Raw genomic sequence first — 45,757 nt, forward strand, 5'->3', positions numbered from 1 at the left:
GTGGCTCGCGGCGACGCCGGTCAGCTCGGCGTGGTCGTAGGCCGGGGCCACCTCGACCACGTCCGCGCCGACGAGGTTGAGCCCGCGCAGGCCGCGGATGATCTCGAGGAGCTCGCGGCTCGTGATCCCGCCGGCCTCGGGGGTCCCGGTGCCGGGCGCGTGGGCCGGGTCGAGGACGTCGATGTCCACGGAGACGTACAGCGGGCGGCTGCCGATCCGGTCCCGCAGCTTCGCGACGATCTCACGCACGCCCTGATGGTAGACGTCCGAGGACGTGACGATGCCGAAGCCGAAGCGGCGGTCGTCCTCGAGGTCCTTCTTGCCGTAGAGCGGGCCGCGGGTGCCTACGTGGGAGATCGCCTCGGTGTCGAGGATGCCCTCCTCGACCGCGCGGCGGAACGGCGTGCCGTGGGTGTACTCGGCGCCGAAGTAGGTGTCCCACGTGTCCAGGTGTGCATCGAAGTGCAGGAGCGCCACCGGCTCGCCGGCGCGCTCGGACGCGGCCCGCAGGAGCGGGAGGGCGATCGTGTGGTCGCCGCCGAGCGTGAGCAGGCGCGCACCGCCGGCCGTGAGGTCGAGCGCGTTCTGCTGGACGGCCTCGATGGCCTCGTGGATGTTGAACGGGTTCACGGCCATGTCCCCGGCATCCGCGACCTGCGCCTCCGCGAACGGCGAGACGTCCACGGCGGGGTTGTAGGGCCGCAGGAGGCGGCTCGCCTCGCGCACGTGGTTGGCGCCGAAGCGCGCGCCCGGGCGGTAGGAGACGCCCGAGTCGAACGGTACGCCGACCACCGCGACATCCGCCTTCTCCAGCTGGTCGAGGCGGGGAAGGCGGGCGAACGTCGCGGCGCCCGCGTACCGCGGGATGCGGGACGAATCGATGGGACCGAGGTTGCCGTTCTCCTCGATGCGCAGCTCGTGCAAAGGGCCCTCCAGGTTGTGGGGTTGACTGTGAGCCACACTACACCAAAAGTTGTCTGCTATGCACCTGTTGTTTACACGGCTCCGCGAGCGCAAACCGTGACCCTCCCGCCCGGGCCAGCCGGCCGGCGTCGTGCGCAAGGACACCGCAAAGACCGCGCTAAGGATCTGTAAAACTCCCTGCCCCGGCCCCTTCCCCAGGCCTACGCTCCAGCTGTCACCTCCCACCGACAGCAGGAACCATGAGCACTCTGATGCGGCCACCGGCCGAACCGCACCCCCGCCGCCGCCACGAACTCACCTCCACCGCCCTGCGCGCGTGGCTGCTCGAGGGAATGCCCGGCGCGCCGAGGAAGCGCCTCCCGCCCATCGAGGCGGAGAAGGCACACGCCCCCGCCGCCTGGTGGCGCGTCATGTGCCTCACGGGCGTGGACTACTTCTCCACCCTCGGCTACCAGCCCGCCATCGCGGCGCTCGCCGCCGGCGTCCTCTCCCCGCTCGCCACCCTCGTTCTCATCGCCGTGACCCTGTGCGGCGCGCTCCCCGTGTACCGCCGCGTGGCCCGGGAGAGCCCCCGCGGCGAGGGGTCCATCGCGATGCTCGAGAAGCTCATGGGGCGCTGGACGGGCAAGCTCGCCGTGCTCGCCCTGCTCGGGTTCGCCGCGACGGACTTCATGATCACCATGACCCTCTCCGCCGCGGACGCGAGCGCGCACGTGGTCGAGAACCCCTTCGCGCCCCCCGCGCTCCACGGCCAGGAGGTCGCGATCACGCTCGGGTTCCTCGGCGCGCTCGCCGTGGTGTTCCTGCGCGGGTTCCGGGAGGCGATCAGCGTGGCCGTGGTGCTCGTCGTCGTCTTCCTGGGGCTCAACGCAGTAGTGATCGTGGCCGGTCTCGCGCGGATCGCCGCGCACGGCGCGCTCGTCGCCGACTGGTGGACCGCCCTGACCACGCAGCACGGGAACCCGTGGCTCATGCTCGCCGTGGCGCTCATCGTCTTCCCGAAGCTCGCGCTCGGGCTCTCCGGGTTCGAGACCGGCGTGGCCGTCATGCCGCAGGTCAAGGGCGGCCCCGAGGACACCGAGGAGAACCCCGCCGGCCGGATCCGCGGCGCCCGGCGCATGCTCACCACGGCGGCCCTCATCATGTCCGGGTTCCTCATCTCCTCGAGCTTCGTCACCACCCTGCTCATCCCCGCCGCGGAGTTCGCCCCCGGCGGCGCCGCGAACGGGCGTGCGCTCGCGTACCTCGCGCACGGCTTCTTCGGCGACGGGTTCGGCACGCTCTACGACCTCTCCACGATCGCGATCCTCTGGTTCGCCGGCGCCTCCGCGATGGCCGGGCTCATCAACCTCGTGCCGCGCTACCTGCCGCGCTATGGGATGGCGCCGGCCTGGACGCGGGCCGTGCGCCCGCTCGTGCTCGTCTTCGCGGCGATCGCGTTCGCCGTCACGGTGGTCTTCGACGCCGACGTCGACGCCCAGGGCGGCGCCTACGCCACCGGCGTCCTCGTGCTCATGACCTCGGCGGCGCTCGCCGTGACGCTCTCGGCCCGGGCCGCCGGCGAGCGGATGCGCACCGTCGCGTTCGGGGCCATCACGGCGGTGTTCGTGTACACGACCGTGGCCAATGTGGTGGAGCGCCCGGACGGCATCCGGATCGCGGCGCTGTTCATCCTCGGGGTCCTCGTGGTGTCCTTCGCCTCGCGCGTGCGGCGTTCGTTCGAGCTGCGGGCCACGCACGTGCGCCTCGACGCCCGCGCGCTCGAGTTCATCGCCGGGATCGAGGAGGGGCCGCTGCGGCTCATCGCCCACGAGCCGAAGCGGCTCGACGCCGAGCGGTACCGGACCAAGCTCGAGCACGCGCGCGCGGCGAGCCACCTCCCAGCGGACGCGGAGGTCCTCTTCGTGGAGGTCGTGGTGGACGACTCCTCCGAGTTCGAGCAGGAACTCGAGGTGCACGGCGTGCGCCGGCACGGGTACCGGGTGCTCGAGGTCCACTCGAGCAACGTGCCCAACACGCTCGCGGCCGTGCTCCTGCACCTGCGCAACGTCACGGGCCTCATGCCCCACATCTACTTCCGGTGGACCGAGGGCAACCCCGTGACCAACCTGACCCGGTTCCTCGTCTTCGGCGAGGGCGAGATCGCCCCCGTGACCCGCGAGGTGCTGCGGGAGGCCGAGCCGGACGTCACCCAGCGCCCCTGGGTCCATGTCGGCTGACGTCTCGGGTACACCTCAGACGTCGCCGCTTCGAAGCACGACGGCGAGAGGCGGCCTGCGCGGGCGAGGCGGGGCGCGCCGTCGTCCGCACCGGGGCGACGAACAGCGGAGGCACCGTACCCGAAACGCCCCAGGGCCCGATCACCTGTACCCGAAACGCCCCAGCGCCCGATCACGTGTACCCGAAACGCCCCAGGGCGGCTTTATGTGTACCCGGAACGGTCAACGGGAGGCCGCGGGCACGAGGATCCAGAGCACGGTGGCGGGCTCGTCGGAGGGGTTGGCCCACGAGTGCGGCTCGCGGCCGGGGAACGTGATGGTGTCCCCCGCGTGGAGGGTGTAGCGCTCGTTGGTCATGATGAGCGTGAGCTGCCCGCGCACCACGTGCAGGACGTCGACGTCGCAGTCCACGGCGTAGAGCTCGGACTCGCCCGTGCCGCGCGGCTCGATGTCCGCGCGGAGCACCTGGACGCGCCGCTCCGAGCGGGCCGTGAGGAGCCGCTCCACGATCCCCTCGCCGCCGAGCGAGATCCGCGGCGCCTCCGCGGCCCGCGTGAGGTGGGTCTCGGGGACGGCGAACAGGTCCCCGATCGAGACGGAGAGGACCTGGCACAGGGTCACGAGCGAGGCCACGGACGGCGATGTCAGGTCCCGCTCCACCCGCGAGAGGAAGCCCTTTGTGAGACCCGTCGCATCCGCGACCTGCTCGATCGTCATGCGCTGCGCCTGGCGTGCTGCGCGGATGCGCGAGCCGATCGCCACCGGGGCGTTGCTCGGCTCGACGGGCAGGGCTTTCATGGGCTCACTCTCTGCGCGGCGCGCGGGCTCGGTCCGCTCCGGGTCCGCTCCGCTGTAAGTCGGGTCACACCAGTGTAGGGCAACGGCTGTTTTCCCCGACGCACCCCACACGCCTGCGACGCCGAAACGGCAGCGCCGGGCGAGGCTCGCCGTCGTGCGCGGCGCAGCAGGCAGTTCCGGCCCGCCTAACTCTCGGACGCCGGTTCCCCGGCCGAAATCGCGGCGCGAAAAGGTCTACAGTGGCGCCAGGCAATGGGCCCGCAGACCAGCCGATCGCCCAGGAGCAGCAGTGCAGAACCCCACGTCCCCGCCGCCCGGACGCCCCTCCGAACCCGCGCCCGCGCACGGTGCGGCGGCCAGCCGCCCGGAGCCCACCCCTGCGGACATCCGCCGCTGGCGCCAGTACCTCGCCGACGAGCGGGCCGAGGCCGCGATCTACCGGGCACTCGCGGCACGCCGCGAGGGCGAGGAACGCGAGATCCTCCTCGGCCTCGCGGACGCCGAGCTCCGCCATCAGGCGCACTGGACCGCGCTCCTCGGCGATGCGGCGGCGAAGAAGGTCCCGGCCTCGCTGCGCAGCCAGTTCCTCGGCTTCCTCGCCCGCCACTTCGGGAGCGTGTTCGTGCTCGCGATGGCGCAGCGCGCGGAGAGCCGCTCCCCCTACGCGACAGACCCGTCCGCGACCCCTGCCATGGCCGCCGACGAGCGCATCCACGAGGAAGTGGTCCGCGGCCTCGCGGTCCGGGGGCGCCTGCGCCTCTCCGGGTCCTTCCGCGCGGCCGTGTTCGGGGCCAACGACGGCCTCGTGAGCAACCTGTCCCTCGTGGCGGGCATGGCCGCCTCCGGCGTGTCGAGCCAGATCGTGCTCCTGTCCGGGATCGCGGGCCTGCTCGCCGGCGCCCTCTCGATGGCGGCCGGCGAGTTCATCTCGGTGCGCTCCCAGCGCGAGCTGCTCTCGGCGTCGAGGCCCACGCAGGTCACGCTGTCCGCGGCACCGGACCTGGACCTCACGCAGAACGAGCTCGTCCTCGTGTACAAGGCGCGCGGCATGAGCCAGGAGGCCGCCGCGCACCGCGCCGCCGAGCGCCTCGGCCACTTCGCGTGCGACTGCGACCCGAGCCTGTCCCTCCACCCCGAGAAGGAGGACGACGGCGACGAGCACGAGGCGGTCGGCTCCGCCTGGGGTGCCGCTCTCGCGAGCTTCGGCTTCTTCGCCTCTGGCGCGATCGTGCCCGTGATCCCGTTCCTCTTCGGCATGGTGGGCGTGGGCGCGCTCGTGCTCGCGGCCGGCCTGGTGGGCCTCGCGCTCCTCGCGACGGGCGCCGTCGTGGGCCTGCTCGCGGGGGCTTCGCCGCTCTCCCGGGCGGTGCGGCAGCTGGCGATCGGCTTCGGCGCGGCCGCGGTCACGTACGGGCTCGGGTGGGTGTTCGGCGTCTCGGTCGCCTGATCCGGCGCGGTGCCCGCGCCGTGGCACCGCACTGGCTTGCGGGGTCACTTCCCTGCGACCCGGGGTCACCTCCCTGCGACCCGGGGTCACCTCCCCTAACCTCGTTGCGGGGTCCCGTCCCTCCGGTTGAGAGGTCATCTCCCTGCACCTGGATCAGCGAAGGACCGAGAGGCTCCGTCGCTGTGAGGCTGGGTGGGGCGACCGGCACCGTCGCGCTGTGTCATCGTGACGGCGACGGCGGTACCCGATAGCCCGTCCTTATCCTCCTGGACGAACGAACGGTCTCGCGAACCCTTGAATTCCCGAGCACGGAGCGCCACCCTCCCTACATCCAGCACGGTGGCACGTTCCGTGCGCAATCAGGAGGTCGTGATAGAGATGACTGGTGCCATGCGATGGGCCGCAGCAGCGCTGGCCGTTGCTGCGGCGTCGGCAGTAGGCGTCGCGCCCGCGAACGCGGAAACTCCAGCGGAATTCACCATCACGGAAGAAATCGATTTTGAGAGTGGAGGGCCGCAGTCGTTCACGGCGACGGGACCGCTATGCGCATCCGGCACCTTCGTGGACGAGCCTCAGACGTTCGCGGCATACAAGGGTCGCTCCGGTCATCTCGTCATCCTGATCGACACGGTCTACACGTGCGACGACGGAAGCGGGTCCTTCAACGCGCTCAAGCAGATCCTGATTACCTTCACAGGCGAGGACTCCTCCACGAACTCCGGCCCGATCATCCTCAGGGGCGGAACGGGCGACTACGTCGGTCTGGTCGGCCACGGTCGGGATCTCGGCGAGGCCTCGGGGACGCACGGGACCGGCACCATCACTGGCTACGTGGTCCGGTAGCCTCCCAGCACGACTGAGCCGAGCCGCACCGAAGGACATGACCCCGCTTCAGTGGGGACATAACTCCGCAAATAGAGGGTGGTTGCGGGGTCACCTCCCCGCGACCCGGGGTCACCTCCCTGCGACCCGGGGTCAGCCGAGGACCTCCACGGCCTCCTCGACCGTGTCCACGAGGTGCACCCAGCCCTCCATCCCGCGCCCCGAGGCCAGGCGCGAGAGCAGCGGCCACGCCGGCAGCTCCTCGGTCCAGTGCCCCACGCCCACGAGCACCATGGGCGTGACCGCCTCGGGCGCCGCGTAGTAGTTCTCGCACGCGTCCTGGAAGACCTCCTGCACGGTTCCCGCCGCTCCCGGCAGGAACACGACGCCCCCCGTGCACTTCTCGAGCAGCACCGCCTCCCGGACGGAGTTGGCGAAGTACTTGGCGATATGGCTCGCGAAGAGGTTCGGCGGCTCGTGCCCATAGAACCACGTGGGGATCCCCAGGCTGGGCGTCGCCTCCGGGTGCTCGGCGAGCACGGTGAGCGCCGCCCGCGCCCACGCGCTCACGGACGGGCGGTAGGAGGGCACGACGGCGAGCCTCGCCAGTGCCTCATCGAGCGCCTCGATCGGGGCTGCTGAGAGGCAGGCCCCCAGGTTCGCGGCCTCCATCGCGCCCGGCCCGCCGCCCGTGGCGACCACGTGCCCGGCCGCAGCGAGATCGCGGCCGAGGCGCGCGGCGTCGTCGTACGTGCTGCTCCCGCGCGCCGCGGCGTGCCCGCCCATGACGCCGACCACGCGCCGGCCCGCGGCAAGGGTCGCGAGGGCGTCGTGGAGGGCGTCGCCGATGTGGTGGTCGTGGAGGGCGGCCGCGATGGCGGACTCGACGCCGCGCCGGCCCTGGCGCTGGGTCCACGCGTAGATGCGGGCATCCGGGGTGTCCTCGTAGGGGGTCGTCTCGACGCCCGCGTAGAGCTCGGGACCGGTGTAGAGCGTGGGCTGGTAGGCGTTGAACGGCACGTCCGGGAGCACCGGGAAGACGAGCGCCCCGCGCGCCCGCAGGGACTGCTCCATCCCGGGCTGGAGCTGGCAGCCGAGGAACATGGAGCCGGACGGGTCCAGAGCCTTGAGCTCGGCGGAGCGCTCGGTGAAGTCCACGGACTGCAGGTGCCAGCCGCTCATCGAGGACGCCCCGCCGGCCACGAGCTCATCGAAGCGTTCGAGCGAGTCGACCTCGAGGATGCGCGGCGTGGGGTTCAGGGCGGCGTCCATGCGCCCAGACTAGCCGCCGGCCGGCGGGCCGGTCAGCCGCTGCGCTGCACGCTCTGGGAGCTCCACTGCCGGCCGCAGCCGGCCAGGCACTGGAAGTCGGCGGTCATGCCGTACTCGTCGGCCATCATGACGCAGCCCCCGATCACCCAGCCCTCTGCCCTCAGCGTCTCGGCGTCCTCCGACGACGCGGGCATCCCGTAGGCGATCGGCCTGGATTCCGCACCGCAGTACGGGCACGGTCTCGGTGCTGGAGCCTTCTTCATGGTCTGTCCCCCTTCTCACGGCGCGTCCGTGCCGCACCACCTTTGTACCCGAGGGGTCAGACAGTCTTGGCGCCCGGGGGTGACGACGCCGACGTCGTACCCGGAACGGCCCAGGGCGCCCGTGACGTGTACCCGAAAGAGCCCCGAGCGGTCGGGATCTGTACCCGAAACAAAGGGGCGCCGCCCGTCAGGAGACGAACGCGGACGTCCGGGAGACGCCGTCGTACCCCCCTGCCGGCGCGCGGAGGCCGTAGAGCGCGCCGACCGTGGGCGCCACGTCCAGCGTGCGCGCCGGCTCCGAGGAGACCGTCCCCCGGGCCACGCGGGGGCTGCCGCCGGCCACGAAGAACGGGATGGGCTCCGTGGCCGGGTGCCCGTGGTTGCCCGGGATCGGGTTGGAGGCGACGTACGGGTCAGCGAAGCGCCAGCCCGCGCGGCAGAACGCCACGAGGTCGCCGGCCTCCGCGCCGAGGCGCAGCTCGCCCGGCGACCGCACCGAGAGGACGCCGGGGTGGGCCTCGACGAGCGCACGCACCGCGGCCAGCCCCTCAGCCCGCTGCGCCTCCGGCCCGGTCCAGTAGAGCAGGTCCGCACCGCCGTTCTGCGCGATCGTCACCGACTGCTGGAGGTCCGGCCGGGCAGAGAGCGCGAGGGAGACCGAGACCACGTTGGTGGGGACGGACCAGTCCATCGAGTGGTCCGCGAGCACCACGATCACGCTCGTCTCCCACTTGCCCGTCTCCCGGAGCCGGTCCACGAGCCGGCCCATCTGGAGGTCCGTGTCCGCGAGCGCGGTCTCGCGGGCCGCGCGCAGCGTGGTGCCCGTGAGGTCCGTGTGGCCCACGCGGTCCACGTCGCCCAGGTTGGTGAACACGAGGTCCGGGTCGGGACCGTCCACCATGGCCAGGAGCGCGTCCATCGTCGCGGCGTCCGGCGCGTGGTTCGTGCCGGGGATGAGCGGGTACGGCTCCCAGCGGTACGTGGCGCGCTCGCCGAAGACCCCGAACAGGTACTCCTTGCTCAGGACCGAGCCCGTGGTCAGGCCGCGCTCGCGCAGGCGCTCGAGGAGCGTGGGGAACCGCAGGTCTGCCGGGCGGTCGAGGTCCCGGACGACGCCTTCGGCGCGGTCGAACACGGAGTTCGCCGGCACCCCGGAGCGGTCCGGGCGAACGCCGGTCATCATCATGACGTGGTTGGGGATGGTCTCCATGACCGGCAGCGAGCGGGCCGCGGGGAAGTGCGCCCCGTCGGCGCGGAGCGCTGCGAGGCGCGGCGTGAGCCCGGCGGTGATCTCGTCCGGGCGGCAGCCGTCGACGACGACCACATAGGTCCGCGTCCGGCTCCCCACTGCGGGGGCAGCCCACGCCGTTCCCGCCGAGGCGGAGAGCACGATCCCTGCGCCTCCCGCGGCGGCGAGCCTCAGGAAGTCCCGGCGGCCGGTCGTCCAGGCCGCGCTGCCCGCCGGGCTCAAAGGACGCCCCCGTCCGCCCGCTGCACACGGTTCGTCCCGGCGGCGACCTTCCACGACGTCGAGAGCCCAGCACCCGAGCCAGCGTCGGTGCGCTCGGCGAGGACGTACCAGTCCATCCGCACCCCGGCCGGGGTCACGTCCAGGACCGAGAACCCGTGCGAGTCGAAGTCGAGGTACTTCACGTGGGGGTTGTTCGCGCGCATGGCCGCCTCGACCGAGAGGGAGCCGGTGCGCGGCGGGACGCCGAGGATGTCATCGAGGTTGTCGCTAGTGACCGACGTGCACACGAGCTCCGCCGCTACCGAGTCGCCGGTCGTGGGGTACGTGAGCGGGTCCGCGGGAAGGTCGCAGGCCCAGCCGGAGTGGATGTCGCCGGTGAGGAACACGGTGTCCTTGACCCCGTTGTCCCGCAGGTGGCGGATGATCCGGTGCTGGTCCGCCTGGTACCCGTCCCACTGGTCCACGTTGTAGGGCACGCCGTCGATCGTCGTGCCGCCCATGAGCGTCTGGACGGCGCCGAGCTCGGCCGTGCTCAGGGTCGAGGGGACGCGGATCGGGGTGATCATGACGGGGTTGCCCACGAGCTTCCACTGCGGGCCCGAGGCCGTGAGCGAGCCGAGGAGCCAGTCCATCTGCGCGGTCCCGGTGATGGTGCGCTGCGGGCTGTCCACCGCCGGGTCGACGAGGGACGAGGCCTGCTGGCTGCGGTAGGAGCGCAGGTCCAGCATGGACAGGCTCGCGAGGGACCCGAAGTCGAAGCGGCGGTACAGCGCGCCGCCGGGCTCGTAGCGCACCGGCATCCACTCGGCGTAGGCCTGGTTGGCGGCGGCACGGCGCTCGGCCCAGATGCCTTCGGCTCCTTCGGTGTGGTTCTCGGCCCCGCCGCTCCAGGCATCGTTGGCCGCCTCGTGGTCGTCCCACGTGACGATGAAGGGGACGGAGGCGTGCAGCGCCTGCAGGTCGGCGTCGCGCTTGTACTGCGCGTGGCGAAGGCGGTAGTGGGCCAGCGTGGTCATCTCCACCGCGGGCTCGTGCGGGCGCACGACGACGTCGCGCGCCTGGTACTCGCCCGGCGCGTACTCGTAGAGGTAGTCGCCCAGGTGCAGGACGGCGTCGAGGTCGCCCCGCTGCACGAGGTGGCGGTAGGCGGAGAAGTGGCCGGCCTGGTAGTTCGCGCAGGAGACCACGCCGAAGCGGAGGCGGTCGACGGCGGCTCCCGCCGCGGGTGCCGTGCGCGTGCGGCCTGCGGGCGAGACGCTGCGGCCGTAGGTGAACCGGTACCAGTACCAGGTGCCCGGGGCGAGGCCGGTGGCGACCGCCTTGACCGTGTGGTCGCGCGAGGCCCCGGTCACGAACGAGCCCTTGGCGGCGATCCGTCGGAAGTCGGGGTCCGGCGAGACCTCCCAGCGGACCGTGGCCTCGGGGCCGAGCCCGGAGGCGGGAAGCGCCTCGGGGGTGGGCGTGAGGCGCGTCCAGAGCAGGACGCTCTCGGGCAGCGGGTCACCGGACGCGACCCCGTGGGCGAACACGGGGCTTGAGGCGTGGGCTGCGGCGGCGCCGAGCGCCGGGAGGCCCGCGGCAGCTGCGGCGGCGCCGGCGGTCAGGAGGATCTGGCGGCGGGTCAGGGAGGTCACGGACATCGAGTATCCCGGCCGGATCCGGGCCGACCGCCCGGTTTTGCCGATCGTTCATCTACCCGTCGGTAACAATTCGACTGGACAAACCCCTGCCCCGTATCGGGTACAGATCAACGGGCCATCCACCCGTTTCGGGTACAGATCCTCGGGCCATCCACCCGTTTCGGGTACAGATCCTCGGGCCATCCACCCGTTTCGGGTACAGATAGGTCCCCACCAGAGCGTTCCGGGTACGGCCGGCCCGCGGGCCGGCCGTACGGACACTTCTTGGGGCTAGAGTCCGGTCCATGATCGTTTGGCTCAACGGCACCCATGGAGCGGGGAAGACGACGACGAGCGCGCTCGTGGCGGAATTGCTGCCCGACGCGCGCGTCCTCGACGCGGAGAAGGTCGGTGAGGTCCTCATGGACATCAAGCCCGGGCTTCCTGCAACGGACAACTTCCAGCACTGGGAGCCGTGGCGACCGCTCGTTGTCGAAACCGCTCGCCGAGTGCTCGAGTACACGGGAGGCGCACTCGTGATGCCGATGACTGTCTTGGTCGAGAGCTACTGGCGGGAGATCAGCGATGGCCTGGCCGGGCACGGCATACCGATCCAGCATTTCGTGCTCCACGCCGACCAGGCCACACTCCGCGACCGCATACAGAACGACAGAGTCCTGGGCCCCTCATCCTTCCGCTTCGCGCACCTGGAGCCGTACGCCGAGGCGGCTCGGACCTGGCTGCACGAAGAAGCACAGGTCATCGACACCACACACATCACAGCGGACCAAGCCGCGCAGCAGATTGCGGCTTCAGTGCTCGGGAGCTGAGGATCCGTCGCCGGGCCCGGGTTCTCCCATGGCGATGACACGGGGCTCCCGCCGGCGGCCGGACCGCCACTCAGAGATCACGGAACCCCGCCATTCAGCACTGCGATCCACACGCACGACATTGGCATCGCCCTGCCCGCTCCAAGCACGACGACGAATGGCGCCGTCCGCGGGAAAGGCCCGGCTCGCCGTCGTGCGCCCCGGAGACGGAGGCCAGCCGACGGGCGCCAGAGCCCTCCCCACGGGCGCGTACCCGAAACACCCCTGAGGCGCGACGATGTGTACCCGAAACGCAGCTGGTGGCGATGATGTGTACCCGAAACGGTCAGGCGCGGGCCGGGACCTCGACGCGCACCGGGGCGCCGGCCTCGAGGGACTCCTGGGCGGCGTCGGCAACGCGGGAGGCGGCCACGGCGTCCTCCGGGGTGCACGGGTTCTCCCGCTCCCCGAGCACGAGCTCGACGAACGCCGCGAGCTCTGCCCGGTAGGCGGCGTCGAACCGCTCGGCGAAGGTCTTGTGCGTCTCGCCCGCGGGGAAGGCCACCCCGGCCTCGGCCGAGCGCAGCGCCGTCCTGTCGTCCAGCCCCACCATGACGGAGGACTTCGAGCCCTGGACCTCGAGGCGCACATCATGCCCGGCCCCGTTGTACCGGGTCGCGGAGACGGTGCCGACCGTGCCGTCGTCGAAGGTCACGACGGCGAGCGCCGTGTCCACGTCGCCGGCCTCGCCGATGGCCGGGTCGCCGTTGTTGGAGCCGCGCGCGTAGACCTCCACGATCTCGCGGCCCGTGAGCCAGCGCAGGATGTCGAAGTCGTGCACGGAGCAGTCGCGGAAGAGCCCCCCGGAGGTCGCGATGAACTCGACCGACGGCGGGAACATGTCCCCGGTCATGGCGCGCAGCGAGTGGATCCAGCCGATCTCCCCGGCGTCGAAGCGGCGCTTGGCCTCGAGGTACCCGGCGTCGAAGCGGCGCTGGTGGCCGATCTGCACGGTCCCGCCCTGCGCGGCGATGTACTCGAGGACCGGCAGCGAGTCCGCCACGGATCCGGCCACGGGCTTCTCGCAGAACACCGGCACCCCTGCGTCGACCCCCGCGCGGATGAGATCGGGGTGCGTCTGCGTCCCGGTCGCGATCACGAGGGCGTCCACGCCGGAGCCCAGCAGCGCCTCGACCCCGCCGGGGACGAACTCGGCCCCCACCTCGGCCGCTACGGCGCGCGCGTGCTCCTCGGCGACGTCGGTGAGACGGAGCTCCAACGCGATCCCCCTCCCGGCGAACTGCGGCGCGATCGCCGCGATGTTCCGGGCGTGCATGACGCCGATGCGGCCGACGCCGACGAGCCCCAGGGTGACAGTCTTCATGCGGCACTCCTTCGTGTATGGGAACGTTCCAATATGTCCCTTAGAGTATCCGTGAGGCCGCGAACGCGGTCAAGCTTCGTCCTGACAAGAAAGGCGCCGATGCCCAAGGACCCCGCCAAGCCCGCGACGATCCTCGACGTCGCGGCCCGCGCCGGCGTCTCCAAGTCCGCCGCCTCCCTTGCCCTCCGCGGCACCGGCTACGTGAGCGCGGCCAAGCGGGAGGCGGTGCTCGCCGCGGCGGCGGAGCTCGGCTACCGGCCCAACGCCGCCGCGCGCGCGATGGGATCGGCGCGCTCGGGCACGGTCGGGGTCATCCTCGACGACCTGCGCAACCCCTGGTTCGTCCCCGCGGTCGAGGGCCTCTCCGAGGGACTCCACGAGGCCGGCCTCCGCCCGCTCCTCGGGGACTGGCGCCTCGAGGGCGCGGCCCTCGCCGAGCGCTTCCTCGAGCTGCGCGTGGAGGCGCTCGTGCTCGTCGGGACGCTCGACGGCGCCGAGTCGGCCCTGCCTGCCCTCCCGCCGGTGCCGGTGGTCCAGGTGGGCGCGGCGCAGGCCCAGGTCCCCGGCGCGGCGGCGGTGACGAATGACGACGGCGAGGGCGCCCGGCGCGTGGTCCGTCACCTCGCGGCGCTGGGGCACCGCCGGATCGCCCACCTCGCGGCGCGGGGCACCGCCGTGGGCGAGGCGCGCCTGGCGGGGTTCGCCGACGAGTGCGCGCGCCTCGGCGTCGCCTCCGTGACGGTCGAGGCGGGGCTGACCGAGGAGGCCGGGCGCCGGGCAGCGCTCGCGCTCCTGGGGTCCGGCGCTCGGGAGGACACCCCCCGAGGGGACGCTGACCGGCCCACCGCCGTGTTCGCGGTCAACGACATGGCCGCACTCGGTGCCCTCTCAGCTGCCGAGGAGCTGGGACTGCGCATCCCCGCAGACCTCTCGCTCGCCGGCTACGACGACACGCCCGCCGCACGCCTGCGCGCGGTGGGCCTCACGAGCGTGGACAACGCGAGCCGCGAGGCCGGCCGCGTGGCGGCCCGGATGCTCGCGGACCGGATCGCGCGCCCCGGGCTGGCCCCGGAGACGGTGCTCCTCGAGCCCGAGCTCAAGGCCCGCTCGAGCACGGCCGCGCCTGGCACCCCCTGACGGAGCGGCCCGGTCAGTTCGCTGCGCCCTCGGCCGCCTCCGGGCCGGAGCCGAGCAGGTAGATCTGGCACTCGGCGAACTCGAGGATCCGCCGCTCACCCGCGGGCGAGACCGCCCAGAACAGCTCCATCCCGGGCATCGTCTCGGCGACCGTGCCCGAGAAGTGCACCGCCCTGCCGGCCCGCGCCTCCACCGTGGCCCCCACCTCGAGCTCGCGGCACGAGTGCACCCTTGTTCCTGTCATGCCCACGCCGTCTTCCCTTCGTCCGGTGGTCGTGAGCAAGACCTACCCGGGCCCTGCCGGGTTCTACCGGGGAGCCGGGTGAACATGCGGCGAACTGAGGAGGCCTCACCGGTATTCGGGGTTGGGATGGTCCGGGTTGGACAGGTCCCAGTTGGCCACCACGTTCCCGTGGGCGGGGAGGCCTCCGGCGTCCTTGATGCGCCGCGCGGTGTGCAGCATGTTCCATGCCGCGAAGACCGTGTTCCGGGTGGTCCAGTGGTTCTGGGCGCCGCGGTTGTCGTCCAGATAGGACGGTCCCGGCCCGGCCTCGCCGTTCCAGTAGGAGTCCGCCTGGGGCGGGACCGTGAAGCCGATGTGGGAGAGCGCGTAGAGGAGCTGGGCGGCGCAGTGCTTGCCGCCGTCCTCGTTGCCGGTGACGATCACGCCTCCGACCTTGCCGTAGTACGCCCACTGGCCCTTGCGGTTCACCTCTCCCGACCAGCCGTAGAGCCGCTCGACCATCTTGCGGGTCATGGAGGACTGGTCGCCGAGCCAGACCGGGGTGGCAAGGACCACGATGTCCGCCGGCTCCACGAGCGAGTGGTAGAGGTCCGGGAAGGCGTCCGCCTCCCAGCCGTGCTCGCGCATGTCCGGGTACACGCCGGGCGGGATGTCGTGGTCCACCGTGCGGATCTCATCCACGCGGGCGCCCACCCCCTCGAGCACGAGACGGCTCACGGCGATCAGCCCGTCGGTGTGGCTCTGCTCCGGGCTCGGCTTGAGCGTGCCGTTGATGTAGAGGGCGCGCAGGTCCGTGAAGTCCGTTGCGCTCGCCTGGATCTCCGCATCGATGAAGGCCTGGACCGATTCCGGCAGCATGCCGGCTCCTTCCGCTGGGGGCTCTCTGCCGAGGATCGTAGGCACGCCCGGTGCCCACGCGGGAGGGGCGGAGCAGGATCCCGCCCCTCCCGGCCGTGAAGACCGATACAGCTCGCCGGTCCAACCTGGGCACTGTCCCGCCCGCGGGCCGCCGGGTTGTGTCGGCCTCGACGCTCTACCCCCCGAACGCGGCGCCGAAGGCCTCGAGCGCGTCATCGGGATCAGCGGCGGCGTAGGCCTCCATCCCGACCGTCCCCGTGTAGCCGGCCTCGGCGAGCGCTCGGTGCACGGCCGGGTAGCTGATCTCCCCCGTGCCCGGCTCGCACCGCCCTGGGACGTCCGCGACCTGCACCTCGCCGGTCCACGGCAGCGCCTCCCGCACGAGCTCGACGAGGTTCCCCTCCCCGATCTGCGCGTGGTAGAGGTCCAGCATGAGCCGCACGTTGGGGTGGTCCACCGCGCGCACGAGCGCGAGCGTGTCCTTGGCCCGCGCGAGCGGGATGCCCGGGTGGTCCACGATCGTGTTGAGGTTCTCGAGGCAGAACGTGAGCCCGTGCCGGGCACCGAGCGCGCCGAGCCGCTCGAGCGTGCGCGCGGCCGTGAGCCACATGGTGCCGTCCGCACGCCAGTGCGGGCGCGCGGCCTGTCCGTCCACGAGCTCGGCCGGGTGCACCACCAGGCGCTCGACGCCGAGCTCGAGGGCCGTCGGGATGAGGGCTTCCGCGGTGCTCACCACGAGGTCCGCCGTGTCAGGCTCGACGAGCGAGCCCGCCGAGTAGCCGGTCATCGACGAGAAGCGGGCGCCGGTCGCGACGAGCTCGGCGATGTCCTTGGGACGCGAGTCCCAGACCTCCACGTCGAACCCGGCCTCGTGGATGCGGCGCACCCGCTCGGAGAACGGCAGGCCCGTGAAGACCATCTCCGCGCAGACGGCGAGCCTCATCGCGCGACCGCCGCGGCGCCGTCGTGCGCCTCCCCAGCACCGGACACAACCGAGCCGGCCACGGAAGCAGGGAGCCCGGTCTGCACAGACTCGATGCAGGCCCGCGCCATCGCGAGGGCGCGGCGCGCGTCGGCGAGGCCCGGAGTGAGCGGGACCCCGTGGTCCGGAGCGGGGGCGCCGTCGCGGCGGGCGGCGGCGTGCGCGGCGAAGTCGGCGAGCTCGTCGCGGTACGCGTCGGCGAAGAGCTCGATGTTCAGCCGCGGCGTCCGCGCCGAGAGCCCCTCGGGGCCGTAGGTGCGGGCGGCTGTCTCCGTGGGGCGGCCGGCCTGGACCATGCCGCGCGAGCCGAAGGTCTCCCCGCGCACGTCGTAGCCGTAGAGGGCGGAGAAGCTGGCCTCGGCGACGGCCATGGCGCCGTTGCTGTACCGGATGGTGGCGACGGCCGTGTCGATGAAGCCCGCGTCCCTGAGGTCTGGCTCGACGAGCGCGTCCGCGAGGACGTGCACGCTCACCGGCTCGGCGCCGGGGTTCATCCAGTTCAGCGCGTCGAAGTCGTGGATGAGGGTCTCGAGGAACATGGTCCACTGCGGCACGCGGGCGGCGTGCGGGATGGACCCCGTGCCGGGATCGCGCGTGAGGGACCGCAGGAGCTGCGGGGTCCCGACGGCGCCCGCGGCGAGGTCGCGCCGGGCGGCGAGGAAGTCCGCGGCGTAGCGGCGGTTGAAGCCGATCTGCCAGTGGACGCCCGCCTCGGCGACGGCGGCCTCGACCTCGGAGAGCTCCTCGAGGGTCGTGGCGCCCGGCTTCTCGCAGAAGACGTGCTTGCCGGCCCGCGCGGCGGCGGCGGAGAGCGCGGCGTGGAAGCGGATCGGCCCGGCGATGACGACGGCGTCGATCGCCGGGTCCGCGAAGAGGTCGGCGGGGTCTGCGGTCACCTGCGGGACGCCGAGCTCCGCGGCGAGTGAGACGGCCGGCTCGAGGGCGGGGTCCGCGATGGCCGCGAGGACCGCGCCGGGGATGGTCGAGGCGAGGCTCCTGGCGTGGAAGGCGCCCATCCAGCCGGCGCCGATGAGGCCGACGCGGACGGGCTCGGGACGGGCCGGGTCGACGGGGAGGTAGCTCATGGTGGTCTCTTTCGGGAGGGTCCCCGAGGGGGACTAGATCGATCCAGAAGGCTGGTCCCGCCAGTGTGGCACGGGCTGCGCGCGCTGTCTAGATCGTTCTAGTAGAGTGGCCGTGAACGTATCCCCGGACAAGGAGGACCCGTGGCCAAGCGCCCCACGATGGCGGATGTCGCCGCAGAGGCGGGCGTGTCACGGGCCCTCGTCTCGATCGTGTTCCGCAATGCCGCGGGAGCGAGCGAGGCCACCCGGGAGCGCGTCTTCGCAGCTGCCGGCCGCCTCGGCTACCGGCCGGACGCCCGGGCGCGGCTCCTGCGCAGCTCCCGCAGCGGCCTGCTCGGGGTGGTCTTCGCCCTCGACGGCGCGTTCCACGCCGAGCTCGTCGAGGCGGTCTACCCGGCGGCGGCTGCCGCGGGCTTCGACCTCGCCCTCTCGGCGCGCGGGCCCCGCCGGACCGAGGCGGAGGCCCTCGGATCGCTCCTGGACCTGGGCGCCGAGGCGCTGCTCGTGCTCGCCCCGGACACCGCCGCGGAGGAGCTCGCGGCCCTTCCCGTCCCGGTGGTCTCGGTGCTCGAGAGCCAGGAGCACGACGCCGTCGCAAGCGTCGCGACCGACGAGGCGGCGGGCATCGGGCTCGCCGTCGCGCACCTCCGGGGCCTCGGCCACGCGCGCCTCGTGCACCTCGACGGCGGGGCGGCCGTGGGCTCGGCGGCGCGGCGGGCGGCGTTCCGGGCGCTCGAAGGCGGAGGTGCCGTGGTCGTGCCCGCGGGCCCCACCGACAGCGCGGGCATGGCCGCCGCCGCCATTCTGCTGCGCGAGCGGGAGGGCAGCCCTGACGGGGCGCCCACCGCGGCGGTGGTGTTCAACGACGAGGCCGCGCTCGGCGTCGTGCACGTCCTGCGCAGCGCCGGCGTGCGGGTGCCGGAGGACCTCTCGGTGGTGGGCTACGACGACTCGCGCCTCGCAGCCCTCGCCCACATCCAGCTCACGAGCGTGCGGCAGGACCCCGACGCGCTCGCCGCGGCCACCGTGCACGCCGCCGCCGAGGCACTCGCGGGACGGCACGAGCACGTGCTCGTGCCTCCCTCGCTCACGGTGCGGGCAAGCACGGCGCCTCCCGCGGGCAGCCCCTCCACCACCGTGCGGTGACCGCCAGCCGCCTGGACCAAGGACTCTGGCCCGACCCAGCCGCGCGGCGTGGACTGGACGCGTGACTGGACACGCAGGGCGGATCCCCGCGGCCGCCGGCGGGAGCCGGAAGGCCGAGCACCACCGGGGCGACTACACGGGCTCGATCCTCGTCACAACCCTCCTGCTCCTGGCAGCGAACGTCTGGCCCGGATGGCAGGTCCTGCCGTTCCTGACCCCGGCCACGCCCGAGGTCCTGGCCCTCGTGAACGCGGCGTGGATCGCCGGGATCGTCGTCAATCTGGTCTACCTCGCGGCGGACCGGCTGGCGGTCCGTGCGCTCGGCGAGCTCGTGACGCTGGGGATCGGGGTGGCCGCCGCGTTCCGGATGTGGGAGGTGTTCCCCTTCGACTTCGGCGGCAGCTGGTTCAACTGGGACCTGCTCGTGCGGGTGCTGATCGTCGTGGCGATCGTGGGCTCGTTCATCGCCATGGCGGTCGCAGCCGTGCGGCTCGCACGCGCGGGCCCGGGCCCCGACCGGCGGACCCGCTGACTGGACCTCCCGCGAATTGTCGAGTTGAGCAGGGTGCGAGGGCTCGAGACCCTGCTCAACCCAACAATTGCGGGGAATGGGAAGGAAGCGCGGGGTGGGAAGCGAGCGGGCGTCAGGCCTGGGCGGCCGCCGGCGCGTCCTCGCCGATCATGCGCGCCGCCTTGAGCAGGACGCCCGCGGCGACCTCGAGGCCCTCGATCCGGCCGAGGGAGACGTCCTCGTGCTCGATGTTGACCATCATGTCCGGGTCCACATCGCGCAGGGCGCGCAGGAAATCGGCCCAGTAGGCGGCGTCGTGCCCGCGGCCCAGCGCCACGAAGTCCCACGCGGAGTCCTTGGGCCACTCGTTGGCCCACTCGTCCCCGCCCAGGTTGGTGCGGTTCTCGTCGGGCGAGAGCCGGCGGAACCGGTTGTCCAGGACGCCATAGAGCTTCGCGTTCTCCGGGTTGACGCGGACGTCCTTCGCGGCGGCGTGGAAGACAAGCGGCCCGAGCTCGCGGACCACGGCGACGGGGTCCATCTGCTGCCAGAACAGGTGCGAGGCGTCGAGCTCGACACCGACATGCGTCGCCCCCGTGAGCTCGACGAGCCTGTACACGTCCGCCGTGTTGAACACGACGTTCTGCGGGTGCAGCTCGAGGGCGACCTTGACGCCGTGGTCCGCAGCGAGGCGGTCGGTCTCGCGCCAGAACTCGGCGGCGATGCCCCACTGGTAATCGAGGACGTCCAGCGCCGCGGAGTTCCACGCGTTGACGACCCAGTTCGTGACCGTCGCACCCGGCTCGCCACCGGGGAGGCCGGACATCGTCACTACCCGGTCCTGCCCGAGCCGCTCGGCGAGGCGGATGGAGCGGCGGATGTCCTCCGCGTGCCTCTGCCCGATCTCGGCCTTGGGGTGCAGCGGGTTGCCGTTGCAGTTCAGGCCCGCAATCCCGACGCCGGTGCCCTCGAAGATCCCGAGGTAGTCGTCGCGCGCGGCGTCGCTGACGAGGATCTCGTCGAAGGTGGGGACATGGACGGCGGGCAGGAAGCCGCCGGTGTTGATCTCGATGCCGGTCAGGCCGAGGTCGGCGATGACCTTGAGGGCCTCGGGCAGGGAGCGGTCGTGGAGGATCGCGTTGTAGACGCCGAGCTTCATGGTGGTTCTCCTGGATTCGGTGTGGGCGGGCGTCAGCGGACGACGGCGTGGGCGGGGTTCTGGGCAGACGGCGCCTCTGCGGGCGTCACCTCGACGCGGCGGCCGGCATCGGCGGCCGAGGCGGCGACGGCGTCGAGGATCTCCATGTTCCGCACGCCCTCGTCGAAGGTCGCACAGCGCGGGAGCGACTCGGACTCGGACAGGCCGGCGACCTCCTCGAGGAACGCGCGGGCCTGGTACCCGAACGCGTCGTTCTGGCCGAAGCCGACGCTCGGGGCGTCCATCGCGAGCCCGCCCGCGATGTACGGGTGGTCGGGGCCGAGGATGACCTGGCGGTAGCCGTTCTGGGCGTACGGGCCCTCGTTGAGGAACAGCCCGATCTCCGCGGGGCGGCGCTGGTCGAAGGCGGCGGCGCCGTTCTCGCAGAACACCTCGAACATGAGCGAGTTGGCGTGCCCGGCCGCGACGCGGGAGACGGAGAGCGAGCCGATGCACGAGGCGAACTCGGCCGAGAAGGAGGCGACGTCGTCGTTCTCCACCGGTTCGAAGGTGTCCGAGACGGCTGCGTGGTCGTGGCCCATGACGGCGCCGAGCGGGAGCGGGCGCTGCGCGATCGCGGTGGAGAGCTGGCCGCCGGAGACGGCCTGGATGTCGCCGCACAGGAACTCGCCCACGTACGCGAGGTGGCTGCCGACGTCGGCGAGCGCGCCCGAGCCGGGGCCGCCCTTGTAGCGCCAGCTCATGGGCGCCTGGGGGCTGCAGCCGTAGTCGGTCCAGTAGCGGCCCGAGAAGTGGAGCGGGCGGCCGAGCGTGCCGTCCTGGATGAGCTGGCGGATCGCGGCGATGCCGGGCGTGCGGCGGTAGGTGAAGCCGATGCGGCCCAGCACTCCGCGCTCCTCGGCGGCGCGCGCGGCGTCGGCCATGGCGCGGGCGTCGGCGAGCGAGTCGGAGAGCGGCTTCTCGCACAGGACGTGCTTGCCGGCGGCGAGGAGGCCCTCGACCACCTCGCGGTGGAGCGAGTTGGCGATGACGACCGAGACGACGTCGATGTCGTCGGCCTCGGCGATGGCCTGCCAGGAGGAGTCGTGGCGCGCGTAGCCGAAGCGGGTCGCGGCGGCCTGGCCGAACTCGGCGTTGACGTCCCCGATCGCGACGAGGCTGATCTCCGGGAGCGTGGGGCGGTACAGCGTCGAGGCCGTGCGGTAGGCGGCGGCGTGGGCCTTGCCGGCCATGCCGGCACCGATGACGGCAACGCCGAGGGGCTTGCTCATGTCTCTCTCCTTCGAGGGGGCCGGGCGGGGATCCCGCTGGCCGAAGCATGTGATGTGGAGCGCTCCAAACGAGCGTAAGGCCGCGAACTTTGTCCTGTCAATACACCGGCCAGTAGCCGCCCACTGCGGCGGCAGATGCCATCATGGACACGTGCCAGCCGAACCCGCAGCCCGCCCCACGATCTACGACGTGGCCCAGCGCGCGGGCGTGTCGAAGTCCCTCGTCTCCCTCGTCCTGAGGGACGCCCCGCACGTGAGCGAGGCGCGCCGCCGCGCAGTGCACGAGGCGATCGAGGAGCTCGGGTACCGGCCCAGCCGCGCGGCGAGCGCACTCGCGAGCCAGCGCACGAGATCGGTCGGGGTCCTCATCGACGACTTCCGCAACCCCTGGTTCGTCGAACTCCTCGCGGGCCTCCGCTCCGTGCTCGACCCCGCCGGCTACACCTCCTCGGTCGCGGACCTCACGCTCGAGGCCGTCTCCGGCCGCAACCCCGTGGACGGCTTCCTGGCGATGCACGTTGACGGCCTGGTCGTGGCCGGCGAGCCCCAGCCGGGGCTGCTCCGCGGGCTCGCCGTGCCGACCGTCGTCGCGGGCGTCCGCGACGTGGGCCCGGGGCTGGCTGCGGACGTCGTGGCGGGCGACGACGAGCGCGGCGGCGAGCTCGCGACGCGCCATCTGCTGGATCTGGGCCACGCGAGGATCGCCCACCTGACGGGGTCGGGCGGCCCGGCCGCGCGCAGGCGCCGCGGATACGAGAGGACCATGCGGGCTGCGGGCCTCGAGCCCCTCGTCACCGGCGCCGGCGGCACCGCCGAGGACGACGGCTACGCGGCAGCCCTCGCCGCCCTCGACGCTGCGCCGGGCCTCACGGCCTTCGTGGCGGGCAACGATGTCATGGCCGTGGGCGCTCTTGCGGCCCTGCGCGAGCACGGCCTGTCGGTGCCCCACGACGTGTCTGTGGTCGGCTACGACGACTCACCGCTCGCGGCCTACCGGTACCTCGCCCTCACGAGCGTGGCCGGCCACTCCCACGAGGTCGGCGCCGAGTCCGCCACGACGCTGCTGGCCCGGCTCGGCGACCCGGAGGCGCCGCGCCGACGCCAGCTCCTCGAGCCCTCCCTCGTGGTGAGGGGCTCCACCGCGCCTCCCTGACCCGCGGACGCGTGCAACAGCGTCCCCAAGTGCACAACTCAGAGCAGGAACCGCCCCCCATATGGCGTTCCCGGCTCTGGGTTGTGCACTTCGGCACGGTGTCGGCGCACGGCGGGGCCGCTACTCCCCCGGGAAGACGATCCCGGCCTGGCGCCGCAGCTCGTCGGCGACCCGCAGGGCCCGGATGCTCGCCTCGAGCGGCCGCTCGGCCACCTCGGTCCGCCCGGCCTCCAGGGCCCGGGCCACCGCGGCAGCCTGGAAGTGGAGCCCTGCCACGTGGTCACCGGGCATCCCATCCCACCGGTGCACCTCGCCATCGGAGGTCCGGACGGTGAGGCCGCCGGGGCTGTTGAACGGACCGTCGAACGTCAGCGACGCCTCAGTGCCGACAGCCGTCAGCTGGGCGGGCGTGAAGCCCTGCATCGTCGTCGTGAGCGTGGCCTGCGCACCGCCCGGGAAGCCGAGCAGGGCCGAGAGCTGCCCGTTGACGCCGTTCGCGAGCGCCGTCCCGAGCCCGAGGATCCGGTCCGGCTCGCCGAGGATGTCGGTGGCGAGAGCGAGCAGGTAGATGCCGAGGTCCAGGAGCGGCCCCCCTGCGAGCTCGGGGTCGTGGGCGCGGTGGGACGGCGGCAGGTACTCGCCGTAGTCGCCGACGACGGCGGTCAGGCCGCCCAGATGCCCGCCGCGGATGAGCTGCCGCGCGATGTCGTACGAGGGCAGGAACGCCGTCCACAGCGCCTCTGCCGCCAAGACGCCGGCGGACCGCGCGGCCTCGGCGATCTTCCCGGCCTCGGCCGCGCTGATGCCGATCGGCTTCTCGACGAGCACGTGCTTTCCCGCCGCGATCGCGGCGAGGGCCACCTCGAGGTGGGCCGTGTGCGGCGTGGCGACGTAGACGACGTCGACCTCGGGGTCAGCGGCGAGCGCCTCATAGGAGCCGTGCGCGCGCAGCCCGCGCGGCGCGGCGAACGCGGCGGCCCGGTCGGCGGCCCGCGAGCCGACCGCGGTCACGCGCTGGGACCCGTGCCGGGCGAGGGACTCGACGAAGCGCTCGGCGATCCATCCCGGCCCGGCGATGCCCCAGCGCAGGCTTGGCGCCTCGGCGGGGTCCGGGACGCGGGAGGCGGGGAACGCGAACGCGCTCATGCCTGCGCCACCGCGGAGACGGCGTTGGCAGCAGCAGGGAAGGCAGCGCCGGACGCTGTGCGCGGAGCACTGTGCACGACCGGTACGAACGCGCCGCCGGCCTCGATCGACGCGACTAGCGCGGCGGCGGTCTCGGAGGCGCGCAGCCCGTCCCGGGCGGTCGCGAGGGGCGACGGCGTGCCGGTCCGCAGGGAGTCGATCCACGCCTGCAGCTCGATCCGATAGGCGTCGGCGAAGCGGGGCCGCCAGTCCGCGGGGTAGTCCGTGGCGCGCACCCGGTCCACGCTGAGCTCGAGCAGCGGGGACTCGGTGAAGCTCGCCGTGCCCCGCTCCCCCACGAGCTCGAGCCTGGTCGAGTACCCGTACTCGGCGTTGAGGAACAGCTCGAGGGTCACGAGCGTGCCGTCGGCCATGCGCAGGAGCATGAAGGCCGGGTCCTGGAGCCCGGCGGGTGCGAGCGAAGACGCCTTGCGCCCGGGCAGCCACGCCGCCTCGGCGACCTCGGTCCCGAGGAGCCACGGCATCGAGTCGAGCTCGTGGATCGCGGAGTTGGTGATTGCCGAGGCGTTGGTCGCGTCCGGGGCGGAGCGGACGTTGCGGCTCACGCAGTGGGCCACGAGCGGCTCGCCGAGCTCGCCCGCACCGAGCCGGCGCCTGAGCTCGGTGTGGGCGGGGTCGAAGCGGCGCATGAAGCCGAGGGAGACGAGACTGCGGCCCAGCTCCGCGGCGAGGGCCTCCTCGGCCTCAACCACGGAGCGGCCCTCCTCGACAGTCGGGGCGAGCGGCTTCTCGCACAGCACGGGCCTGCGCGCCTCGAGGCACGCTAGCAGGAGCTCGGCGTGGGTCGAGTCGTGCGAGGCGATGACGACGGCGTCGACGTCCGGGTCCTTGATGAGCGCCATGGGATCTGTAGTGCTGCGCGCGCCGGCGGTCCGGGCGGCCTGGGCGGCGCGCTCGGCGTCGAGGTCCGCGACGAGCTCCACGGCGGCGCCGCTAACCGCGCCCGCAAGGTTGCGCACGTGGTCCGCGCCCATGATCCCGGCGCCGATGACGCCCACTCTGATGGTCATGCTGGTGGTTCCTTCCGTCGAGGTGGAGTGCAGGGGGCTCGCCTCCGGGGCGCGCACGACGACGGCGCGGCGGGCTGGGTGCCGCACCGCGCCGTCGTGCGCGTCCCCGGCCAGCAGGGCGGAGGCGAGGGGGGATCAGGCCCGGGGCGCCTCGGCATCGGCCGGGGACGACTCGGCCCTGGGCGCCTCGGCCGCGACCGCGGCGGCCTCCGCCTTGGCCTCCTTGAGGGCCTGGGTGTGGCCGCCGAGCTGCTCGAGCTCGTGGGCGAGCTCAGCGAGCTCAGCGCCGCCGGCCATCTGGGCGGTGAGCTCCTCGAGGGTGATGTCCTTCTTGTCGTAGTAGCCGATGGACTTGCCGCGCTTGAGCAGCAGGAACCGGTCGCCCACGGGGAAGGCGTGGTGGGGGTTGTGGGTGATGAAGATGACCCCGAGGCCGCGGTCGCGGGCCTGGAGGATGTAGCGCAGGACCACGCCGGACTGCTTCACGCCCAGGGCCGCGGTGGGCTCGTCGAGGATGAGGACCTTCGCGCCGAAGTACACGGCGCGGGCGATCGCCACACACTGGCGCTCTCCGCCGGAGAGCTGGCCGATGGGCTGCTCGACATCGCGCAGGTCGATGCCCATGTCAGCGAGCTCCTTCTTGGTGATCTCCTTCATCCGCGCGACGTCCATGCGCTTGAAGGGGCCGAACCCGGTGGTGAGCTCGGAGCCGAGGAAGAAGTTGCGCCAGATCGGCATGAGCGAGACGACCGCGAGGTCCTGGTAGACCGTCGCGATGCCGGAGTCGAGGGCTTCGCGCGGGCTCGAGAGCTTCCGCTCCTCGCCCAGGATGGTCAGGCTGCCCTCGTCGTGCTGGTGCAGGCCGGCGATGATCTTGATGAGGGTGGACTTGCCGGCGCCGTTGTCGCCGAGCACGCACGTCACGCGGCCGTTGTCCACGGCCATCGTGATGTCCCGCAGGGCGATGATGTTGCCGTAGTGCTTGCCCACGCCGTCCAGGCGGAGCAGGTGCACGGGCCGGTCGGTGAGCGGGTCGGTCTCCCCCGCGGCCTCGAGGATCTCGCGGTTGGTGATGTGCTGTGCCATGGTGGTCACGTCCTTGTCCCTACTTCAGCTCTGCGCGCTTCTTGACGATGAGGTTCACGATCGTGGCCAGCAGGAGCATGAGGCCGAGGAAGAACTTGAACCAGTCCGGGTTCCACTGCGCGTACACGATGCCCTTGTTCGCCATGCCGAAGATGAACGCGCCGATCGCGCCGCCGATCGCCGAGCCGTAGCCGCCCGTGAGGAGGCAGCCGCCGATCACCGCGGCGATGATGTAGAGGAACTCGTTGCCCACGCCCTCGCCGGACTGGACCGCGTCGAAGGCGAAGAGGTTGTGCATGCCCAGGACCCAGCCGCACAGGCCCACACCCATGAAGAGCCCGATCTTGGTCCTGGTCACCGGCACGCCCACGGCGCGGGCGGCGTTCGCGTCGCCGCCGGAGGCGAAGATCCAGTTGCCCACGCGGGTGCGAAGCAGGATCCACGAGGCGATCGCGACCATGATGATCCAGTAGAAGACCGTGATCTTCACGTCGACCCCGGCGATGGTCACGGAGGAGGCGAAGACGGCCTTGGCCTCGGCGAACCCATCCATCCGGGCGATCGAGGGCGAGGAGACCGCGCCGCCGATGAGGCGGGTCAGGGCCAGGTTCAGGCCCGTGAGCATGAGGAACGTCGCGAGGGTGACGATGAAGCTCGGAAGCTTGGTCTTGACCAGGATCCACCCGTTGACGAACCCGATGCCGAGGGAGACCACGAGGGCGAGCAGGACCCCGACCCAGATGTTCACCGAGAAGTACCAGGAGAACAGGGATGCGGTCAGCGCCGAGGAGATCACCGCGACGCCGGCGGAGAGGTCGAACTCGCCGCCGATCATCAGCAGCGCCACCCCCACGGCCATGATCCCGATCGTGGAGGACCCGTAGAGGACCGTCGCGAACGCGTTCGGCTGCAGGAACGTGCTCGAGACGACGGAGAAGAAGACGAACAGGACGATTGCCGCCGCGAGCGCGCCGACCTCGGGCCTGCCGAGGAGCTTCTGGAACGGGCTCCGCCGGGCCACCCTCTCGTCACGGGACGGCGCCGGGGCCGCCGGGAGTGTTGCTGTGCTTGCCATGGGGGTCTCCTTGGTGGTGGGCCCGCGCGGCGCACGCCGCGCGGGCCCGCTGCGGTGCTAGCGGACGCCCTGCTGGGCGAACTCGAGGACTTCGGCGGCGTTGTCCTTGTCCACGATGGTCGGGCCGGTCAGGACGGGCAGGCCGCCGCCGACCTTGAATCCGCCGCGCTTGTTCTGCCAGAGCGACTCGACGGACATGTAGCCCTGGAGCCACGGCTGCTGGTCCACCGTGAAGATGACCTTGCCGTCCACGATCTGCTGGGCGAGCTCGGCGTTCAGGTCGAAGCTCGCGACCTTCGCCGAGGAGCCGGCGTCGGAGACGGACTTCATGAGCGTGAGGGTGATCGGGGCGCCGAGGCCGATGATCACGTCAGCGCTCTTCGTGGCCTGGAGCTTTGCGGTGGCCGTGGACTGCACCCCGGTCATGTCCTTGCCGTCCACATAGAGGATCTCCGTGGCCGGGACCTTGGCCTTGACGCCCGCGCACCGGGCCTCGAGGCCCACGTGGCCCTGCTGCTGGATGACGCAGACGGGGTGCTTGTAGCCCTCCTCCGCGAGGCGCGTGCCGACGGCCTCGCCGGCGAGCTTCTCGTTGGAGCCGAAGTGCGTGAATGCGCCGAGCTTGGCGAACTCGCCCTCACCGGCGTTGAGGCTCACCACGGGGATCCCGGCGTCGGTGGCCTTCTTGAGGACGTCCTTGAGGGCCTCCGGCGTCGCGAGGGTCACCGCGATGCCATCGACCTTCTGGTCGATGGCCTGCTGGACGAGCTGCGCCTGGCGGCCGGCCTCGGGATCGCTCAGGTACTGGAGCTGGACGTTGTCCTTGGCGGCGGCCTCTTCTGCGCCCTTCCGGACGATGTCCCAGAAGGTGTCGCCAGCTGCGGCGTGCGTGATGAGGGCAATGTTCATAGTCGGGGTCGAAACGGCCTGTCCGCCGCCCTGGGCACCGCCCGCAGCCGGCTCCTTGCCGCCGCTCGAGCACGCGGCGAGGGCGAGGGTCGGGACGGCGAGGGCGACGACGGCCGCGCGGCGCCACGAGAACTTGGTCACGTGATTCTCCTTTGGTCCTGGCCCGCCGGGCGCCTTCGCCCGGCCCCGGGCCTTGCCATGATCTTGGGTGACGCGCGTCACCATGTCAATACTTTGTCCACACATAAGCACTAATCGATGCCGCACCGAGATGTGGCCCGCGCGGTTTGTCCGCTCCGCAGGACATGCGGCGAGCGCGCTGCGCCGCAAAAGATCCCTGACATTCCGGGGCTTCGGGTGCTACGATCGGTTCAGGCGATTTGTCCTATCAAATAAACATGCTTCTCGGGCGCCTCAGGACCCGGCAGCCCGGCCCAAGGAGGGGTCATGGCAGCAAGCCTCAACATAGCGATCGATCGCTCGTCCCCCGTGCCGCTGTACCACCAGGTGGTACAGGGCATCGAGGCGATGATCCGCAGCGGGGCCCTCGAGCCAGGATCGAAGCTCGAGAACGAGATCGAGCTCGCCGCCCAGCTCAACCTCTCACGCCCCACCATGCGCAAGGCCATGGACGAGCTCGTCCGCGCCGGCCTCCTCGTGCGCAAGCGTGGGGTGGGCACGCAGGTCGTGGCCAGCCAGGTGCGCCGCCACCTCGAGCTGTCGAGCCTCTTCGATGACCTCTCCCGCAGCGGCAAGACCCCATCCACGAAGGTCCTCGCGTTCCGCCACGGGCCCGCCGAGGACGAGGTGGCGGAGACGCTCCAGCTGCCGGCCGGCGTCGGCGTCTACCACTTCACCCGGCTGCGCTCGGTGGGCGAGAAGCCGCTGGCGATCATGGAGAACTGGGTGCGGGACGACGTCGCGGAGCTCACCGAGGAGGGCCTGCGCCAGAGCGGCATGTACCAGATCCTGCGCGAGGCCGGCGTGAACTTCCGCCTCGCCAACCAGCGCATCGGCGCGACCGTCGCGGACGAGTACCAGGCCGGCCTCCTCGAGGTCGCGCCAGGCTCGGCGCTCGTGACCATGGAGCGGACGGCGGTGGACGACACAGGCCGCAACGTCGAGACAGGCCGGCACGTCTACCGCGCGGACTCCTACAGCTTCGAGATGACCCTGGTCCAGCGCTGACCAGAACCTGACGAAAGGAACCCCATGGCAGAGTGGGTCTACCCCCTCGGAACGGCGAAGGAGGGCGACTGGCAGGTCTCCCTCGGCGCCCACGACTCCTCCACTGCAGTGGAGGGATGGGCGCACACGGGAATCAAGGTCGCCGAGCTCGCGCCCGGCGCCTCGGTCTCGCTCGCGGCCGCCGGCGAGGAGCGGATCGTGGTCCCCCTCGCGGGCGCGTTCACGGTGACGGTCGACGGCGTCGAGCACTCCCTGCGCGGCCGCGCGTCGGTCTTCGCGGGCCCGAGCGACGTCCTGTACACGGGGATCGGGAAGGCGGCGGTGGTCTCGAGCGCCGAGGGCGGGCGGGTCGCCGTCGCCCTCGCCCCGGCCAAGGCCGAGTACCCGACCCGGATCATCAGCGCCGAGGAGACCCCGGTGGAGCTGCGCGGGGCGGGCAACTGCTCGCGGCAGGTGCACAACTTCGGCACCCCGGCGGCCCTCGAGGCGGACCGGTTCATCGTGTGCGAGGTCATCACGCCCGCCGGCAACTGGTCCTCGTACCCGCCGCACAAGCACGATACGGAGAAGGATGGTGAGACCTTCCTCGAGGAGGTCTACTACTTCGAGACGCGACTCGCCCCGGGCTCCCCGGCGGGCGGCTCCCCGCAGGCAGGCGCCGACCCGGTCGGGTATGCGCGGGTCTACGCCTCGGACGAGCGGCCGATCGACGTGCAGGCCGAGGTGCGCACGGGCGACGTCGTCCTCGTCCCCTACGGCTGGCACGGCCCCGCGATGGCCGCACCTGGCTACGACCTGTACTACCTCAACGTCATGGCCGGGCCGGGCCGGGTGCGCGAGTGGCTCATCAGCGACGACCCGCACCACGGCTGGGTCCGCCAGACCTGGGACGCCCAGGCCATCGACCCCCGCCTCCCCTTCACCGCCTGACCCTTCCGGCTACACATAAATCGCGCGTGGAGCGTTTCGGGTACGCATAAATCGCGCGTGGAGCGTTTCGGGTACGAGTGGCCCGCCGTCTCCTTCCAACCGATGAGCCCGCGCAAACGCACCATCCCCTTTCGGGTACAGATCGTCCCTCTCCGCGGGGGTTTCGGGTACGAGCGTGCCGTCCTCCATTCGAGGTCTCCCTCCACTCGCTTCGCCCCACGGAGACGCACGACGGCGGGGTCCCCCTCCCCCCGGGACCCCGCCGTCGGCCTCGTCGCGCCAGGAGCAGGCGACCGCCGCGGACGAGGAGGCCGCGGCGTCGTGCCCCTGTCCACGAACGACGACCGGCGAGCAGCCCGTAGACGCAGCAGACCGCCGGACCGAAGGGGTCCGGCGGTCTGCCGCGGAGCGTACCCGAAACGCTCCTGAGCGAGATTATGTGTACCCGAAACGGTCAGTGGGCGGCGGCGTCCCCCGCCTTGTCCGCCCTCGCCTTGTCCGCCCTCACCTTGTCCGCCCGCGCGGCCATCTCGCGCAACTGGTATCGCGAGACCTCGGGGGCGTTCTCGTTCTCGGCGAAGACCGAGGAGACCATGACGGTGTCGTCCCGGTCCAGGAAGCCGATCTCCCCCAGCCCGCCGAAGAACTCGTCCCAGTTGACGTCGCCGTCACCGATCTTCAGGTGCTGGTGCACGCGCACATCGTTCCCGGGCGGGTTGGTGATGTACCGCAGCCCGTGCGAGGCATGGTGGTCCATCGTGTCCGAGACATGGACGACCCGGATCCGCTCCCCCGCGGCGCGCATGATCTCCAGCGGGGAGTCCTTCATGTGGAAGGTGTGGGAGGCGACGTAGACCATGCCGACGTTCGGCGAGTTGAGCCCGCGGATCACGCGCAGCGCAGCGAGCCCCTCCTCGACGAAGTCGTCCGGGTGCGGGTCGATCGCGACGTGGACGCCCTCGCGCTCGAACACCGGCAGGAGCTCCTCCATGGACTTGTAGAAGCAGGCCTCGGACTCCTCGGGCTTCTCCGGCCGGCCCGAGAACTCGGTGTTCATCTGGGTGCAGCCCAGGTCCACCGTGATCTGGACGGCGCGCTTCCAGTACCGCACGGCGGCCTCGCGCATCGCCTCGTCCGGCCCGGACCAGCGCAGCACGGGCAGCACCGAGGCCACCTCCACCCCGGCGTCGGCGCACGCCTTGCGGAACTGGCGCACGAGCTCGTCGTCCGCCTTGGGGTGCGTGAAGAACGGGATCATGTCCCGGTGCGGGGTCATCTGGAGGTACTCGTACCCGAGCTCCGCGGCGAGGGCCGGGAACTCGAGCAGCGAGTGCGTCGAGTGGAACGGGGTGGGGTCGAGCGCGAGCTTCATCGCGCGGCCCCCGCTGCCCCGACCCCCGCAGCGTCGGAACCCGAAGCCTCGGCACCCACAGCGTACAGCGCAGGCTTTGGCTTGAGCACGACGGCGACCTTGCCGCCTGTGCGCTGCGCCTCGACTCCCGCTTCGCAGCAGGCGGCGGTCGCGTACCCGTCCCAGGCGCTCGGACCGCCGATCCCACCGCGCAGGGCCGCGTCGGCCCAGGCCTGGACCTCGACGTCGTAGGCGGCACCGAAGCGCTCGATGAAGCTCGGCGTGACCTCGCCGCCCCAGCGGCCCGCGCGGCGGACGTAGGGCCCGCCGTCGCCACCGATGTCCACGATCCCGCCCTCGAACGCCGCCTGCGTGGCGACCTCGTAGCCAAACTGGGCGTTGACGAAGATCTCGACGTCCGCGAGCACGCCGGACTCGGTCTCGATGAGAACGTGCTGCGGGTCGTGCTGGCCCTCGGGCGCCTTCGAGGAGGCCTTGCCGAGGCGCACCTGGACCGAGGTGATCTCCTCGCCCGTGAGGTAGCGGATCACGTCGAACTCGTGCACCACCGAGTCGTTGATGAGCATCTCGTTGGTGAAGCCGGGCGGGGTGTCCGGGTTGCGGTGGCGGCAGTGCAGCATGAGCAGCTCGCCGAGGTCGCGCGAGCGCACGAGCCCGCCGAGGGCCGCGTACTCGGCGTCGAAGCGGCGCATGAAGCCGACCTGGATGCGCTGGCGGCCCAGCTTCTGCTCGGCCTCGACGATCTTCCACGCGGACTCGGCGTCCGGGGTGAGCGGCTTCTCGCACAGGATCGGGAGGTCCAGCTCGAGCGCCTCGAGGAGCGCCTGCTCGTGGAGGAATCCGGGGGTGGCGATGACGACGGCGTTGACCTTCCCGCCGTCGAGCTCGGCGGCGTATGCCTCGGCCGGGGTCGCGAACGCGCGGGCGCCGGGGATGCCGGCAACCGCGGCGTTGGCGCGGTCGAGGTCGACGTCGATGACGGCGGCGACCTCGGCGCCGTGGATGCGCGTGTGGAGGCGCTGGATGTGGTCCGCGCCCATGCGGCCGGCGCCGATGACGGCGACGCGCAGGTTCTCAGCCATGGGATGTGCCTTTCAGGTGGGGCCCGGTGCGGGGGCCGGGGTCAGGAGACGCGCGTGCGGGAGCCGCACGAGAGCAGGTAGGAGCGGGTGCGCTTGGCGATGGGGAGCGGGACGTCGAAGGCGACCGGGTACATGTCCTGCTCGACGATGCCGAAGATCGGCCGGTCGAGCTTCTCGACCTCCTCGATGACCTCGCGCAGGTCCGGCAGGCCGCCGGGGGGCTCGGTCATGACGCCGGCCGCGTTGGCCGCCGCGAAGGTGAGGTTCTCGGCGCGGACCCGCTCCATGACTCCGGGGTCCACCTGCTTGAGGTGCAGGTAGCCGATGCGCTCGGGGTACGAGCGGATGAGGTCCACGCTGGACGCCCCGCCGTACTCGGCGTGGCCCGTGTCGAGGCACAGGTTGAGCAGCTCGGGGTCGGTGTTCTCCAGGAGGGTCACGATGTCCTGCTGGGTGAGCACGTGCGAGTCGGCGTGCGAGTGGAACTGCTGCGCCAGGCCGAACTGCTCGTTCAGGCGGCGGCCCAGCTCGTTGTGCCCGTTGAAGAGCGAGTCCCACTGCTCGGCGCTGAGGACCTCGTTCTCCACCGGGAGGCCCGTGACGTCGTCGCGCCACATCGCGGGGATGACGACGATGTGCTCGCCGCCCATCGCGGCGGTCAGCTCCGCGACCTTGCGGGCGGGCTCCCACGCCTCCTCGAACGCTGCGTCCCCGGGCCGCCCGCCCCGGTGGAACGCCGTGAACACGGTCCCCGCGGAGACCTGGAGGTCGCGGGCCCTGAGCTCGTCGGCGAGGCGGGACGGGTCGGTGGGGAGGTAGCCGTAGGGGCCGAGCTCGATCCACTTGTACCCGGCCTCGGCCACCTCGTCGAGGAAGCGCTCCCACGGGGTCTGCTTCGGATCGTCGGCGAACCAGACTCCCCACGAGTCCGGGGCGGTGCCGATGATGAGCTTGTTCTCGATGTCGGTCATCGGATGCCTTTCGTCAGGGGGCTCAGTTGGACGGGAAGTTGTAGGAGGCGCCGGAGGCGTGCGTGGGCTCGGGCCAGCGCTGGGTGACGACCTTGGCGCGGGTGTAGAAGGACACGCCTTCCTCGCCGTAGATGTGCTTGTCGCCGAAGAGCGAGCTCTTCCAGCCGCCGAACGAGTGGTACGCGACCGGGACCGGGATCGGGACGTTGATCCCGATCATGCCCACGTGCACGCCGCGGTGGAACTTGCGTGCGTTGGAGCCGGAGGAGGTGAAGATCGCCGTGCCGTTGCCGTACGGGTTGGAGTTGATCAGCTCGATCGCCTCCTCGACCGTCTCGACCCGGACCACGGACAGGACCGGGCCGAAGATCTCCTCGGTGTACGCCTCCATGTCCGTGCCGACGTTGTCGATCACGGTGGGGCCGAACCAGAAGCCGCCCTCCTTGCCCTCCACGGTGAACTCGCGGCCGTCCACCACGAGGTCCGCGCCGGCGTCGGCGGCCTTGGTCACGATCCCGGCCATGCGGTCCTTGGACGCGGCCGTGATGATGGGGCCCATCTCGGCGTCGGGCTCCGTGCCCTCGGCGACCTTGACGGCCTCGGCCCGGTCCTTGACCTTGCCCACGAGCGCGTCCGCGGCGTCGCCGACTGCCACGGCGACCGAGATCGCCATGCAGCGCTCGCCGGCGGATCCGAACGCGGCCGCGGCGAGGTGGTCCGCGGCGTTGTCGAGGTCCGCGTCCGGGAGGATGATCGCGTGGTTCTTGGCCCCGCCGAGGGCCTGGACCCGCTTGCCGTGCGCGGTGGCGGTGGCCTGGACGTACTTCGCGATCGGGGTCGAGCCGACGAACGAGATCGCGTCCACGTCCGGGTGGGTCAGGAGCCCGTCCACGGTCTCCTTGCCGCCGTGCAGGACCTGGAACACGCCGTCCGGCAGGCCGGCCTGCTTCCACAGGTTCGCCAGCAGGAGCGACGGCGAGGGGTCGCGCTCGGAGGGCTTGAGGATGAACGCGTTGCCGGTCGCGATGGCCACGGGAGCCATCCACAGCGGCACCATGACGGGGAAGTTGAACGGCGTGATGCCTGCGACCACGCCCACCGGCTGGCGGTAGGAGAACACGTCGATGCCGGTCGAGGCCTGGTCCGAGTAGGCGCCCTTGAGCAGCTGCGGGATGCCGCAGGCGAACTCGATGACCTCGAGGCCGCGGCCGATCTCGCCCTTGGCGTCGGAGATGACCTTGCCGTGCTCGGAAGTGATGAGCGCGGCGAGCTCATCGATGTGTGCGGCCACGAGCTCGCGGAACTTGAAGAGCACGGCGGTGCGCTTGGCCAGGGAGATGTCGTTCCATGACTCGGCGGCCTTGCGGGCGTTCGCGACCGCGGTCTCGAGGTCCGCGGCGTCGGCGAGGCGCAGCTCGCCGGTCTGCTCGCCGGTGGCGGGGTTGAAGACCGGCTGCGTGCGGGTGCCGACGCCGTTGGTCTCCTCGCCGTTCAGGAAGTGCGGGATGGTCTTGATGCTCATGGTCAATACTCCTGTGGGGAACTCTCGGGGTGCCGCTCAGCCGAGCAGGGGCTTCTGGCGGGACTTGTGGTCGATGTAGGTCGCGAAGGCCTGCTTCGTGGACTCGAGCTCGGAGGCGCCGGAGACGGGGACGTCCCACCAGGACTCGGAGCTCGGGGCGTCCACGAGCGGGTCGGACTCGATGTGGATCACGATCGGGCCGGAGCCCTCCGGGGCGGCCTTGGCCTTGCCGATCGCGGCCTGGAGGTCGTCGATCGCGTTGGGCCCGGGCTCGATCCGGTAGACCGTCACGCCGAGGCTCTCGGCGTTCGCGGCGAGATCGATCGGGAGCTTCTCCCCGTCGTCGAACGTGTGGTGCTGGCGGTCCAGGGTGCGGTACTTCGTGCCGAAGCGCTGCGAGCCGAGCTGCTCGGAGAGCGCGCCGATCGAGGCGTAGCCGTGGTTCTGGATGAGGACGGTGATGAGCTTGATGCCCTCCGCGACGGCGGTGACGAGCTCGGTGTGCATCATGAGGTACGAGCCGTCGCCGACCATGACGACCACGTCCCGGGGCGCCTCCTCGTTGCCCGCGCTGCCCGCGGCGCGTGCCGCCTCGTCCAGCGCCGCGCGCTTGACGCCGAGGCCGCCGGGGATCTCGTACCCCATGCAGGAGAACGCGTACTCGACGTGGTAGCCGAACGGGTCGCGGATGCGCCACATCTTGTGCAGGTCCCCCGGGAGGGAGCCGGCGGCGCAGATGACGACGTCGCGCGGGTCCATCGCCGCGTTGACCGCGCCGATGATGGCGTTCTGGGACACGAGCGGCTCGTGGTCCTGGGCGAACGCAGCGTCGACGGTCGCGTCCCAGCGGGCCTTCTCCTCGGCGACCACGCGCGTCAGGTCCGCGCCCACGCGGTAGCCGGACAGCGCCGTCGTGAGCGCCACGAGCGCCTTGCGCGCGTCGGCGACGATCGGCAGGGAGGTGCCGTGCTTGTACGCATCGATCGCGGCGACGTTGATGTTCACGAAGCCCACGCCCGGGTCCTGGAAGGCCGTGCGGGAGGCGGTGGTGAAGTCCTCGTAGCGCGTGCCGATCCCGATGACGAGGTCGGCGTCGCGCACGACGGCGTTCGCCGCCGTCGTGCCCGTGGAACCGACCGCTCCGAGCGCCTGGGGATGGTCCCACGCGAGGGAGCCGACACCGGCCTGCGTCCAGACGACGGGGATGCCCGTGGCCTCGGCGAAGGCGCGCAGCTGGTCCGTCGCGAACGCGTAGAGGACCCCGCCGCCGGCGACGACCACCGGGCGCTCCGCGGCGCGGATGCGGCGGGCGGCCTCGGCGATGTCCTCGGCCTCGGGCTCGGGGCGGCGGATCCGCCACTCGCGCTCGGCGAGGAACTCCTCGGGCACGTCGAAGACCTCGGCCTGGACATCCTGCGGGAGGGCGATCGTCACGGCGCCGGTCTCGGCCGGGTCGGTCAGGACGCGCAGGCCGTGCAGGAGCGCGGAGAAGAGCTGCTCGGGGCGGTTGACGCGGTCGAAGTACTTCGAGAGCGGGCGGAACGCGTCGTTGACCGTGATGTCGTAGCCGTGCGGCTGCTCGAGCTGCTGCAGGACCGGGTCCGCGGCGCGGGTGGCGAACGTGTCCGAGGGCAGCAGGAGCGCGGGGAGGCGGTTCGCCGTGGCGAGCGCGGCGCCCGTGAGCAGGTTCGAGGAGCCCGGACCGATCGAGGTCGAGACCGCGAACGTCTGGCGGCGGCGCGTGTGCCGCGCGTAGCCGACGGCCTGGTGCACCTGGGCCTGCTCGTTGCGGCCCTGGTAGTACGGCATGAGGCCCGGGTCGGCGACCTGCCACTGCTTGAGCGCCTGGCCCACGCCGGCCACATTGCCGTGGCCGAAGATGCCGAACATCCCGGGGATGAGCCGCTCGCGGTAGGTGCTGTCCCCGACGCGGTCCACCGTGTACTGCTTCCCGAGGAACTCGACGAGCGCCTGGGACACGGTCATTCTGCGAGTGGTCACTGCACGGCCTCCTTGCCGGACGTCGTGGCCGCGGTGTCTGCCGCGGCGACGGGCTTGATCTCTTCGGTGCGCAGCAGCGAGGCTGCGGCGGCGACGGCACCGGACACGTCGCCGTCGGCCGGGTACAGCATGGTGCGGCCCACGGTGAGGCCCTGGACGCCCGGGAGGGCGAGCGCGCGGCCCCACGAGGCGAACACCTCGTCCTGGTGGCCGGTCGGGTCGCCGCCGAGGAGCACGGTCGGCATGGTCGTGGCGGCCATGACGCGCTCCATGTCCTCCACCACGGGCAGCTTCATCCACGTGTACGCGCTCGTGGAGCCGAGGCCCTCGGCGATCGCGATCGACTTGATGACGGCCTCCGGGGACAGGTCGTTCTTGACCTTGCCATCGGCCCACACGGAAAGGAAGGGCTCAACCATGGCGATGAGCCCGCGCTCGGCGAGCGAGTCGATCGCGTGGGCAGTGTTCTCGAGGATGTCCGCCGTGGCAGGGTCGCCGAGGCAGATGCGCGTGAGCATCTTGCCGCCGTCCGCGCCGAGGGCTGCGAGCGCCTCCGCCGTGTGGCCCGTGAAGCGGTCGTCGAGCTCGTTGACGAACCCGGCGAGGCCGCCGCGGTTCATCGAGCCGAAGACGAGCTTGCCCTCGAGCGCCCCGAGCAGCAGCAGGTCGTCCATGATGTCCGGGCTCGCGAGGACACCGTCGACGGCGGGGTTCGCGAGCGCGACCTGGAGCCGGTCCAGGAGCTCGCGACGGTCCGCCATCGCCTCGGGGCGGCCCTGGGCGGCGAGGGCCCCGCGCGCCGGGTGGTCCGCGGCGACGATGAAGTTCTGCTTCCCGAGCACGGCGCCCGGGTGGCGGCGGCGGGAGGCCGCGGCGCGGGCTACGGCCTGCGGATCCTCGAGCCGCACCTTGGTGAGGTGCTCGTAGCGGCGGGGGTCGTCGTCGTGCGCGTTGGCGAGGGGCGCCGCGCCGAGCGGTGCGGACGACGCCGTTGCGTGCTTCGCGCGGGGAGCTGCGCTGGAGACCGTGCTCATCGGGCCACCGCCTCGGGGACGAGGCGGCCGCGTTCGGCGAGCAGCGAGGTGACCTCGGCCGGCGTCGGCATCGCGTCGGAGCAGGCGAGCCGGGAGGCGACGATCGCGCCCGCGGCGTTCGCGTAGTCGAGCACCTGGGCGAGCGGCCAGCCGGCGAGGAGGCCGTGGCAGAACGCGCCGCCGAACGAGTCGCCGGCACCGAGGCCGTTGAGGGTCTCGACCGGCACCGGGGCGGAGACCACGCGCTCGGTGCTGGTCTTGGCCATGACGCCCTCAGGGCCGAGCTTGACGACGGCGATCTCGACGCCCGCGGCGAGGAGGCGGTCCGCCTGCTCGTCCGGGGTGCCGTGGCCGACCGCCACCGCGCACTCCTCCTCGTTGCCGATCGCGACGGTCACGTGCGGAAGGACCTTGGCGACCTGCTCGCGCGCGGACTCGGCCGAGTCCCAGAACATGGGGCGGTAGTCGAGGTCCAGGACGGTGAACTGGCCCTGCGCGAGACCCGCGCGGGGCCGGGCCTCGTGCGCCGCGATGTGCGCGGCGCGGCTGGGCTCCTGGCACAGGCCGGTCACCGTGGACCAGAAGACGCGGGCCGCGCGGATCGCCGCGAGGTCGAGGTCCTCGGCGCGGATCTGGAGGTCCGGCGCCGTGGGGAAGCGGCCGTAGAAGTAGAGGGGGAACTCATGCTGCTCGGGCAGGATCGCGCAGAACGTGGCCGGGGTCTGGAGGCCGCCGACAGGGCGGACGAACCTGTCGTCCACGCCGAACTTCGCGAGCTCCGCGTGGAGGTACTCGCCGAACGGGTCGTCGCCGGTGCGGGTGATGACGGCGGTGCGGCGCCCGTGCCGCGCCGCGGCGACGGCGACGTTCGACGGGGACCCGCCGAGGTACTTGCCGAAGCTCGTCACGTCCGCAAGGCCGACGCCGATGTCGTTGGGATAGATGTCGACGCTGATGCGCCCCATCGTGAGAACGTCGTAGGTCACGTCGCGGTGCCTTTCCTCGTGAGCCCGGAGGTGGTCCGGACCGGCTTCGCTGCCTGTGGCGCCGGCCACAGGACCACTCTGCAACACATTTAATGTCCTGTCAAAGGTTTGTACTTACATTCGCGCAAGGAGTTCATCCGCGCGCGGGGACCGCCAGCTCACCGGTCATGTACTGGGCGCGCCCGAACCCGAAGGACCAGTCGCCCGCCGAGTTCTCGACGTAGCCGATGAACACGTCCTCGCCCCCCACGCCGGCATCGCCGAGGTTGCGCGCGATCGCCGCGAAGAGGGCCTCCTTGGCCTCCTGGCCGCGGCCGCCCTGCGTGAAGATCTGGATCATCACCACCCCGCCCGAGCGCTCGAACCCGAGCCCCGCATCCTGGGCCACGATCTGGCCGGGTGCGTGCTCGGTGACGATGTGGAAGTAGTCCCGCTCCGGGATGCGGTACTCGGCGAGGATGGCATCGTGGACCGCGCGGCTGATGCGCGCGACCTGGTCGGGGGTACGGCCGGCATTGACGTCGATGCGGACGAGAGGCATACATGCTCCTAACTTTGTGCTGACATAAGCACAATATGCCTATCACCGCCGACTGGCAAGAGTTTGTCCTAACAAACTTACGGATCACGCTTCGCATGTGGCTAGACCACTGTGGACTGACCATTGACGGTGAGCGGCGTCACAGTTAGGCTCCCATTGTTCGGAACGTGGATTCCGTATTGCGAGAATCCCCCGTCATTCTCACTGCACCCCGCGCCCCTGCGCGCGAAGACAAAGGAGTCTTGTGAGTACCTTCAACCAGACCGTCGACCCCTTTGGGGGCCAGCTCGTCCTCGCCGCCCTGCTGGCGGCACTCCCCCTGGTCCTGATGTTCGTCATGCTCGGCGTCTTCCGCGCCAAGGCGTGGAAGGCGGCCGTCGTCAGCCTCGCCGTCTCGATCGTGCTCGCCGTGGCGGTGTGGAAGATGCCGCTCGGCCAGGCCCTCTCGGCCACCGGGGCGGGCGCCTTCTACGGCATGTTCCCCATCCTGTGGATCCTCATCAACGCGCTCTGGGTCTACAAGCTCACGGTGGCCACGCGGTGGTTCGATGTCCTCGGCACCGCCATCCGGTCCATCTCCAACGACCTCCGGATCCTGGCCATCCTGATCGCCTTCTGCTTCGGTGCGCTCCTCGAGGCACTCGCAGGGTTCGGCGCTCCCGTCGCAATCACTGCAGCGATGCTCATGGCCGCGGGCATGAAGCCCCTCAAGTCGGCGGTCGTGTCCCTCCTGGCCAACACGGCCCCTGTCGCGTTCGGCGCCATGGCCTCCCCCGTCATCGCGCTCAGCGGCGTGACCGGCATCCCGCTCGGCACGGTCGCCGCGATGGCCGGCCGCCAGACCCCTTTCCTGGCCCTCATCGTGCCCCTCGTGCTGGTCTTCATCGTGGACGGCCGCCGGGGTGTCCGGCAGACGTGGCCGGCGGCCCTCGTCGGCGGGGCGTCCTTCGCCCTCGCCCAGTTCGTGACCTCGAACTTCTTCGTCGTCGAGCTCACCGACGTCGTCGCCGGCATCGTGGCCATCGCCGCCGTCCTCGGCCTGCTGCGCGTGTGGCAGCCGGCCGCGCCGCTCGAGGCCGAGGGCACAGTCGTGCTCGAGGCAGAGACCGTCGCCGCGCGCGCCGGGGGCGGCTCGGCGCACCGCGCGGGCGGCTCTGCGCACGACGGCGCATCCTCCTCGGGCGGCGGCGTCACCGGCGCTCCGCAGGCCGGTGCGGGCTCGACACCCGCGCGGCCCGCGCCGCGCGAGCTGTGGATGGCCGTTGCCCCCTACCTCATCATCATCGCCGTCTTCTCGCTCTCGCAGATCCCGGCCGTGAAGGCCTGGCTCACGGCCGCGGGCGGCTTCTCCTTCCGCTGGCCGGGTCTGGACGTCGTGAACCCGAGCGGCAAGCAGGTGGCCACCACCACCATGCGCTTCGACCACCTCAAGAGCACCGGGACACTCCTGCTCATCTCGGGCCTCATCACCCTGGCGATCTACCGCATCCCCTTCGGCCGCGGCATCCGCATCTACGGGGAGACCCTCAAGGTCCTGCGCTGGACGATCCTGACCGTCAGCTCGGTGCTCGCCCTGTCCTTCGTCATGAACCTCTCGGGGCAGACCGGGACGCTTGGCGTCGCCCTCGCCTCCGCGGGCGGCATCTTCGCCGTCATCTCCCCCTTGCTGGGATGGATCGGCGTCGCCCTGACCGGATCGGACACCTCGGCGAACTCCCTGTTCGGCCAGCTCCAGGTCACGGCGGCCCAGCACACGGGCCTCTCGCCGGTCCTCATGGCTGCGACCAACTCCTCGGCAGGCGTCCTCGGGAAGATGCTCTCCCTCCAGAACCTCGCCGTGGCCGCCGCCGCGGTGGGGCTCGACGGGTCCGAGAGCACTCTGTTCAGGAAGCTCCTCGGCTGGAGCCTGGGCCTGCTGGCGGTCTTCATGGTCCTCGTCGTCCTCCAGACCGGCGTCCTGTCCTGGATGGTCCCGTGACCGCCGGGGACAGTCCAGCAGCCGGCCCGGCGCCAGCGCTCAGAACCACTTCGAGAAAGGCATCCGCATGACCGTCCACACCCCCGCCCCTGCGGTGGGCACCGCCCCCGCGGAGGGCCCCATACTGATGGCAGCCGAAGGCACCGCAGCGTTCGAGTCCCACCCGCGTGCCACGACGGACCCGGCCGCCCGGGCCGCCGCCTCGACGGACCGTTCGGGCTACGAGCCGGCCACCGTGCCTGACGCGGTCGTGCACGCCGAGTCCGCCGACGACGTCGTCGCCGCTCTCCGCCTCGCGCACGAGCACCGGATCCCCGTGGTCCCCCGCGGGGCCGGGACCGGTCTTGCGGGCGGCGCGAGCGCCCACGCCGGCGAGGTGGTCGTCGACGTGTCGCGCATGAACCGCATCCTCAGCATCGACCCGGTGGAGATGATCGCCGTCGTCGAGCCCGGGGTCCTCAACGCCGAGGTGAACGCCGCGGCGGCCGAGCACGGCCTCTTCTACGCCCCGGACCCTGCGAGCACTGCGATCTGCTCGATCGGCGGCAACATCGCCACCAACGCCGGCGGCATGTGGTGCGCCAAGTACGGCGTGACCCGCGAGTCCGTCCTGGGCCTGCGCGTCGTGCTCCCGGACGGCAGGATCGTCTCGACCGGACGCCGCACCATCAAGGGCGTCACCGGCTACGACCTCAACGCCCTGTTCATCGGCAGCGAGGGGACGCTCGGCATCGTCGTCGAGGCAACCCTCCGACTGCGCCCGCGCCCCGTCCGGACGGAGACCCTCGCGGCCTACTTCGACGACGTCGAGGCGGCCGGCCGCGCGGCCTCGGCCATCACGGCAGCTCGCATCCAGCCCTCGATCCTCGAGCTCATGGACGGCCCGACGCTCGACGCCGTGGACCGCGCCGAGGGCACGCACCACCGCGCGCTCGGCGGGGCCTTCCTCCTGGCCCAGACGGACGGCTACGGGGCCCACCTCGAGCTCGACGCGATCGCGGAGGCCATCGCCCCGTTCGCCACGTCGGTCCACCGGGCGGCGGACACGGCCGAGGCCGAGGCGCTCGTCAAGGCCCGCCGCGACGCGATCCCGTCCCTCGAGCAGCTCGGCAGGGTCTCCATCGGGGACATCGCCGTGCCTCGGGACCGGCTCGCGGAGGCATTCAAGGGCCTCGAGGAGATCGCAGCGCGCACGGGAGTTCGCATCTTCTCGGTCGCCCACGCTGCGGACGGGAACCTGCACCCGATGATCGTCGTGGACCCGAGCGAGTCGATCACCGAGGGGCCCGCCAAGGCGGCACTCGGCGAGATGTTCCGGCTCGCAAAGCGGGTGGGCGGCACACTGACCGGCGAGCACGGCGTGGGCCTGCTCAAGCGCGAGTGGGTACGGGAAGAGCTCGGGGACACCTCCCTCGAGCTGCAGCGGGCCATCCGGGACGTCTTCGACCCGGAGCACATCCTCAACCGGGGCAAGGCGCTCTGAGACCGGGCGGGGCCAGCGATTGACTCCCGGCGCCGGTCCCGCCTAGCGTTCCTATATACGATATTCAATTTCTGCATTGTGAAATTTGCACTGTGAAAGTTCAGGAGTAAGCATGCACCGCCACGTGGAAGCCCACGGACTCAGCGTCGCCGAAGAGCTCTTCGCCTTCGTCCGCGACGAGGCCCTTCCGGGCACCGGCATCGACGAGGACGCCTTCTGGGAAGGCGCTGCCGCCCTGGTGGCCGAGTTCTCCCCCAAGGTCAGCGGGCTGCTCGCAGTCCGCGACCGGATCCAGCAGCAGATCGACGAGTTCCACCGCACCGCGGGCCCGGGGCCGGTGGATCCCGAGGCCTACGAGGCCTTCCTGCGCTCGATCGGCTACCTCGTGGACGAGCCCGCGGACTTCAGCATCTCAACCGAGAAGGTCGACCCGGAGATCGCGACCGTCTCCGGGCCCCAGCTCGTCGTGCCGCTCCTCAACGCCCGCTTCGCGGCCAATGCCGCCAACGCCCGCTGGGGCTCGCTGTACGACGCGCTGTACGGCACCGACGTGATCGACGAGGAAGAGGGCCGGGAGCGCACCGGCGGCTACAACCCGGTCCGCGGCTCCGCCGTCGTCGCCCGGGGCCGCCAGCTCCTCGACGAGCACACGCCCCTCGCCGGCGGCTCGCACGCCGACGTCACCGCCTACCGGGTGGCCGACGGCGCGCTCGTCGCTGAGACGGCACGCGGCGCCGTCGGCCTCGCCGACCCGTCGCAGTTCGTCGGCTTCCGCGGGGACGCCGCCGCGCCCGAGGCGGTGCTGCTGGTCCACCACGGCCTGCACCTGGAGGTCCAGATCGACCGCGCCCACCCGATCGGGGCCGGGGACCCTGCCGGGGTCAAGGACATCGTCCTCGAGTCCGCCGTCACCACGATCATGGACCTCGAGGACTCGGTCGCGGCCGTGGACGCCGCGGACAAGGTCGTGGGCTACCGCAACTGGCTCCAGCTCATGCAGCGCACGCTCACGGCCGAGCTGGAGAAGGGCGGCCGCACCCAGGTCCGCCGGCTCAACCCGGACCGCGTCTACACGGCCCCGGACGGCTCTGAGCTGACCCTGCCCGGCCGCTCGCTCCTGCTCATCCGCCAGGTCGGCCACCTCATGACCAGCGATGCCGTGCTCGACGCCGCGGGGAACCGCGTGCCGGAGGAGATCCTCGACGCGCTCTTCACGGGCCTGGGCTCTGTGCACGACCTGCGCGGAGAGCACGCGGGCGGCAACTCACGGACGGGATCCGTGTACATCGTCAAGCCGAAGATGCACGGCCCTGAGGAGGTCGCCGTCGCATGCGCGCTCCTCGCCGGCGCCGAGAAGGTGCTCGGCCTCGAGCCGCTCACCCTCAAGATCGGCATCATGGACGAGGAGCGCCGCACCTCGTCCAACCTCAAGGCCTGCATCTTCGAGGCCCGCGAGCGCGTCGTGTTCATCAACACCGGGTTCCTGGACCGCACGGGAGACGAGATCCACACCTCGATGCTCGCCGGCCCCGTGGTCCGCAAGGCGGACATGCGCTCGGCCGCCTGGATCAAGGCGTACGAGGACGCCAACGTGGACATCGGGCTCGAGTGCGGCTTCCGCGGCCGTGCCCAGATCGGCAAGGGCATGTGGGCGGCCCCGGACAACCTCGCGGACATGCTCGCCCAGAAGGTCGCCCACCCGCTCGCCGGCGCGGACTGCGCGTGGGTGCCGTCGCCGACTGCGGCGACCCTGCACGCGATCCACTACCATCAGGTGGACGTCGACGCGCAGCAGGCCGAGCTCGGCCGGGAGCGCCGCTCGGCCCGGCGCGAGCTGCTGACCATCCCGCTCGGTGATCCGGCCGAGTGGGACGCCGAGGCGCGGCGCAGCGAGCTGGACAACAACATCCAGAGCACGCTCGGCTACGTGGTGCGCTGGGTCAACGCGGGCGTGGGCTGCTCCAAGGTCCCGGACATCCACGGCACGGCCCTCATGGAGGACCGCGCCACCTGCCGGATCAGCTCCCAGCACGTGGCCAACTGGCTCCTGCACGGCGTCATCACGGAGCAGGAGGTCGAGGAGTCCCTGCGGCGCATGGCCGTGGTGGTGGACGAGCAGAACGCCGGGGACCCGGACTACATCCCGATGTCCCCCGGCTTCGAGACGGAGGCGTTCCAGGCCGCCCGCGAGCTCGTGCTCGAGGGCGCGGCCCAGCCTGCCGGCTACACCGAGCCCATCCTCCACCGCCGCCGCGCGGCCCAGAAGGCCGCGCACGAACTCACCAGGAGCGCCTCATGAGCCTGACCCTCTCCACCGCCCAGGCCATCATCGCCGAGGCCTTCGACGCGGGCCGGGAGCGCGAGTTCAAGCCGCTGACCGTCGTCGTCCTCGACGCAGGCGGCCACGTCATCGCCGCCGCGCGCCAGGACGGCGCCTCGAACAGCCGCTTCGAGATCGCCCAGGGCAAGGCGTACGGCGCCCTCTCGCTCGGGATGGGCTCGCGTGCCCTCATGGAGCGCGCCGAGCAGCAGCCGTACTTCATCGCCGCGGCCGCCGCTGCCATCGGCGGCCGCCTCATCCCGGTTCCGGGAGGGGTGCTCGTCCGCGGCGACGACGGCGCGCTCGTGGGCGCGGTGGGCATCAGCGGGGACACCTCGGACAACGACGAGGCGGCCGCCTCGGTCGCGGCCAAGGCGGCGGGCCTCACGCCTCAGGTCGCCTGACCCCCGGCACAGCAGCGTGGGGGGGCCCCCCCCCCCGGGGGGGGGGGCGGGGGGGGGGGGGGGGGGGGGGCCCGCCGCCGCGCGC

At 71.8% G+C, this 45,757-nt stretch carries 40 protein-coding genes (1 of these 40 only partly in view); 14 read left to right on the plus strand and 26 right to left on the minus strand.

Annotated features, from left to right (window positions below; genetic code table 11):
* Positions 1 to 924: the 5' portion of an agmatinase gene (gene speB, locus ABCQ75_RS01565; RefSeq protein WP_345882701.1), read on the minus strand. Its footprint begins 57 nt before the window's first position; the window shows 924 of its 981 coding nt (coding positions 1–924); it begins with the start codon at positions 922 to 924; its stop codon lies off the left edge, out of view.
* Between the two features lie 239 nt (positions 925 to 1,163).
* On the opposite strand from speB, the gene ABCQ75_RS01570 reads away from it, so the two are divergent.
* A complete protein-coding gene (locus ABCQ75_RS01570; RefSeq protein ID WP_345882703.1) occupies positions 1,164 to 3,143 on the plus strand; it encodes an APC family permease in 1,980 nt (659 codons plus the stop codon).
* Between the two features lie 222 nt (positions 3,144 to 3,365).
* Here the strand turns inward: ABCQ75_RS01570 and ABCQ75_RS01575 are convergent, their stop codons facing one another.
* The gene (locus ABCQ75_RS01575) at positions 3,366 to 3,941 is read right to left on the minus strand and encodes a cupin domain-containing protein (RefSeq protein WP_345882705.1); all 576 of its coding nucleotides are present in this window, start codon (positions 3,939 to 3,941) and stop codon (positions 3,366 to 3,368) included.
* A gap of 289 nt (positions 3,942 to 4,230) precedes the next feature.
* Here ABCQ75_RS01575 and ABCQ75_RS01580 point away from each other — a divergent pair, with 289 nt between their 5' ends.
* Both ABCQ75_RS01580 and ABCQ75_RS01585 read left to right on the plus strand, forming a co-directional pair.
* Positions 4,231 to 5,388, plus strand: a complete 1,158-nt coding sequence (locus ABCQ75_RS01580) for a VIT1/CCC1 transporter family protein (protein WP_345882706.1) — start codon at positions 4,231 to 4,233, stop codon at positions 5,386 to 5,388.
* 351 nt (positions 5,389 to 5,739) lie between these two features.
* Complete coding sequence (locus tag ABCQ75_RS01585; RefSeq protein WP_345882707.1) at positions 5,740 to 6,231, plus strand: hypothetical protein; 492 nt, start codon at positions 5,740 to 5,742, stop codon at positions 6,229 to 6,231.
* A 132-nt stretch (positions 6,232 to 6,363) separates the two neighbouring features.
* Here the strand turns inward: ABCQ75_RS01585 and ABCQ75_RS01590 are convergent, their stop codons facing one another.
* The 4 genes from ABCQ75_RS01590 to ABCQ75_RS01605 all read right to left on the minus strand — a co-directional run bounded on the left by ABCQ75_RS01590 (position 6,364) and on the right by ABCQ75_RS01605 (position 10,856).
* The gene (locus ABCQ75_RS01590) at positions 6,364 to 7,482 is read right to left on the minus strand and encodes an LOG family protein (RefSeq protein WP_345882708.1); all 1,119 of its coding nucleotides are present in this window, start codon (positions 7,480 to 7,482) and stop codon (positions 6,364 to 6,366) included.
* Positions 7,483 to 7,514: 32 nt separating this feature from the next.
* Positions 7,515 to 7,745, minus strand: coding sequence for a hypothetical protein (locus tag ABCQ75_RS01595; protein WP_345882710.1), 231 nt, complete (start codon positions 7,743 to 7,745; stop codon positions 7,515 to 7,517).
* 187 nt (positions 7,746 to 7,932) lie between these two features.
* Entirely contained in the window at positions 7,933 to 9,216 is a 1,284-nt protein-coding gene (locus tag ABCQ75_RS01600; RefSeq protein WP_345882711.1) for an alkaline phosphatase family protein, read from the minus strand.
* On the minus strand, positions 9,213 to 10,856 hold the full coding sequence (locus tag ABCQ75_RS01605; RefSeq protein WP_345882712.1) for an alkaline phosphatase D family protein: 1,644 nt from the start codon (positions 10,854 to 10,856) through the stop codon (positions 9,213 to 9,215). Before ABCQ75_RS01605 ends, ABCQ75_RS01600 begins: the two co-directional genes overlap by 4 nt.
* A 284-nt stretch (positions 10,857 to 11,140) precedes the next feature.
* On the opposite strand from ABCQ75_RS01605, the gene ABCQ75_RS01610 reads away from it, so the two are divergent.
* Positions 11,141 to 11,665 (plus strand): AAA family ATPase, encoded by a 525-nt coding sequence (locus tag ABCQ75_RS01610; RefSeq protein ID WP_345882714.1) that lies wholly within the window; start codon positions 11,141 to 11,143, stop codon positions 11,663 to 11,665.
* 325 nt (positions 11,666 to 11,990) lie between these two features.
* Here the strand turns inward: ABCQ75_RS01610 and ABCQ75_RS01615 are convergent, their stop codons facing one another.
* The gene (locus ABCQ75_RS01615; RefSeq protein ID WP_345882715.1) at positions 11,991 to 13,028 is read right to left on the minus strand and encodes a Gfo/Idh/MocA family oxidoreductase; all 1,038 of its coding nucleotides are present in this window, start codon (positions 13,026 to 13,028) and stop codon (positions 11,991 to 11,993) included.
* A 99-nt stretch (positions 13,029 to 13,127) separates the two neighbouring features.
* On the opposite strand from ABCQ75_RS01615, the gene ABCQ75_RS01620 reads away from it, so the two are divergent.
* Complete coding sequence (locus ABCQ75_RS01620; protein WP_345882716.1) at positions 13,128 to 14,165, plus strand: LacI family DNA-binding transcriptional regulator; 1,038 nt, start codon at positions 13,128 to 13,130, stop codon at positions 14,163 to 14,165.
* 13 nt (positions 14,166 to 14,178) lie between these two features.
* On the opposite strand, the gene ABCQ75_RS01625 is transcribed toward ABCQ75_RS01620, so the two are convergent.
* The 4 genes from ABCQ75_RS01625 to ABCQ75_RS01640 form a co-directional block, all read right to left on the minus strand.
* A complete protein-coding gene (locus ABCQ75_RS01625) occupies positions 14,179 to 14,409 on the minus strand; it encodes a hypothetical protein (protein ID WP_345882717.1) in 231 nt (76 codons plus the stop codon).
* 105 nt (positions 14,410 to 14,514) lie between these two features.
* Positions 14,515 to 15,267, minus strand: a complete 753-nt coding sequence (locus ABCQ75_RS01630) for a flavodoxin family protein (RefSeq protein ID WP_345882718.1) — start codon at positions 15,265 to 15,267, stop codon at positions 14,515 to 14,517.
* A gap of 175 nt (positions 15,268 to 15,442) precedes the next feature.
* The gene (locus tag ABCQ75_RS01635; protein ID WP_345882719.1) at positions 15,443 to 16,210 is read right to left on the minus strand and encodes a TIM barrel protein; all 768 of its coding nucleotides are present in this window, start codon (positions 16,208 to 16,210) and stop codon (positions 15,443 to 15,445) included.
* Positions 16,207 to 17,334, minus strand: coding sequence for a Gfo/Idh/MocA family oxidoreductase (locus ABCQ75_RS01640; protein WP_345882720.1), 1,128 nt, complete (start codon positions 17,332 to 17,334; stop codon positions 16,207 to 16,209). Before ABCQ75_RS01640 ends, ABCQ75_RS01635 begins: the two co-directional genes overlap by 4 nt.
* Positions 17,335 to 17,475: 141 nt before the next feature.
* Between ABCQ75_RS01640 and ABCQ75_RS01645 the strand changes: the two genes are divergently transcribed.
* Both ABCQ75_RS01645 and ABCQ75_RS01650 read left to right on the plus strand, forming a co-directional pair.
* A complete protein-coding gene (locus ABCQ75_RS01645; protein WP_345882721.1) occupies positions 17,476 to 18,480 on the plus strand; it encodes a LacI family DNA-binding transcriptional regulator in 1,005 nt (334 codons plus the stop codon).
* 61 nt (positions 18,481 to 18,541) lie between these two features.
* A complete protein-coding gene (locus ABCQ75_RS01650) occupies positions 18,542 to 19,012 on the plus strand; it encodes a hypothetical protein (RefSeq protein WP_345882722.1) in 471 nt (156 codons plus the stop codon).
* Positions 19,013 to 19,124: 112 nt separating this feature from the next.
* Here ABCQ75_RS01650 and ABCQ75_RS01655 read toward each other — a convergent pair whose 3' ends face one another.
* Together ABCQ75_RS01655 and ABCQ75_RS01660 are read right to left on the minus strand one after the other, a co-directional pair.
* Positions 19,125 to 20,150, minus strand: coding sequence for a sugar phosphate isomerase/epimerase family protein (locus tag ABCQ75_RS01655; RefSeq protein WP_345882723.1), 1,026 nt, complete (start codon positions 20,148 to 20,150; stop codon positions 19,125 to 19,127).
* Positions 20,151 to 20,182: 32 nt separating this feature from the next.
* Positions 20,183 to 21,421, minus strand: a complete 1,239-nt coding sequence (locus tag ABCQ75_RS01660) for a Gfo/Idh/MocA family protein (protein WP_345882724.1) — start codon at positions 21,419 to 21,421, stop codon at positions 20,183 to 20,185.
* Positions 21,422 to 21,572: 151 nt separating this feature from the next.
* Between ABCQ75_RS01660 and ABCQ75_RS01665 the strand changes: the two genes are divergently transcribed.
* Entirely contained in the window at positions 21,573 to 22,574 is a 1,002-nt protein-coding gene (locus tag ABCQ75_RS01665; protein ID WP_345882725.1) for a LacI family DNA-binding transcriptional regulator, read from the plus strand.
* Between the two features lie 120 nt (positions 22,575 to 22,694).
* Here ABCQ75_RS01665 and ABCQ75_RS01670 read toward each other — a convergent pair whose 3' ends face one another.
* The 5 genes from ABCQ75_RS01670 to ABCQ75_RS01690 all read right to left on the minus strand — a co-directional run bounded on the left by ABCQ75_RS01670 (position 22,695) and on the right by ABCQ75_RS01690 (position 28,001).
* Positions 22,695 to 23,720 (minus strand): Gfo/Idh/MocA family protein, encoded by a 1,026-nt coding sequence (locus ABCQ75_RS01670; protein WP_345882726.1) that lies wholly within the window; start codon positions 23,718 to 23,720, stop codon positions 22,695 to 22,697.
* Complete coding sequence (locus ABCQ75_RS01675; protein ID WP_345882727.1) at positions 23,717 to 24,790, minus strand: Gfo/Idh/MocA family oxidoreductase; 1,074 nt, start codon at positions 24,788 to 24,790, stop codon at positions 23,717 to 23,719. The genes ABCQ75_RS01670 and ABCQ75_RS01675 overlap by 4 nt, the downstream gene beginning before the upstream one ends.
* Positions 24,791 to 24,925: 135 nt before the next feature.
* Positions 24,926 to 25,876, minus strand: a complete 951-nt coding sequence (locus ABCQ75_RS01680; RefSeq protein ID WP_345882728.1) for an ATP-binding cassette domain-containing protein — start codon at positions 25,874 to 25,876, stop codon at positions 24,926 to 24,928.
* A 19-nt stretch (positions 25,877 to 25,895) separates the two neighbouring features.
* Positions 25,896 to 26,951, minus strand: coding sequence for an ABC transporter permease (locus ABCQ75_RS01685; RefSeq protein WP_345882729.1), 1,056 nt, complete (start codon positions 26,949 to 26,951; stop codon positions 25,896 to 25,898).
* 57 nt (positions 26,952 to 27,008) lie between these two features.
* Positions 27,009 to 28,001, minus strand: a complete 993-nt coding sequence (locus ABCQ75_RS01690) for a substrate-binding domain-containing protein (protein ID WP_345882730.1) — start codon at positions 27,999 to 28,001, stop codon at positions 27,009 to 27,011.
* A 306-nt stretch (positions 28,002 to 28,307) separates the two neighbouring features.
* On the opposite strand from ABCQ75_RS01690, the gene ABCQ75_RS01695 reads away from it, so the two are divergent.
* Entirely contained in the window at positions 28,308 to 29,048 is a 741-nt protein-coding gene (locus ABCQ75_RS01695; protein ID WP_345882731.1) for a GntR family transcriptional regulator, read from the plus strand.
* A gap of 24 nt (positions 29,049 to 29,072) precedes the next feature.
* Entirely contained in the window at positions 29,073 to 29,978 is a 906-nt protein-coding gene (iolB, locus tag ABCQ75_RS01700) for a 5-deoxy-glucuronate isomerase (protein WP_345882732.1), read from the plus strand.
* 454 nt (positions 29,979 to 30,432) lie between these two features.
* Here the strand turns inward: iolB and ABCQ75_RS01705 are convergent, their stop codons facing one another.
* The 8 genes from ABCQ75_RS01705 to ABCQ75_RS01740 all read right to left on the minus strand — a co-directional run bounded on the left by ABCQ75_RS01705 (position 30,433) and on the right by ABCQ75_RS01740 (position 39,487).
* Positions 30,433 to 31,350, minus strand: a complete 918-nt coding sequence (locus ABCQ75_RS01705) for a sugar phosphate isomerase/epimerase family protein (protein ID WP_345882733.1) — start codon at positions 31,348 to 31,350, stop codon at positions 30,433 to 30,435.
* Positions 31,347 to 32,432, minus strand: coding sequence for a Gfo/Idh/MocA family protein (locus ABCQ75_RS01710; RefSeq protein WP_345882734.1), 1,086 nt, complete (start codon positions 32,430 to 32,432; stop codon positions 31,347 to 31,349). Before ABCQ75_RS01710 ends, ABCQ75_RS01705 begins: the two co-directional genes overlap by 4 nt.
* 41 nt (positions 32,433 to 32,473) lie before the next feature.
* Positions 32,474 to 33,403, minus strand: coding sequence for a sugar phosphate isomerase/epimerase family protein (locus ABCQ75_RS01715; RefSeq protein ID WP_345882736.1), 930 nt, complete (start codon positions 33,401 to 33,403; stop codon positions 32,474 to 32,476).
* Positions 33,404 to 33,425: 22 nt separating this feature from the next.
* The gene (locus ABCQ75_RS01720; protein ID WP_345882737.1) at positions 33,426 to 34,925 is read right to left on the minus strand and encodes a CoA-acylating methylmalonate-semialdehyde dehydrogenase; all 1,500 of its coding nucleotides are present in this window, start codon (positions 34,923 to 34,925) and stop codon (positions 33,426 to 33,428) included.
* A gap of 36 nt (positions 34,926 to 34,961) precedes the next feature.
* Positions 34,962 to 36,911, minus strand: coding sequence for a 3D-(3,5/4)-trihydroxycyclohexane-1,2-dione acylhydrolase (decyclizing) (gene iolD, locus ABCQ75_RS01725; RefSeq protein WP_345882935.1), 1,950 nt, complete (start codon positions 36,909 to 36,911; stop codon positions 34,962 to 34,964).
* 11 nt (positions 36,912 to 36,922) lie between these two features.
* A complete protein-coding gene (locus tag ABCQ75_RS01730; protein WP_345882738.1) occupies positions 36,923 to 37,960 on the minus strand; it encodes a Cgl0159 family (beta/alpha)8-fold protein in 1,038 nt (345 codons plus the stop codon).
* Positions 37,957 to 38,946, minus strand: coding sequence for a 5-dehydro-2-deoxygluconokinase (gene iolC, locus ABCQ75_RS01735; protein WP_345882740.1), 990 nt, complete (start codon positions 38,944 to 38,946; stop codon positions 37,957 to 37,959). The genes ABCQ75_RS01730 and iolC overlap by 4 nt, the downstream gene beginning before the upstream one ends.
* A gap of 133 nt (positions 38,947 to 39,079) precedes the next feature.
* Positions 39,080 to 39,487: a tautomerase family protein gene (locus ABCQ75_RS01740; RefSeq protein WP_345882742.1), complete on the minus strand. Its 408-nt coding sequence runs from the start codon at positions 39,485 to 39,487 to the stop codon at positions 39,080 to 39,082.
* 244 nt (positions 39,488 to 39,731) lie between these two features.
* Here ABCQ75_RS01740 and ABCQ75_RS01745 point away from each other — a divergent pair, with 244 nt between their 5' ends.
* The 4 genes from ABCQ75_RS01745 to ABCQ75_RS01760 all read left to right on the plus strand — a co-directional run bounded on the left by ABCQ75_RS01745 (position 39,732) and on the right by ABCQ75_RS01760 (position 45,672).
* Complete coding sequence (locus ABCQ75_RS01745; RefSeq protein ID WP_345882743.1) at positions 39,732 to 41,465, plus strand: L-lactate permease; 1,734 nt, start codon at positions 39,732 to 39,734, stop codon at positions 41,463 to 41,465.
* Positions 41,466 to 41,532: 67 nt separating this feature from the next.
* Positions 41,533 to 42,948 (plus strand): FAD-binding oxidoreductase, encoded by a 1,416-nt coding sequence (locus ABCQ75_RS01750; protein ID WP_345882744.1) that lies wholly within the window; start codon positions 41,533 to 41,535, stop codon positions 42,946 to 42,948.
* A 112-nt stretch (positions 42,949 to 43,060) separates the two neighbouring features.
* Positions 43,061 to 45,247, plus strand: a complete 2,187-nt coding sequence (locus ABCQ75_RS01755) for a malate synthase G (RefSeq protein WP_345882746.1) — start codon at positions 43,061 to 43,063, stop codon at positions 45,245 to 45,247.
* On the plus strand, positions 45,244 to 45,672 hold the full coding sequence (locus ABCQ75_RS01760) for a GlcG/HbpS family heme-binding protein (RefSeq protein ID WP_345882747.1): 429 nt from the start codon (positions 45,244 to 45,246) through the stop codon (positions 45,670 to 45,672). Before ABCQ75_RS01755 ends, ABCQ75_RS01760 begins: the two co-directional genes overlap by 4 nt.
* Positions 45,673 to 45,757 lie beyond the last annotated feature (85 nt).

Source organism: Sinomonas halotolerans (assembly GCF_039615075.1).
Classification (GTDB): Bacteria; Actinomycetota; Actinomycetes; order Actinomycetales; family Micrococcaceae; genus Sinomonas; species Sinomonas halotolerans.

Excerpts from the sequence above, each read along its gene's own strand:
- ABCQ75_RS01640 (WP_345882720.1), bottom strand. The coding sequence starts at position 17,334 with ATGAGCTACCTCCCCGTCGACCCGGCCCGTCCCGAGCCCGTCCGCGTC.
- ABCQ75_RS01760 (WP_345882747.1), top strand. The coding sequence starts at position 45,244 with ATGAGCCTGACCCTCTCCACCGCCCAGGCCATCATCGCCGAGGCCTTC.
- ABCQ75_RS01655 (WP_345882723.1), bottom strand. The coding sequence starts at position 20,150 with ATGAAGCTCGGCGTCTACAACGCGATCCTCCACGACCGCTCCCTGCCC.
- ABCQ75_RS01625 (WP_345882717.1), bottom strand. The coding sequence starts at position 14,409 with ATGACAGGAACAAGGGTGCACTCGTGCCGCGAGCTCGAGGTGGGGGCC.
- ABCQ75_RS01705 (WP_345882733.1), bottom strand. The coding sequence starts at position 31,350 with ATGAAGCTCGCGCTCGACCCCACCCCGTTCCACTCGACGCACTCGCTG.
- ABCQ75_RS01660 (WP_345882724.1), bottom strand. The coding sequence starts at position 21,421 with ATGAGCAAGCCCCTCGGCGTTGCCGTCATCGGTGCCGGCATGGCCGGC.
- ABCQ75_RS01575 (WP_345882705.1), bottom strand. The coding sequence starts at position 3,941 with ATGAAAGCCCTGCCCGTCGAGCCGAGCAACGCCCCGGTGGCGATCGGC.
- ABCQ75_RS01685 (WP_345882729.1), bottom strand. The coding sequence starts at position 26,951 with ATGGCAAGCACAGCAACACTCCCGGCGGCCCCGGCGCCGTCCCGTGAC.
- ABCQ75_RS01570 (WP_345882703.1), top strand. The coding sequence starts at position 1,164 with ATGAGCACTCTGATGCGGCCACCGGCCGAACCGCACCCCCGCCGCCGC.
- ABCQ75_RS01695 (WP_345882731.1), top strand. The coding sequence starts at position 28,308 with ATGGCAGCAAGCCTCAACATAGCGATCGATCGCTCGTCCCCCGTGCCG.
- ABCQ75_RS01740 (WP_345882742.1), bottom strand. The coding sequence starts at position 39,487 with ATGCCTCTCGTCCGCATCGACGTCAATGCCGGCCGTACCCCCGACCAG.
- ABCQ75_RS01680 (WP_345882728.1), bottom strand. The coding sequence starts at position 25,876 with ATGGCACAGCACATCACCAACCGCGAGATCCTCGAGGCCGCGGGGGAG.
- ABCQ75_RS01595 (WP_345882710.1), bottom strand. The coding sequence starts at position 7,745 with ATGAAGAAGGCTCCAGCACCGAGACCGTGCCCGTACTGCGGTGCGGAA.
- ABCQ75_RS01635 (WP_345882719.1), bottom strand. The coding sequence starts at position 16,210 with ATGAGGCTCGCCGTCTGCGCGGAGATGGTCTTCACGGGCCTGCCGTTC.
- iolB (WP_345882732.1), top strand. The coding sequence starts at position 29,073 with ATGGCAGAGTGGGTCTACCCCCTCGGAACGGCGAAGGAGGGCGACTGG.
- ABCQ75_RS01605 (WP_345882712.1), bottom strand. The coding sequence starts at position 10,856 with ATGTCCGTGACCTCCCTGACCCGCCGCCAGATCCTCCTGACCGCCGGC.
- iolD (WP_345882935.1), bottom strand. The coding sequence starts at position 36,911 with ATGACCGTGTCCCAGGCGCTCGTCGAGTTCCTCGGGAAGCAGTACACG.
- ABCQ75_RS01610 (WP_345882714.1), top strand. The coding sequence starts at position 11,141 with ATGATCGTTTGGCTCAACGGCACCCATGGAGCGGGGAAGACGACGACG.
- ABCQ75_RS01715 (WP_345882736.1), bottom strand. The coding sequence starts at position 33,403 with ATGACCGACATCGAGAACAAGCTCATCATCGGCACCGCCCCGGACTCG.
- ABCQ75_RS01590 (WP_345882708.1), bottom strand. The coding sequence starts at position 7,482 with ATGGACGCCGCCCTGAACCCCACGCCGCGCATCCTCGAGGTCGACTCG.
- ABCQ75_RS01730 (WP_345882738.1), bottom strand. The coding sequence starts at position 37,960 with ATGAGCACGGTCTCCAGCGCAGCTCCCCGCGCGAAGCACGCAACGGCG.
- ABCQ75_RS01615 (WP_345882715.1), bottom strand. The coding sequence starts at position 13,028 with ATGAAGACTGTCACCCTGGGGCTCGTCGGCGTCGGCCGCATCGGCGTC.
- ABCQ75_RS01675 (WP_345882727.1), bottom strand. The coding sequence starts at position 24,790 with ATGACCATCAGAGTGGGCGTCATCGGCGCCGGGATCATGGGCGCGGAC.
- ABCQ75_RS01720 (WP_345882737.1), bottom strand. The coding sequence starts at position 34,925 with ATGAGCATCAAGACCATCCCGCACTTCCTGAACGGCGAGGAGACCAAC.
- ABCQ75_RS01630 (WP_345882718.1), bottom strand. The coding sequence starts at position 15,267 with ATGCTGCCGGAATCGGTCCAGGCCTTCATCGATGCGGAGATCCAGGCG.
- ABCQ75_RS01750 (WP_345882744.1), top strand. The coding sequence starts at position 41,533 with ATGACCGTCCACACCCCCGCCCCTGCGGTGGGCACCGCCCCCGCGGAG.
- ABCQ75_RS01710 (WP_345882734.1), bottom strand. The coding sequence starts at position 32,432 with ATGGCTGAGAACCTGCGCGTCGCCGTCATCGGCGCCGGCCGCATGGGC.
- ABCQ75_RS01755 (WP_345882746.1), top strand. The coding sequence starts at position 43,061 with ATGCACCGCCACGTGGAAGCCCACGGACTCAGCGTCGCCGAAGAGCTC.
- ABCQ75_RS01670 (WP_345882726.1), bottom strand. The coding sequence starts at position 23,720 with ATGAGCGCGTTCGCGTTCCCCGCCTCCCGCGTCCCGGACCCCGCCGAG.
- ABCQ75_RS01620 (WP_345882716.1), top strand. The coding sequence starts at position 13,128 with ATGCCCAAGGACCCCGCCAAGCCCGCGACGATCCTCGACGTCGCGGCC.